Here is a 55,297-nt window from a genome sequence, read left to right on the forward strand (position 1 = left end):
CCGAAGGGCTTCATCGTTCGACTTGCATGTGTTAAGCACGCCGCCAGCGTTCGTCCTGAGCCAGGATCAAACTCTCCGTGAATGTTTACCCGACTGTGCTTAATTAAAAGCTGTCGGTGCACAGACATTGAGAGCGGAACCACGGGGAGGAATAATCCCCGGATTCACTGCGTCCTCGCTGTGTTTACTTCAAAGGAACCTCAACCCACCGGCCGAAGCCTGTAGGTCGGGGTATCAACATATCTGGCGTTGACTTTTGGCACGCTGTTGAGTTCTCAAGGAACGGACGCTTCCTTTGTACTCACCCTCTCGGGCTTTCCTCCGGGCGCTTCCCTTCGGTATTTCGTGTTTCCAGTCTAGCAGATCCGATTTCCCGTTTCCGCCACCCGCTGGAGCGGGGTTCACGCCTTCGGTCCGGGCTTTTGGGCCTTTCCCTTTCGGCGTGATCACTACGTTAACCGATTTCCCCGCAAGCTCATAATCGAGCTTTCGCGGATGTATTTCGACATGCCGGGGCACAGCGAAACAGAGACCCGCTCGGGTCTGAAGGGTGGTGTAGTGGTTGGCCACTCCCGGCTGCTGAGAGCAGTACCCGGTACAAGCGGCTCGGGCTACGTTAGGCGTTCGGCGACCCGGAGTCAAGAGCCACTGTTCGGGCGGGTCTACGGGGTGGTGGTCGGCTTCCTGCGGCGGCGCGGGCTGTGCGCGCGGTAGGGGCTCACCGTCGGGTCACCGTCGATCCAGAAGCGCCACGGATGCACCCCTCCCTCTCCGGCTACCCCGGTGCGCGGGCCGTTGCGAACCAGTCCGGCCCGTGTCGGCGTACCCGCCAGGATGTGCAGAGGGGCGTCCGCAGGACCGCACACATCGGTCCCGTCCAGGGCGCGGTCCACGTCCAGGGCGGTCGCGAGCCGGGCCGGGCCCTTCGCCAGCTCCCGTTCGGTACGCGCTGCCGGCCTGCGCGGCCAGGCCAGTTCCGCGCCCTCGACGATCTCCCCGGCCCGCAGCAGCACGCCCGAGGCGCGCCCCTCGGGTCCGCACACCACGTTCAGGCAGTGCCACATGCCGTAGGTGAAGTAGACGTACGCGTGACCGGGCGGGCCGAACATGACGCCGTTGCGCGCCGTGCGCCCCCGGAAGGCGTGCGAACCCGGGTCGAGCTCCCCGGCGTACGCCTCGACCTCCGTCAGTCGCAGGGCCCTGCGGCCCTCGGGGGTGTTGCGCACCAGGACACGGCCCAGCAGTTCCGGGGCGACGTCCAGCACGGGGCGGTCGAAGAAGGAGCGGGGCAGAGGCGTACGGTCATGGGCCGCGATCATGGCCTCCGAGGGTACACAGACCGGGCCGGAACCGGCCGGGCCCGCAGCCGGGTCACCCCTGCGGGCCCGGCCGGCGGTACGGGCGGGAACCGGGGATCCGCGGACCGCGTTCGTATCAAGCAGGTCGCTGGGGCAAGTCGCTCAGGCCCGGCACGATCATGGGGAAGGAACAGACATGGGGTTCAAGAAGCTGCTCGCGAGTCTCGGCTCGGGCGGTGCCTCGGTGGAGACGGTGCTCACGGAGGAGAACGTGGTGCCCGGCGGAGTCGTCCAGGGTGAGGTCCGCATCCAGGGCGGTTCGGTGGACCAGCGGATCGAGGGGCTGTCCGTCGGTCTCCAGGCGCGCGTCGAGGTCGAGAGCGGGGACCAGGAGTACAAGCAGGACATCGAGTTCGCCAAGGTGCGGCTCGGCGGCGCCTTCGACCTCCAGGAAGGGGCCGTGCACGCCGTGCCCTTCGGCCTGGAGATGCCCTGGGAGACGCCCGTCACCTCCTTCGCCGGGCGGCATCTCACGGGGATGCACATCGGGGTGACCACCGAACTGGCGATCGCGCGGGCCGTGGACTCCAGCGACCTCGACCCCGTCGTCGTCCACCCGCTCCCCGCCCAGCAGGCCATCCTCGACGCCTTCGGGCAGCTCGGCTTCCGCTTCAAGAGCGCCGACCTGGAGCGCGGTGCGATCCGCGGCACCCGGCAGCGGCTGCCCTTCTACCAGGAGATCGAGTTCTACCCGCCGGAGCAGTACCGGGGCCTCAACCAGGTCGAGCTGAGCTTCGTCGCGGACGACCGGGAGATGGACGTCGTCCTGGAGATGGACAAGAAGAGCGGTCTGTTCAGCGAGGGCAGCGACTCCTTCCGCGCCTTCCGGGTCGGACTGCACGACTACCAGGGCACCGACTGGGCGGCGTACCTCAACCAGTGGCTGTCGGAGGTCGGCAGCCGGCGCAGCTGGTTCTGAGCCGCACGGCGGAGGGCAGGGCCGGTTCGTGTGCTCCGGCGCGGGTACCGGCCCCTGGACGGGGGCGATCTACGCTGGTCGCCGTGGTCGGGCCGGCCCGCGCGTCCAGCGTGTCCGCCGTCCCGGCGAGTCAGCAGCACTGGAGGTTTGCCAAGTGAGTGAGAAGAGGCCGCCGCTCCCCTACGAGTTGCTGCCGCAGGTGCCGTCGTTCACGGTCGTGAGCGAGGACGTGGCACCCGGGGCGACGCTCGCCGAGGCTCAGGCGCAGAGCGGTGGGAACACCTCGCCGCAGCTGCGCTGGGAGGGCTTCCCGGAGCAGACGAAGAGCTTCGCGGTCACGTGCTACGACCCGGACGCGCCCACCGGCAGCGGCTTCTGGCACTGGGTGGTCCTCGACATCCCGGCGACGGTCACCGAGCTGCCCGCGGGCGCCGGTACGGAGCCCTTCGCCGGGCTCCCCGAGGGCGCCGTCCAGGTGCGCAACGACTACGGGACGCGGGACTTCGGCGGGGCCGCGCCGCCGCCGGGTGATCCCGCGCACCGTTACGTGTTCACCGTGCACGCCGTGGATCAGGAGAAGCTCGGTCCCGACGCGGACGCGACGCCCGCCGTCGTGGGCTTCAACCTGCACTTCCACACGCTGGGCCGGGCCCAGCTCGTCGGGGAGTACGCGATTCCGGCGCAGGACTGAGCGCCTCTCCCGCACCCGCCGGTGTGCGCGCGGGAGTTCACCGGGTGTTTGCCCGCCTCTGGTCATGGAATTGATCAGGGGCGGGCACTTTTTTATTGCGTTGTCCATCTCGGTGTGCCCGGCCAGAGTTGATCCCGACCGCGCTGAGCGGCCGGCGCATGGGAGGTGGGCGGGATGCGGGACACGCTGGTACTGAACGCGAGCTTCGAGCCGCTGTCGACGGTGACCCTGAACCGTGCGGTGGTGCTGGTGCTGACGGACAAGGCCGTCGTCGAGCGGGCCCATCCCGGCCTGCTGATGCGGGCGGCCACGATGGAGCTTCCGGTGCCGCAGGTGATCCGGCTGTGCCGGTACGTGCGGGTGCCCTTCCGAAGACAGGCGCCGTGGTCGCGGCGCGGGGTGCTGATCCGTGACCGGCACCGGTGCGCGTACTGCGGCCGGCGGGCCACGACGGTCGACCACGTCGTCCCGCGTTCCCGGGGCGGCTCCGACTCCTGGCTCAACACGGTCGCCTCGTGCGCCGAGGACAACCACCGCAAGGCGGACCGGACGCCGGAGCAGGCGGGTATGCCGCTGCTGCGGCAGCCCTTCGAGCCGACCCCGGCGGACGCGATGCTGCTGGCGCTCGGTCAGGACGATCTGCTGTCGCTTCCGGAGTGGCAGGGGCGGCGGCCCGCCGTCGCCTGAACGGTGGTGGGACTGCCGAGTCCTGGCACGTCACGTCACGGCGAAGGGCCCGTCCCGGTGGTGGGGCGGGCCCTTCGTCCGGCGTGTGCCGGGGCGCGGGTCAGTCGATGGGCGGGCGCTCGCGCGGGAAGCTCTTCTCGGAGCCGCCGCCGCGCGAACCGGAGGGGGCCGGGCCGGAGGAGTCGGAGCCGCCGCCCTGACCGCCGCCCATCATGCCGAAGTTGCCGACGGCGCCACTGAGGCCCTTGAGGGCGTCGCCGATCTCGCTGGGCACGATCCAGAGCTTGTTGGCATCGCCCTCGGCGATCTTCGGGAGCATCTGGAGGTACTGGTAGGACAGCAGCTTCTGGTCCGCGTCGCCCGCGTGGATCGACTCGAAGACGGTGCGGATGGCCTGGGCCTCGCCCTCCGCGCGCAGCGCCGCGGCCTTCGCCTCACCTTCGGCGCGCAGGATCGCGGACTGCTTCTCGCCCTCGGCGCGCAGGATCTCGGACTGGCGGACACCCTCGGCCTGGAGGATCGCGGCGCGCTTGTCGCGGTCGGCGCGCATCTGCTTCTCCATCGAGTCCTGGATGGAGGTGGGCGGTTCGATGGCCTTGAGCTCCACGCGGTTGACGCGGATGCCCCACTTGCCGGTGGCCTCGTCGAGGACTCCGCGCAGGGCGGCGTTGATCTCCTCACGGGAGGTCAGGGTCCGTTCCAGGTCCATGCCGCCGATGATGTTGCGCAGCGTGGTGACGGTGAGCTGCTCGATGGCCTGGATATAGCTGGCGACCTCGTAGGTCGCGGCCCGCGCGTCGGTCACCTGGTAGTAGATGACCGTGTCGATGTTGACCACCAGGTTGTCCTGGGTGATCACTGGTTGCGGGGGGAAGGGCACGACCTGTTCGCGCAGGTCGATGCGGTTGCGGATGGTGTCGATGAACGGGACGACGATGTTGAGTCCCGCGTTGAGGGTGCGCGTGTAGCGGCCGAAGCGTTCCACGATGGCCGCGCTCGCCTGGGGGATGACCTGGATCGTCTTGATCAGAGCGATGAAGACGAGCACCACCAGGATGATGAGGACGATGATGACCGGTTCCATCGCTGCTGCCCGTGCCCTTCGTGCCGAGGTCCTGCGGAAAGATCTTGAGCCGAGTGTGTCAGAACGAGCGGGCCGCTGGAGGGAATTCGTCCAGGACGGTGCGGAGCACGGCGCGATCCGGCCGTTTCGGGCGGTGCCGGTGCGGGTCCTGGCGTTCCGGGTGGGCCGGGGGTGGCACGGGCGTCATATGACCACCGCCGTGGCGCCGTCGATCTCGACGACGTCCACCTGTCGGCCGGCCTCGTAGCTCTGGTCGGGATCGAGGGGGCGTGCGGACCAAATCTCCCCGGCGAGCTTGACGCGGCCCGCTCCGGAGGAGTCCACCCGTTCCAGTACGACCGCCTGCTTGCCCTTCAAGGCGTCGATTCCGCTGGCGAGTTGGGGGCGCTGGCTGCGCTGGCGGGCCGCGTAGGGGCGGACCACGGCGAGCAGTGCGACGGAGACGACCACGAAGACGAGTACCTGGGCGACGACCCCGCCGCCCAGCGCCGCCGTGACGGCTCCTGCCGCCGCTCCGATCGCGAACATGCCGAACTCCGGCATCGCGGTCATCACGAGCGGTATTCCGAGCGCCACCGCGCCGACCAGCCACCAGACCCATGCGTCGATGTCCACACCGTCATGGTAGGTGTGCGGGCCGTCACGGGACAGGGGCCCGCACGAGGAGTAACGGAGCTGGGGGGCGGCGGCGGTTGGGCTCGGCAGGGGGGCGGCCGAGTGTCGGCCTCAGCTCAGCGGCAGCCCGTGGGCGGTCCAGCGGTCGCCGTGCTGTTCGACGACGAGCGGGAGGCCGAAGCAGAGGGAGAGGTTGCGGGAGGTGAGTTCGAGCTCCAGCGGGCCGGCGGCGAGCACCTTGCCCTGGCGGATCATCAGCACGTGCGTGAAGCCGGGGGCGATCTCCTCGACGTGGTGGGTCACCATGATCATGGAGGGTGCGATCGGGTCGCGGGCGAGCCGGCCGAGGCGCCGGACCAGGTCCTCGCGGCCGCCGAGGTCGAGTCCGGCCGCGGGCTCGTCGAGGAGCAGCAGTTCGGGGTCGGTCATGAGGGCGCGCGCGATGAGGGTGCGCTTGCGCTCGCCCTCGGAGAGGGTGCCGAAGCGGCGGTCGAGGAACTCGGTCATGCCGAGGCGGTCCAGGAAGGCGCGGGCCCGTCGTTCGTCGACCTCCTCGTAGTTCTCCTGCCAGGTGGCGGTCATGCCGTACGCGGCGGTGAGGACGGTCTCCAGCACGGTCTGCCGCTTGGGCAGCTTCTCGGCCATCGCGACTCCGGCGACGCCGATGCGGGGGCGCAGTTCGAAGACGTCGACCTTGCCCAGTTGCTCACCGAGGACGCGGGTGGTGCCCGTGGTGGGGAAGAGGTAGCTGGAGGCGACGTTCAGGAGGGTGGTCTTGCCGGCTCCGTTGGGGCCGAGGATGACCCAGCGTTCACCTTCCTTGACGGACCAGGAGACCTGCTCCACCAGAGCGCGGCCCTCGCGGACCACCGATACGTCCACCAGTTCCAGTACATCGCTCATGAGCGCCTTGTCTCCCATTGCAGTCTCGGCTTGTCGCTGGCGTCGCGTCGGACGCAGCCCCCAGGGAAAACCTACGCCACCGGCCGGAGGAAGCCTTCCTCAGTCCTGTCCTTAGGCTGGGGGCATGCTTTCGGAACCACGGTCCGGCCGTCTGGCCGCATGGGGAAATGCCCGTCTCGCCGGTCTTGTCTCTCCGGACGACGCCGCGCTCGCGATCGTCGGGGAGGACGCCGTGCACCGCGTCGCGGACCTGCCGGGCGAGTCCGCTCCGGTGGGGCTGACGCTGGCGCTGGGACGGCTGCGCACACTCGGTGTCACCGGGCTGCGGCTCGCGCTGCCCGCCCCGGGTCATCCGCTGGGCCTGTGCGGGCCCCCGGAGTTCAACGCGGCGGCCCTGGACGCGCGGGAGGCGGTGGTCGGCGTGGGGGCGGCGGTCGGCCTGATCCCCGAGGTGTACGAGGCCGGGCCGGAGGGCGACGTCCACGTCGAGGTGGTGTGGCGGTGCCGTCCGGTGCGCCAGGCTCCGCCGGCCGACGTGCCCTCACTCGGGGAGGCGGAGCGGGAGCTGGCCGAGGCGATGCGGGAGGCGACCGAGGTGTTGTCGCGGCTCGACGTCGCGGGGTCCGGGCCGGTCGCGGAGGCCACCGTGGCCGCCTACCGTGCGCGGGCCGAGCGGGGCCGTGAGGCGCTGGCTCCGGGGTACCCGCCGCGCGCGGTGCGGGTGCTTGAGCTGGCGCAGCGGGTGGCCCTGCTGATTTCCGTGGCGGAGGAGTCCGGGCACGGGGCGGCCGTGAGCGCCGGGGAGATGGCGGCGCGTACGGAGGCGCTGCGGCCGGTGGAGCGGATGGCCAGGCGGGCCGTCGTGGCCGCGTACAACGCGGCGGTGGAGGAGGGGCAGCGGCGCCGGGCGTAGGGCTCTTTTCCCGGGGGGAGGGGGTGGCTCTTCAGCGGGCCATTCCGTGGCGTACGGCCCACAGGGCGGCCTGGGTGCGGTCGGCGAGGTCGAGTTTCATCAGGATGTTGGAGACGTGCGTCTTCACCGTCTTCTCGGAGAGGACGAGGGCGCGGGCGATCTCCCGGTTGGAGCGGCCGTCCGCGATGTGGGCGAGCACCTCGCGCTCCCGGTCGGTGAGGGTGCCGCCCCGTCCCGGTCCCGGCCCGTGGTCCTCCTGCGCGAGGAGCATCCCGGCGACCTCGGGCTGGAGCAGGACGTGGCCGGCGTGCACGGAGCGGATGGCCCCGGCGAGCGCTTCGGGGTCGATGTCCTTGTAGACGTAGCCGGCCGCTCCGGCGCGCAGCGCGGGGACGACCGTGCGCTGCTCGGTGAAGCTCGTCACGACGAGCACCCGCACGGGGTTGTCGAGTCCGCGCAGGGTGCGCAGCGCCTCGATGCCGTCCATACCGGGCATTTTCACGTCCATGAGGATCACGTCGGGCCGCAGCTCCCCGGCGCGGGCGACTCCCTCCTCGCCGTCGGCGGCCTCTCCGACGACCTCGATGTCGTCCTGGATCTCCAGGAAGGTGCGCAGTCCCCGACGGACGACCTGGTGGTCGTCGACGAGCAGCACTCTGATGGCGCGCACCGCGCCGGGGGCCGCGGCCCTGTCCTCGTCAGCCACCGGGGACCTCCATCTCGATCGTGGTGCCCTTTCCGGGCGTGGATTCCACGGTGAGCCTGCCGCCCGCGGTGCCCGCCCGGTCCCGCATGGAGACGAGCCCGAGGTGGCGTCCGGCCGCGCGTACCGCGCCGGGGTCGAAGCCGGAGCCGTCGTCCATGACCCGCAGGACCGCCCCGTTCGTCCCGTCGCGGTACAGGGTGACGTCGACGTGGGCGGCGCCCGAGTGCCGCAAGGCGTTGTGCAGGGCTTCCTGGGCGACCCGCAGGAGGGCTTCCTCCTGGGCGGCGGGCAGGGCCCGGACGCCTCCGCTGCTGAAGCTGACGTGGGCGGTGTGGGCGCGGTCCAGTACGCGGATCTGGGTGCGCAGGGTCTGGACCAGGCCGTCCTCGTCGAGGGCGGCGGGGCGCAGTTCCACGACGGCGGCGCGCAGTTCGTCGGCGGCCTCGGCGGCGAGCTGGGCGACCTGGTGCAGCTCGTCCTTGGCGCGGACCGGGTCGCGGTCCACGAGGGCGGCGGCGGCCTGTGCGGTGAGGCGCAGCGAGAAGAGTTTCTGGCTGACCGCGTCGTGCAGTTCGTGGGCGAGGCGGGAGCGTTCCTCGGCGATGGTCAGCTCGCGGCTGCGCTCGTAGAGCCGGGCGTTGGTGAGGGCGATCGCGGCGTGCTGGCCGAGGATGCCGAGCAGGTCCTCGTCCTCCTCGGTGAATCCGCAGACGCCGTCGGGTTTGGGGTGCTTCTTGTTGGCGAGGAAGAGGGCGGCGATGGTCTCGCCTCCGTAGCGCACGGGCAGGCCGAGGAAGTCGGACATGTCGGGGTGGGCGGCCGGCCAGCGTTTGAAGCGGGGGTCCTCGCGTACGTCGGCGAGGCGTTCGGTGCGGCCCTCGTGGAGCATCGCGGCGAGGATGCCGTGCTGGCGGGGCAGCGGGCCGATGGCCTTCCACTGCTCCTCGCTGACGCCGTCCACCACGAACTGGGCGAAGCCCCCGTGGTCGTCGGGGACGCCGAGGGCGGCGTACTCGGCGTCGAGGAGTTCCCGGGCGGAGGCGACGATCGTCTTGAGGACGTCGTGGACCTCCAGCGGCCTGCTCATGGCCAGCAGCGCCGAGCTGACCGCGTACAGACCGGCGCGGGGACCTTGACTCATGGGCTTCACCGTACCGGCGGGTCACGGCGGGCGGATCAGTCCGGCGCGGGGGCAGGTACGGGACCTGGGACGTAGGTCCAGCGGCCCCTGCGGAGCGTGGTGCGGCCTCCCCTCGTACGTATAGGGGAGTGGCTCCTGCGCCGAACGGGGTAGGGGAAGCCCTCTGCCCCTGCCTCGGTGGGCCCGGGCAGCCGCGCCCGCGCTGCTCGCGGGCAGGCCGGTCACCTCCGGTGGTCCCGTATGTCCCGCCTCGCCGGGGTTCCTCACCCCGCGCATTGCTGACGCAACGTTCGGTGAGATCGCGAAGGGCCGCTTGTGAGGACAGGCATAGGGCCCAGATCACGTACGAAGTGGCGTAGTAAGCACCTGATGTCCGTGTCGACCTGCGGCTGAAGCAGCGCCATAGGCCCCAAAACGGACCCTTCGCAACTAACCGGGATCGTACGTCACATCTTTGCCACGCCATTTTGCGGCCGCTAACAATGGCTTCCGTCGCTCGGCGTCGGTTTCACCGGCGTTTGTGCCGGAGATCCGTTTCGTCCCCCACCGAGCCAGAGCGACCTTCCGCTTACACGAAGAGGTCACCATCTGCCATGTCTGACATCTCCACGTTCATCCGAAACGCCCAGAAGCGCATCAGCACCGCCCAGTCGCAGGTCGGCGAGCAGTTCAGCTCCGCCAAGGCCCGCGTCGCCGACAGCAAGGTGGGCGCCCAGCTCAGCTCGGCGCAGACCCGCGTCGCCGGTGCCGTTCCCGCTTCGCTGCGCGGCGGCCAGCTCAAGCGCACCCAGAAGATGCAGCTCGCCGGGATAGGCGTCTGCTCCGTCGCCGTCCTCACCTGCGGGATCGCGATACCCGCGACGAGTGGCGGTACGACGTCCTCGGACGAGCCCGTCGCCGCCGCCCAGTCCCTGACCGGCGACAAGCAGGTCAAGGAACTGCACACCAGCGTCACCAACCAGATGGCGCACGCCGACCAGCAGGCGAAGGCCGCCAAGGCGAAGCTGCAGGCCGCCCAGGAGGCCCAGGCCAAGGCCGAGGCGCAGAAGAACGCCGACGCCCGGTCGAAGGCCACCGCGACCAAGGACCGCGCCGGCCAGCAGGCCGCGAGCCGCAACGCCGCGCGCACGCCGGTCTACGCGAACAACCTGGACGGCTGGATCCGTCAGTCCCTGGACATCATGAAGGCCAAGGGCATCCCCGGTTCCTACGAGGGCCTGCACCGCAACATCATCCGCGAGTCCTCCGGCAACACCAAGGCGATCAACCTGTGGGACATCAACGCCCGCAACGGCGTTCCCTCCAAGGGGCTGCTGCAGATGATCCAGCCGACCTTCGACCGCTACCACGTCTCCGGCACGCCGGACGACATCTGGAACCCGGTCTCCAACATCACGGCCGCCGCCAACTACGCGGCCGACCGGTACGGCTCGATGGACAACGTCAACTCCGCCTACTGAGCACCTGACCGCGCGGGCCGAGCCCGGCGGAGCCCTGGCAGAGACTCCACCTCGCCCGAACGGCGTGCGTGGTGTGACGTAGACAGAAGTACGAGCCGGTGAGCCGGCGACGCCGGAGGGCGGCACCCACCCGAACCAAGGGGGGTGCCGCCCTCCGGCGTTTCCCGCGTCTCACGCGGTGCGACGCGCCCGTCCCGTAAGGGAGGCGGGGCGCACGGGGGTCACTTGCGCATGACCTCCGGTTCGTGGCGGCGCAGCAGCCGGGCCACGACGAAGAGCAGGACCACGCCGAGGCCGAGCAGCACTCCCATGTCGGTGAACCACTGGGCCGAGCTGTGCTCCCACAACGGGTCGAGATCGCCCGGCTTCTTGTCGTCCCAGGGCGGCATGAGGTGGCCCAGGTCGAGGGTGGCCCCCGAGGCGGCGACCGCCCAGCGCGAGGGCATCAGCCAGGCGAGCTGTTCGAGCCCGGGACGGCCGAAAATCTGGAAGAGCGTGCCGGTGAACACGAGCTGCACGATGGCGAACATGACCAGCAGCGGCATCGTCATCTCACTCGTGCGCACCAGCGAGGAGATCAGGAGCCCGACCACCATCGAGGTCAGCCCGATCGCGATGATGGCGACGCAGATCTCCGCAGCGGGCGGCAGCAGCAGGCCGTCCTCGGGCAGCGCGCGGGAGCTGGTGCCGATCGCCGTGATGATGACGCCCTGCAGAGCGGTGACGACGCCCAGGACGACGACCTTGGACATGAGGTACGCCGAGCGGGACAGGCCGGTGGCCCGTTCCCGTTCGTAGATCACGCGTTCCTTGATGAGTTCGCGTACCGAGTTGGCGGCGCCCGAGAGGCAGATGCCCACCACGAGGATCATGAGCACCATTCCGGCGGCGCTGTTGAAGCGCGCGGGCGGCTCGGGCGCGTCGAGGCCCCACTCGGCCGGGATGACCACGGAGACCACGCCGAGTACGACGGGCAGGGCCACGGTGAGGGCGAGGAAGCCCTTGTCGGAGACGATGACCGCCACGTATCTGCGCATGAGGGTCCACAGCTGGGCGAACCAGCCCTGCGGTTTGCGTGGCCGCGCACTCTGGGCGGCGGGCTGCACGGTGGGCACCGGCTGGGAGGCGGAGATGTCGGAGTCGGCGACGTACAGCTGGTAGTGCTGGGAGCCCTTCCAGCGGCCCGCCCAGTCGTAGTCGCGGTACTCCTCGAAGGCGGAGAAGACGTCGGCCCAGCTCTGGTAGCCGAAGAAGTTCAGGGCCTCCTCGGGCGGCCCGAAGTAGGCCACCGAGCCGCCCGGCGCCATGACCAGGAGCTTGTCGCACAGCGCCAGCTCGGCCACCGAGTGGGTGACGACGAGCACGGTGCGGCCGTCGTCGGCGAGGCCGCGCAGCAGCTGCATGACGTCGCGGTCCATGCCCGGGTCGAGTCCCGAGGTGGGTTCGTCGAGGAAGATCAGCGAGGGCTTGGTGAGCAGCTCCAGGGCGACCGAGACGCGTTTGCGCTGCCCGCCGGAGAGCGAGGTGACCTTCTTCTCCTTGTGCACGTCGAGCTTCAGCTCGCCCAGCACCTCGCTGATGCGTTCCTGCCGCTCCTGCTCGCTGGTGTCGGCGGGGAAGCGGAGCTTGGCCGCGTAGCGCAGGGCGCGCTTGACGGTCAGCTCCTTGTGCAGGATGTCGTCCTGCGGTACGAGACCGATGCGCTGCCGCAGCTCCGCGAACTGCTTGTACAGGTCCCGGTTGTCGTAGAGCACCTCGCCCTGGTCGGCGGGCCGGTATCCGGTGAGCGCCTTGAGCAGGGTGGACTTGCCGGAGCCCGAGGGGCCGATGACCGCGATGAGGGACTTCTCGGGCACCCCGAAGGACACGTCCTTGAGGATCTGCTTTCCGCCGTCCACGGTCACCGTGAGGCGGCGTGCGGAGAAGGAGATGTCACCGGAGTCGACGAACTCCTCCAGCCGTCCCTCGACGAGCCGGAAGGTCGAGTGGCCCACGCCGACGATGTCGTTCGGCCCGAGCAGCGCCGTACCGGACTTGGGCAGCGGCTGGCCGTTGACGTAGGTGCCGTTGTGCGAGCCGAGGTCGTGGATCTCGAACCGGCCCTCGGGCGTCGCGTGGAACTCGGCGTGGTGGCGGGAGACCTGGAGGTCGGAGACGACCAGTTCGTTCTCCAGTGCCCGGCCGATCCGCATGCGCCGGCCGAGCGCGACCTGGTGGAAGGTCGTCGGGTTGCGGTCTGCCTGACCGGCCCCGGGACCGGCGGTCCCGCGGTGCTGCGGCGGTACGGCGCCCCGCGCGGGCGGCTGCGCCCCGGCGGCGGCTCCCCCCGCGGGGGGCGCGGCCCGGAACGCGGCCCGGGGTCCACTCCCCGGTCCGGCCTGCGGTCCGCCGTGGACCGGTCCGGCCTGCGGTACGGGGCCACTGTGCGCCGCCGCTGCGGCGCCCGGCGGGGCCCCGGCGGGCCGGTGCCCCGTCGACTCCTCCGGTGGCGCCTGTGCCGGGAACGGACGGGCGGCGGGCGCGGACTGCTCCGGGGCGCCGCCCCGGAGGCCGAGCCGGGGCCCGTCGGCCGCGTTCCCGAGACGCACGGCCGCGCCGGGGCCGAGTTCCGTGCGCTGGACCCGTTGCCCCTGCACGAAGGTGCCGTTGGTGCTCCCGTGGTCCTCGATGACCCAGCCGCGTCCGTCCCAGCCGACCGTGGCGTGCCGCCACGACACTCTCGCGTCGTCGAGGGCGACGTCCGCCTGTGGGTCCCGGCCCACCGTGTACGACCTGGACGGATCGAGCGACCAGGTCCTTCCGTTGACTTCCAGTACGAGTTCCGGCACTCCAGGCCCCACTACTTCTGTCCCCCGATATAGCGCCCCGTGTTGGGGGTCTTTGGGATGTCGAACATCGGATGAACTATTTCAGGCTCCGCCCCCTGACCGAAAGCCGCCCACGATGACGAGTCCGTACCGTTCCCGCGCGCCGCCTTGCCATGACGTGGGCTGTCGCCCGCCGGGACGGGCCCCGGGGCCCGTCCCGGCGCGGTGCCCGGGCGTGTCCGTCCTGCGGGACACCCGTCCCGCACCCCACGGGCGCCGGATACGGTAGAGGCACCATGAGCGCATCGCAGCCAGCTGAGAACCCCGCCGCCCCGACGCTTCTCGTCAAGATCTTCGGGAAGGACCGGCCCGGGCTCACCGCCGGTCTCTTCGAGACCCTCGCCGCGTACGGCGTCGACGTGGTCGACATCGAGCAGGTCGTCACCCGGGGACGCATCGTGCTGTGCGCCCTGGTGACGGAGCCGTCCGGCGCGCACGAGGGCGGGCTGCGGGCGACGGTGCACGGCTGGGCGGAGTCCCTGGGGCTGCAGGCCGAGATCATCTCCGGTACGGGTGACAACCGGCCGCGCGGCACCGGCCGCTCCCATGTGACGGTGCTCGGCAATCCCCTGACCGCGCGGTCGACGGCCGCCATCGCGGCCCGGATCACCGGGACGGGCGGCAATATCGACCGGGTGTTCCGGCTCGCCAAGTACCCGGTGACCGCTGTCGAGTTCGCCGTGTCCGGGGCCCCCGCCGACTCGCTGCGCTCGCTGCTCGCACCCGAGGCCGCGGCGCTCGGGGTGGACATCGCGGTCGTGGCCTCGGGGCTCCAGCGGCGGGCGCAGCGGCTCGTCGTGATGGACGTGGACTCGACGCTCATCCAGGACGAGGTCATCGAGCTGTTCGCCGCGCACGCCGGCTGCGCCGAGGAGGTCGCCGAGGTGACGGCGGCCGCGATGCGCGGTGAGCTGGACTTCGCCCAGTCACTCCACGCGCGGGTCGCGCTGCTGGCCGGTCTCGACGCCTCGGTGATCGACAAGGTGCGTGCCGAGGTCCGGCTGACGCCCGGGGCCAGGACCCTGATCCGTACGCTCAAACGGCTCGGCTACCAGGTGGGTGTGGTCTCGGGCGGGTTCACGCAGGTCACGGACGATCTCAAGGAACGACTGGGGCTGGACTTCGCCCAGGCCAACACGCTGGAGATCGTCGACGGCCGCTTCACCGGGAAGGTCACGGGCGAGATCGTGGACCGGGCCGGGAAGGCGCGGCTGCTGCGCCGTTTCGCGGAGCAGGCCGGGGTGCCGCTCGCGCAGACGGTGGCGATCGGCGACGGAGCGAACGATCTGGACATGCTCAACACGGCCGGTCTCGGTGTCGCCTTCAACGCCAAGCCCGTCGTCCGGCAGGCCGCGCACACGGCGGTGAACGTGCCCTTCCTCGACACGGTGCTGTACCTCCTGGGCATCACCCGGGAAGAGGTCGAGGCGGCGGACGGCGTCGCGGAGGACTGAGACTCCCCGGGGGCGTCGGGACGCCGTCGCCCGGGCGACGAGCGGACGGGCCGGGCCCCGGCCGGACGGAACAGGCCCGCCGGCCCCGGCCCCTCACGTGTCCCCTGAGGGAGCGGAAGCGCCCAGTCAGTCCTCGTGCGGGGCCCAGTAGCCGGTGAGGGTGGCGCTCTGTGGTTCGAGGGACTTCCACGGCCCGGCGAAGGTGAGAACGGCGAAGGCTGCGGTCGAGAAGCCCCGGCGTGCGAGTGCGGCCGCGCTGTCGCCCTCGGCGCGCCCCGCGAGGATCTGGGCCAGGGCCTGCATCCCGGGGTTGTGACCGACGAGCAGGACCGTGCCGGCCTCTTCCTGCACCTCGTTGAGCAGGGCCACCAGCTCTCCTGGGGAGGCCTCGTAGATCCGCTCCTCGTACACGGTGCGCGGCCGGTGCGGCAGCTCCCCCACCGCGAGCTTCCAGGTCTCTCTGGTGCGCACGGCTGTGGAGCACAGGGCGAGGTCGAAGGTGATGCCGAGGTCGGCCAGCCGACGGCCGGCGGTGGGGGCGTCCATCCTGCCGCGCTCGGCCAGCGGACGCTCGTGGTCGGAGACCTCCGGCCAGTCCGCCTTGGCGTGGCGCAGAAGGACGAGCCGGTGGTTTTCTGCGGAACCGGGGGTCGACGTCCCCCCGGAGGACACTGCGGCGCTCATGTGCCCCAGCTTCGCACGAAACGGGTCGTCCGTCGCAGGGAGTTGAGGACCGCTCCCCGCAGGAGTGACGCCCCGCGGCGCCGCACCGGACGGCGCCGGGGCGTCAGCCGAACACCCGGACCAGGAGCCCGCCCACGCGGTCGAGCAGAGCGCCCAGCGCGGGCGCCTGCGCCGAGGCGGCCTGGGCGTGGGCGGGGTGCAGGATCAGCACGAGCAGGGTGAGGAAGGCGAGGGTGGGCAGCGCCAGAGCCCACCACGGCAGGCGGGTGCGCGCGTGTCCCGCAGCCACCGGGGCGGACCGGACGGGGGAACGGGTGACCATGACCGCCTCCGCGGATCGGGGTGCCGACGTACAGAAGTGCCGCGGGCTGCGGCACTCCTTGAATGTACGGCGGCACGGACCTGCGGCCCACCGGGTTTTCCACCCACTCGACCCTGAACCTCGCCCCCTAAGGGTTACGGGGGCCAGCCCTACCACTGAGGGAGAAACCGCAGCTCAGAAGGGCTGAACGAGAGGATCAGCGCTCTTCGCGCCGGCCGGGGAGAGGCGATGGTCCGCCCGACCCGAGGGGAGGCTATGGTCCCCCGACCCGGGGAGAGGCGGTGGCCCGCCGACCGGGAGGCGGTGGCCCGCCGGTCAGGGAGAGGCGATGGTCGCGATGATCCCGATCACGACGGTGATGGCCAGCATCGCGCCGAGCACGAGCAGCAGCTTCTTCTGGCCGTTCTGGGGGTTCGGGTCGAGCACAGGCATGGCGTCAGTCTCGCACCCTTTGCCCAAAGCGCCGCTCTTGGGGGTTGCCTGGCGCGGCTCCCCCCTCGGGCGGAACCTGGCGTGGCTCCCCTTCGGGCGCCCGAGGTGGGCGCCGGGTCAGGCCGCGCTCCTCGCGAGGTGTTCGTCCTCGATGGTGCGCTTGCGGCCGGCGAGGACGCCCACGACGATCTGCGGGATCATGAGGCAGATCATGAAGCCGATGGGCAGGTCCCAGCCGCCGCTGCGTTCGTTGAGCACGCCGACGAGCAGCGGTCCCGGAATCGAGATGAGGTAGCCGGTGCTCTGCGCGAAGGCGGAGAGCTTGACCACGCCGGGGCCGGACCTGGCGCGCAGCCCCACCATAGTGAGGGCGAGCGGGAAGGCGCAGTTGGAGATGCCGAGCAGCACCGCCCAGGCCCACGCGCCGCCGGCGGGGGCGGCCCACAGCCCGGCGTAGCCGAGGAGCCCGCAGACGCCGAGGACGACCACGACGGGCCCCTGCTGCGGCAGGCGCAGCGAGACGCGCGGGATCACGAAGGCGAGCGGAATGCCCAGCGCCATGGTGACGGCGAGCAGGAGGCCGGAGGTCCCCGCGGATACTCCCGCGTCGCGGAAGATCTGCGGCATCCAGCCCATCGTGATGTAGGCGGCGGTGGCCTGGAGCCCGAAGAAGACGGCGAGCGCCCAGGCGGTGCGGCTGCGGCTGACCCGGAGTCCGGCCAGGGGGTCGGGACCGGTGGGGCGGGTGGCGGCGAGCGCGGCCGCCGCCTGTTCCTGCCGCTTCTCGTGCTCGTTGCCGTGCCGGATGAGCAGGGCCCAGGGCACCAGGGCGAGCGCGCCGAGCACCGCCCACACCGCGAGGCCGTTCTGCCAGCCGCCGACCGCGTGGGTCACCGGCACGGTGACGGCGGCGGCCAGCGAGGTACCCGCGGCCAGGGCCATCGAGTAGAGCCCGGTCATGCTGCCGACCCGCTCGGGGAACCAGCGCTTGACGATGACGGGCATCAGGACGTTGCTGACGGCTATCCCGGCCAGGGTGAGCGCGGTGGCCACGAGGAACAGGGCCGTGTTGCCGACGTACGGGCGGATGATCAGCCCGGCGGTGATCGCGAGCATGCCGGCCAGCACGACGCTGCTCGCGCCGAAGCGCTTGGACAGCCGCGGGGCGAGGACGCCGAAGACGGCGAAGCAGAACGAGGGCACCGAGGTCAGCAGCCCGGCGAGGGCGCCGTTCATGCCGAGGCCGTCGCGCACGTCCTCCAGGAGCGGGCCGAGGCTGGTGACGGCGGGCCGGAGGTTGAGCGCCGCGAGGACGATGCCGGCCGACATGAGGACGACGACCCAGCGTGCGGCCGGGAGACCGGCGGAACCGGCCGGGGGCTCGGTGTGCCGCGCTACGCGCTCGCGCTCCTCGGTCCTGGGTGGCGGGGTGGTGGTGGTCGTCGGGGATTCCTCAGGTGGCATGTGCACCATCATAGAATCATGGGATGATTGGTTGTCCAGTCGATGACGGGGGCGCACCGGGCGATACTGGTCACCCCGCACCACCGCCCGCCGATCACCTCCCCCGCAGTCCGCACCTCCTCTCCCAAGGACGGTCATGCCCCTGACTTCCCCTCGCCGCTCCGCCCTGTCCGAGCAGGTCATCACGGCTCTGCGGTCCCAGATCTCCTCGGGCGAGTGGCCGGTCGGCTCGCGTATCCCGACGGAGCCCGAGCTGGTGGAGCAGCTGGGCGTGGCACGCAACACGGTGCGGGAGGCCGTGCGCGCCCTCGCGCACAACGGGCTCCTGGACATCCGGCAGGGCTCGGGCACCTATGTCGTGGCGACGAGTGAGCTGGCCGGGGTGATGCAGCGCCGTTTCTCCTCGGCCGACCCCCGGGACATCGCGGAGCTGCGCGCGGCGCTGGAGTCGACCGCGGCCCGGCTCGCGGCCGGCCGCCGTACCGAGAAGGACCTCAGGCTGTTCGAGACGACGTTGTCCCGGCGGGACGAGGCGTGGGCGGCGGGGGACGCGGAGGGTTTCGTCCTGGCGGACTCGACCTTCCACATGGCGGTCGTGGCGGCCTCCCACAACACGGTGATCACCGAGGTGTACGCGGACCTGAGCGAGGTGCTGCGGGACTGGCTGCGCGAGGACGTCCGCGAGATGGACCCGGCCGGCAACCTGGACCACCGGAGCCTGGCCCGGGCCATCGCGGACGGCGACGGGGAAGCCGCCGCGAACGAGGCCGGCGGCATCCCGTACATGTGCCGGCCCGGCCTCCTCGGCGAGGGCGACCGCTCCGTACGGGAGGCGGCGGCGAAGGACCGGGCGCGGGTGCGCTAGACACCTGAGGCTGGGCGTACGGCCCGCAGGCCGGCCGGGCCGAGTCGATGCGACCGGAGGGGCCCTCGCCGCCGTACCCGTACCCCGCACACGTAAGACGCCCCGCGCCCGCCGAAGCGGGGGCGGGGCGTCTCGCGTCGGATGCGGCAGGCACCGCGCGCCGGCGTGAGTGAGTGCTCAGGCGCCCATCATGTGCACGCCGCCGTCGACGTGGACGATCTCACCGGTGGTGCGCGGGAAGAAGTCGGACAGCAGGGCGACGACGCCGCGGCCGGCCGGCTCCGGGTCGGCCATGTCCCAGCCAATCGGGGCGCGGGTGTCCCACACGGTGGACAGTTCCTCGAAGCCCGGGATGGACCGCGCGGCCATCGACTTGATGGGCCCGGCGGAGATCAGGTTGCAGCGGATGTTCTTGCCGCCGAGGTCGCGCGCCAGGTAGCGGTTGGTCGATTCGAGCGCGGCCTTGGCGACGCCCATCCAGTCGTACTTGGGCCAGGCGACGGTCGCGTCGAAGGTCAGGCCGACGACCGATCCGCCGCGCTCCATGAGCGGCAGGCAGGCCATGGTGAGCGACTTGAGGGAGAACGCGGAGACGTGCACGGCGGTCGCGACGTCGTCCCAGCCCGCTTCCAGGAAGTTGAAGGCGGCCTGCGGGCCGAAGGCGATCGAGTGCACGATGCCGTCGAGGTGCCCGTCGTCCCCGAAGTGCTCCTGGATGCGGCCGGGGAGGGCCGCCAGGTGCTCGTCGTTGGTCACGTCCAGTTCGATGACCGGGGCGGGCTTGGGCAGCCGCTTGGAGATGCGCTCGACGAGGGTGAGCCGGCCGAAACCGGTGAGGACGACCTCCGCGCCCTCCTCCTGCGCGACCTTGGCCGCGTGGAAGGCGATCGAGCCCTCGGTGAGGACGCCTGTGACGAGAATGCGCTTGCCGGCGAGGATTCCGCTCATGTGATCAGTGACCCATGCCCAATCCGCCGTCAACCGGGATGACGGCTCCAGTGATGTACGAGGCGTCGTCGGAGGCGAGGAACCGCACCGTCGCGGCGATCTCCTCCGGCTGCGCGTAACGGCCCAGCGGCACCTGCGTCACGATGGAGGCGCGCTGCTCCTCGCTGAGCACCTTCGTCATGTCGGTGTCGACGAAGCCGGGCGCGACGACGTTGAACGTGAGGTTGCGCGAGCCCAGTTCACGGGCGAGGGAACGCGCGAAGCCGACCAGGCCGGCCTTGGAGGCGGCGTAGTTGGCCTGTCCGGCGGAACCGAGCAGCCCGACGACCGAGGAGATGAGGACGACCCGGCCCTTGCGGGCGCGCAGCATGGCGCGGTTGGCGCGCTTGACCATGCGGAAGGTCCCGGTGAGGTTGGTGTCGAGGACGGAGGTGAAGTCCTCCTCGGTCATCCGCATCAGCAACTGGTCCTTGGTGACGCCGGCGTTGCACACCAGCACCTCCACGGGGCCGTGCTTCTCCTCGATCTCCTTGTACGCCTGCTCCACCTGCTCGGCGTCGGTGATGTCGCACTTCACCGGGAGGACGCCCTGTTCGGTGAGGCTCGCAGGGGGTTCGCCCGAGCGGTAGGTGATCGCGACCTTGTCGCCCGCGTCCGCGAACGTCCGGGCGATGGCGAGGCCGATCCCCCGGTTTCCTCCAGTGACGAGAACCGAGCGGCTCACGGGTCACCCCTTCGATAGCGCTTGTTGCAGCGGTCCGCACAGTGCCAGTGGCTGCGCGACGGCCGGGTACTGCGGATACTTCCGGTCAGAAACTATCGGTAGCGGGCGTCCCGCACCGAATCGGCCCCCCACAGGGCCTCGGGCGCCGGACTGTCGGGTTCCCACAGTCGGCGCCGCCCGGGAGGGTGCGGGCGCTGCGGCTGCCCGGCCCCGCGGGGGCGGTTCGCCGCCTGGCCCGGTGCCGGACGTGGTTCACTGCGGGCACCGGGATTCCGGCCTGCGGGACGGTCCGGCGGTGGTGGCACATACCGAGGTTCCTGGACGGGGAGGGGCGCCGTGGCCCACGAGGTCGACCCATCGTTTCTGGCTCTGCCGCTGCGGCCGCTGGCCGACGCGGCGCTCGCCCGGGCGCGGGCGCTCGGGGCGGAGCACGCCGATTTCCGGCTGGAGCGGGTGCGCGACGCGGTCCTGCGGCTGCGGGACGCGCGGCCGTCCACGTCCCTCGACACGACGGACCTGGGGTACGCGGTGCGGGTCGTGCACGGCGGGGCCTGGGGTTTCGCCTCGGGCGTGGACCTGAGCATGGACGCGGCGGCGCGGGTCGCCTCGCGGGCCGTGGAGATGGCGAAACTCTCGGCGCGGGTCGCCGCGGCCTCGGGGCCGGCGGGCGGGCGGGAGCGGGTCGAACTGGCGCCGGAGCCGGTGCACGAGGGCGTGTGGGTGTCCTCGTACGAGACCGATCCCTTCGAGGTGCCGGACGAGGAGCGGACGGCGCTGCTCGCCGAGTGGAGCGCGGGACTCCTCGCGGCCGACGGGGTCGCGCACGTGGACGCCGAGCTGACGTGTGTACGGGAGAACAAGTTCTACGCGGACACGGCGGGCACCGTCACGACGCAGCAGCGGGTGCGGCTGCATCCGCAGCTCACGGCGGTCGCGGTGGACCGTACGACGGGCGAGTTCGACTCGATGCGCACGCTCGCGCCGCCGGCCGGACGGGGCTTCGAGTACCTGCGGGGAGCGGGCTGGGACTGGGCCGGGGAGCTGGAGCGCATCCCTTCGCTGCTGGCCGAGAAGATGCGCGCGCCCAGCGTGCGGGCCGGGCAGTACGACCTGGTGGTCGATCCCTCGAACCTGTGGCTGACGATCCACGAGTCGGTCGGGCACGCGACCGAACTGGACCGGGCGCTGGGCTACGAGGCGGCGTACGCGGGCACCTCCTTCGCGACCTTCGACCGGCTCGGGACGCTCAGGTACGGCTCGGACCTCATGCACGTGACGGGGGACCGCACGGCACAGCACGGTCTGGCCACGGTGGGCTGGGACGACGAGGGGGTGGCCGCGCAGTCCTGGGACCTGGTGCGCGAGGGCACCCTTGTCGGGTATCAACTGGATCGCGGGACAGCACGGTTGAGCGGTTTCGAGCGCTCCAACGGCTGCGCGTACGCGGACTCCCCCGCGCATGTCCCGGTGCAGCGCATGGCGAACGTGTCCCTGCGCCCGGACCCGGGCGGGCTGTCCACCGAGGACCTGATCGGCGGGGTGGACCGCGGCGTCTACGTGGTCGGGGACCGCTCGTGGTCGATCGACCAGCAGCGCTACAACTTCCAGTTCACCGGTCAGCGTTTCTACCGCATCGAGAAGGGCCGCCTGGCCGGCCAGTTGCGCGACGTCGCCTACCAGGGCACCACTCCGTCCTTCTGGCGCTCCCTGGAGAAGGTCGGCGGCCCCCAGACCTACGTCCTCGGCGGCGCCTTCAACTGCGGCAAGGGCCAGCCGGGCCAGGTGGCGTCCGTCTCCCACGGGTGCCCGACCGCGCTGTTCCGGGGGGTCAACATTCTGCACACCGGCCGGGAGGCGTGAGCGGCGACGGGCCGGAGTTCACCGGGGCGCCGGGGTCAGAGGCTGGGGCCGTGCTGCGGACGGGCGGGCGGCCACCACTCGGTCAGGCCCCACAGACCGAGCCCGAAGGCGCTCACGGCGACGAGCACCGCGAGCCAGGGGTTCCGGGTGAGCCGCAGGACCAGGGCCCAGGCGAGGAGCGGGACCAGGGCGCCGCCGAGGGTCACGAGGGGCAGGTCGACGAAGAGGACGCCGAGATCGCGGCCTTGGCCCTCGAATCCGCCACGGACCCGGGAGGCGGCGCGCGGCGCCCAGACGATCGCGGCGGTCGGTGCACCGAGGCCCGCGAGCAGGCACCCGGCGGCTCCCTCGGCCATGCTTCCTTCGCTCATGCGGAGAAGGGACGAGAAGAGGGTGCTCCCGGTTCCCGCGTGCGGGCCGACGCGCGGCCACACGCCGCTGGGAGCGCGGACGTTCTGTCCGTCCTCTCCGTTCTCCTCTACCGTCACCCCAGGCGCGCCACCGGTATGACCAGGAATCGAGGCTGGACGATGGAACACGGCTTGAGCCGGGACGCTGCGCCGGTGGGGGGTTCCTCTCCCGGCGCGCGCAGGAACGGGAGCGGGAGCGGCGGGGCCGTCGCCGGGGCCCGGGGGGGTCCGCCGGTGAGCCCGCGCGGTGGCCGGCCCTCGCGGCTCGTCGAACGGGCGCTGGAGCTGTCCCGGGCGGACGGGTGTGTCGTGATCGCCGAGGAGCGGTCCTCGGCGAACCTGCGGTGGGCCCGCAACGCGCTCACCACGAACGGGGTGACCCGGGGCCGTACCGTCACCGTCGTCGCCACCGTCGACGGTGGCGAGGGGGTCGCCTCCGGGGTCGTCAGCCGTTCCGGGGCCGCCGAGGCGGATCTGGAGTCGCTGGTGCGTGCGGCGGAGGCCGCGGCGCGGTCGGCGGGGCCGGCTCAGGACGCCCGGCCCCTGCTGACCCCGGCGCAGGCCGCGAAGGGGCAGGACGGCGCCGGCTTCGAGGAGGTGCCCGCCGAGACCTCCGCGAAGGTGTTCGAACACTTCGCTCCTGCGCTCGGCGAGGCCTTCGGGCGGGCCGCGGCCGGGGGCCGGGAGCTGTACGGGTACGCGTACCACGGGCTGACCTCCACCTACCTGGGGACCTCGACGGGGGTGCGGCTGCGGCACGACCAGCCCTCGGGGACGCTGGAGCTGAACGCGAAGTCGCCGGACGGGGTGCGCTCGGCCTGGGCGGGCCGCTCCACGCGGGACTTCGGGGACGTCGATCCGCGCGAGCTGGACGCGGAACTCGCGCCGCGGCTGGAGTGGGCGCGGCGCAAGGTGGAGCTGCCCGCGGGCCGCTACGAGACGCTGCTGCCGCCGACAGCCGTCGCGGACCTGCTGATCTACCTGCTGTGGTCCTCCACGGGACGGGACGCGGTCGAGGGCCGCACCGTGTACAGCAGGCCGGGCGGCGGTACGCGGCTGGGCGAGCGGCTGGCGGCGCTGCCGCTGACCCTGCGCTCCGACCCCGGGGAGCCCGGTCTTCAGGCACCGCCCTTCCTGGTGGCGCATGCCTCCGGGGACGACGCCTCGGTGTTCGACAACGGTCTGCCGCTCGGTCCGACGGACTGGATCAGGGACGGGGTGCTGCACCGGCTCTCGACGACCCGGCACAGCGCGGAGCTGACCGGGCTGCCGGTCACCCCGGCGATCTCCAACCTGGTGCTGGAGGGTGGTGGTGACCGCTCGCTCGCCGAGATGGCCGCGGCCACCGGTCGTGGGCTGCTGCTGACCTCGCTGTGGTACATCCGCGAGGTGGACCCGGCCACGCTGCTGCTGACGGGGCTCACCCGGGACGGCGTGTACCTGGTCGAGGGCGGCGAGGTGGTCGGTGAGGTCAACAACTTCCGGTTCAACGAGTCCCCGGTGGACCTGCTCGCCCGCGCCGTGGAGGCGGGACGTACCGAGCGGACCCTGCCGCGCGAGTGGAGCGACTGGTTCACGCGGGCCGCGATGCCGCCGCTGCGGGTGCCGGACTTCCACATGAGTTCGGTGAGCCAGGGAGTGTAGGCCCCGCCCCGCGCGCCCGGGCCCGCGCATAACCGTTCGGAGCGGGCCCCCGGGCGGCCATACACTGGCCGGAGCATTCGCAGCACTTCGTACGAGGAGACATAAGACCGTGACGGACATCGTCGACGACCTGAAGTGGCGCGGGCTCTTCGCCCAGTCCACCGACGAGGACGCCTTGCGCAAGGCTCTGGCGAACGGTCCGGTCACGTTCTATTGCGGCTTCGACCCGACCGCCGCCTCCCTGCACGTCGGCCACCTCGTCCAGGTGCTCACCGTGCGCCGCCTCCAGCAGGCCGGCCACCGGCCGCTCGCGCTGGTCGGCGGGGCCACCGGGCAGATCGGTGACCCGCGGCCCACCGCCGAGCGCACGCTGAACGACCCGGCGACGATCGCGGAGTGGGTGACCCGGCTGCGTGGGCAGATCGAGCCCTTCCTCGACTTCGAGGGCCCGAACGCGGCGACCATGGTCAACAACCTGGACTGGACGGCCGGGCTCTCGGCGATCGAGTTCCTGCGCGACATCGGCAAGCACTTCCGGGTCAACAAGATGCTGACCAAGGAGTCGGTGGCCCGGCGCCTGGAGTCGGAGCAGGGCATCTCCTACACCGAGTTCAGCTACCAGCTGCTGCAGGGCATGGACTTCCTGGAGCTGTACCGCCGCCACGGTTGCGTGCTCCAGCAGGGCGGCAGCGACCAGTGGGGCAACCTGACGGCCGGGATCGACCTGATCCACCGCCTGGAGCCGGAGGCGACGGTGCACGCGCTCGCCACGCCGCTCATGACGAAGGCCGACGGCACCAAGTTCGGCAAGAGCGAGTCCGGCGCGGTGTGGCTGGACGCGTCGATGACCACGCCGTACGCGTTCTACCAGTTCTGGCTGAACGTCGACGACCGGGACATCTCGCGCTACCTGCGCATCCTGAGCTTCCGCTCGCGGGCCGAGCTGGAGGAGCTGGAGGCGGTGACCGCCGAGCGTCCGCAGGCGAGGACCGCGCAGCGGGCCCTGGCCGAGGAGCTGACGACGCTCGTGCACGGCGCCGGGCAGTGCGCCGCCGTGATCGCCGCGTCGAAGGCGCTGTTCGGTCAGGGCGAGCTGGCGGAGCTGGACGGGGCGACGCTGTCGGCGGCGCTGTCGGAGCTGCCGCGCGCCACGGTCACCGAGCTGCCCTCCGTGGTGGACCTGCTGGCGCAGACGGGCCTCGTGGCGAGCAAGTCGGCCGCGCGGCGCACGGTCAAGGAGGGCGGGGCCTACGTCAACAACGTGAAGGTCGCCTCCGAGGACGCCGTGCCCGAACCGGGGCAGCTGCTGCACGGGCGGTGGCTGGTGCTGCGGCGCGGCAAGAAGAACCTCGCGGCCGTCGAGGTCGCGGCGGGCTGAGCCCGCGTACCGATAGGGCCGGTACGGGATTCCGTACCGGCCCTTTCGCATCGCGCTCCGCGCCACCGGGCCGACCGGGCCCGGGGCGCCGCCGCGCTCAGCGTTCCACGCGCCTGCCCTTGGCCGCCGTGTACACGGACTCGCCGACCGCGACGAGCACGACGGCGGCGACGACCTGGAAGATGTGCCGGCTCCAGTCGATGCCGTTGGTGTAGCGCACGCCGAACGCGGAGGCGATGGCGTTGCCGACCAGCCCGCCGATGGTGCCCAGGAGGACGACCAGCCAGAGCGGACTGTGCTGTTTGCCGGGGATGAGGGCCTTCGCGATGAATCCGAGCACGAAGCCGACGATGATCGCCCACAACCAGCCCATGGTCACTCTCCTTCGTCCGCCGCGTCCCGCGACAGCGGGCACCGTTCCCGCCCCACTCTGCGCCCGCCCGGCGTACGGCGCTCGCGGGAGTACTCCGTACGACGGACGGCGCACGCGGGCCGGTCCTGCCGCACGGCGCCCCGGTCTCCTGCGGGAGAGCCTCGCGGCGTACCGTGAGAGCGGTTCGTCGAGGGATGGTGGAACGGGATGCGGAAGCACAGTGAGGACGAGGTCTTCCGGATCACGGGGGCGCGCGCCGGGCTCCAGGAGGACGTGCGGGGCAGGCAGCGCCGGTACGTGATCTCGATGCTCGTGCGTACCGCTTCGGTGATCGCGGCCATGACCTTGTGGAACGTCGAGCGTTATGTGGCGATCGTGGCGCTCGTGGTGGGTACCTTCCTCCCCTACGTCGCGGTCGTCATCGCCAACGCCGGGCGCGAGAACGCGCCTTCGCTGCCGCGCACCCACGTGCCCGCCCCGGTGCGTCCGGCGCTGGAGGGCACCGTGACCACGGGCGCGGCGGAACCCGCCGCAAAGGCCGCGGGTGCCGAGCGGACCGAGCACAGCGGCTGAGCTTTCCGGAGGGTTCCGGCGGGGTGTACCGACCGGTATACCGACCGCACATCGTCAGCCAATCATGTTGTTCGGGTGCACCGGGAGCGTTGCCCCATGACATACTTTTCGCACGCTCCGCATCCCCCGTCGGAGCGAAAAGACCGACGCCGGGCAGCTCCCCCCGTGGCTGCTCGGCGTCGTTTTTTTGGCCCCCTCCGCCCCTTGTCCCACCCTCCCCCTCCCCTGGAAGCCGTGCGCATCCCCATGAGCAGCGAAGACCGCAGCAGCGAAGACAGCAGTCACGAGAAGGGCGAGGCCCAGGCCCCGTTGACCTGTTCCGCCAAGGGCTGCCGGGAACCCGCGGGCTGGGTGCTGGCCTGGAACAACCCGAAGCTGCACACGCCGGAGCGGCGCAAGACGTGGCTGGCCTGCGGGGCGCACCGGGAGTCGCTCGGGCAGTTCCTGAGCGTGCGCGGCTTCCTCAAGGACGTCGTCCCGCTCGCCCGGTGGCAGGCGGAACACGAGTAGGGCGGTTTTCGGCCCCGTTGTGCGGCGGGCGGGTTCAGCCGCCGATCGCGGACATCGGCCGGGCGGGCTGGAGGAAGGCCGGGTCGTCGAGGCCCGAGCCCGCCTTCTTGCCCCACATCGCGAGTTTCCAGCGGCGGGCGATCTCCTCGTCGTCGGCCCCCGAGCGCAGCGCGGAGCGCAGGTCGCTCTCCTCGGTGGCGAACAGGCAGGTGCGCACCTGTCCGTCGGCGGTGAGCCGGGTGCGGTCGCACGCGGCGCAGAAGGGGCGGGTGACGGAGCCGATCACGCCGACCCGGCCGGGTCCCCCGTCCACGAGCCAGCGCTCGGCGGGCGCGGAGCCGCGCTCCTGGTCGCCCTCGGGGTCGAGCCGGAAGCGGGTGCGCAGGGAGGCGAGGACGTCCCCGGCGGTGATCATGCCCTCGCGGGTCCAGCCGTGCTGGGCGTCGAGCGGCATCTGCTCGATGAAGCGCAGTTCGTAGCCCTCGGCGAGGGCCCAGGCGAGCAGTTCGGGGGCCTCGTCCTCGTTGAGCCCGGGCATGAGGACGGTGTTGACCTTGACGGGGGTGAGTCCGGCCGCGTGGGCGGCGGCGAGTCCGTCGAGGACGTCGCGGTGCCGGTCGCGGCGGGTGAGGGTCTTGAAGACCTCGGGGCGCAGGGTGTCGAGCGAGACGTTGACCCGGTCGAGCCCCGCTTCGGCCAGCGCCCCGGCGGTGCGGGCGAGGCCGATGCCGTTGGTGGTGACGGACAGCCGGGGGCGCGGTGCGAGTGCGGCACACCGCCGTACGAGGTCGACGAGGCCGCGGCGCAGCAGCGGCTCCCCTCCGGTGAAGCGGACTTCGGTGACGCCCAGGCGGGTCACGGCGATCCCGACGAGCCGGACGATCTCCTCGTCGGTGAGCAACTCGGGTTTGCCGAGCCACTGGAGCCCTTCCTCGGGCATGCAGTAGGTGCAGCGGAGATTGCAGCGGTCGGTCAGTGAGACGCGCAGGTCGGTGGCCACCCGGCCATAGGTGTCGACGAGCATGTGGCCTCCTCTCCCGTGGGGGCGGCGGGGACTGCCGCGGCCTTTGAGCGTACGTGAGGTGCCCGGCCGGGGGGTTCGGCCGGTACCGCCCGGGCAGCGGGACGGCCGTGTCGCGGACGCTTCCGGGGAGGTCCGCGACACGGCCGTCGAGGGGGACGGGGGGCGTCGGGTCAGTGCGCGCCGGTACCGGTGAGGGAGCGGACCTCCAGCTCCGCGTACTTGCGGACGTCCGGCTCCTCCTTGGAGAACAGGGTGCCCAGCCAGCCCAGCAGGAAGCCGAGCGGGATCGAGATGAGTCCCGGGTTCTCCAGCGGGAACCACGCGAAGTCGACGCCCGGGAACATCGAGGACGGCTTGGAGGAGACCACCGGGGAGAACAGCACGAGCAGGACCGAGGAGGCGAGCCCGCCGTAGATCGACCACAGGGCGCCCTGGGTGGTGAAGCGCTTCCAGAACAGGCTGTAGAGGATCGTGGGGAGGTTCGCGGAGGCGGCGACCGCGAAGGCGAGGGCGACGAGGCCGGCCACGTTGAGGTCACGGGCGAGGGCGCCGAGGCCGATGGAGACGATGCCGATGGCGACGGTCGCCCAGCGGGCGGCGCGCACCTCCTCCTTGTCGGTGGCCTTGCCCTTGCGGATGACGTTGGCGTAGATGTCGTGCGCGAACGACGAGGAGGAGGCGAGGGTCAGGCCCGCGACCACGGCGAGGATGGTCGCGAAGGCCACCGCCGAGATCACCGCGAGCAGGACCGCGCCGCCGGTGGAACCGGAGCCGCCGCCGATCTCCAGGGCGGCGAGCGGGGCCGCCGTGTTGCCCGCCGGGTTGGAGTCGGTGATCTCCTTGGGCTTGAGCAGGGCGGCGGCGCCGAAGCCGAGCACGATGGTCATGAGGTAGAAGGCGCCGATGATGCCGATGGCCCAGTTGACGGACTTCCGGGCGGCCTTGGCCGTGGGCACGGTGTAGAAGCGGATCAGGATGTGCGGCAGCCCGGCGGTGCCCAGGACGAGGGCGATGCCGAGCGAGAGGAAGTCCAGCTTCGAGGTCGAGGTGGCCCCGTACTTGAGTCCCGGCTCCAGGAAGGCCGAGCCCTTCCCGCTGTTCTGTGCGGCCTTGCCGAGGAGTTCGGAGACGTTGAAGTGGAACTTCCACAGGATCAGTACGGTGATCAGCAGGGTGCCGATGATGAGCAGGACGGCCTTGACCATCTGGACCCAGGTGGTGCCCTTCATCCCGCCGATGGTGACGTACACGATCATCAGCAGGCCCACGAGTGCGACGATCGCGATCTTCCCGCCGTCGCTCGTGATGCCGAGCAGCAGCGACACGAGGACACCGGCCCCGGCCATCTGGGCGAGCAGGTAGAAGATCGACACGACGATCGTGGAGGCGCCGGCCGCCGTGCGCACCGGGCGCTGGCGCATGCGGTAGGCGAGGACGTCACCCATCGTGTAGCGGCCCGAGTTGCGCAGGGGTTCGGCGACCAGGAGCAGGGCGACGAGCCAGGCCACGAGGAAGCCGATGGAGTACAGGAAGCCGTCGTAGCCGAACAGGGCGATGGCGCCCGCGATACCGAGGAAGGACGCGGCCGACATGTAGTCGCCCGAGACGGCGAGGCCGTTCTGGAAACCGGTGAACTGCCGTCCGCCGGCGTAGAAGTCGGCCGCGTCGCGGGTCTGGCGGCCGGCCCACACGGTGATGACCAGGGTCGCGGCGACGAAGACCGAGAACAGCGTGATGATGAGGCCGCGGTGGTCGCTGGCGCCCTCGGCGGCCAGCGGCAGACCGGCGGCCAGGGTGATCGGGGAGCTCATGCCTGGTCCTCCAAGCGGGACTTGATCGCCTGCGCCTTGGGGTCGAGCTGGGTCGCGGCGTGGCGGGAGTACCACCAGGCGATGAGGAAGGTGGTGAGGAACTGGCCGAGGCCGAGGACGAGCGCGACGTTGATGTTGCCGACGACCTTGGTCCCCATGAACCCGCCGGCGTAGTTCGACAGCAGGACGTACAGCAGGTACCAGAGGACGAAGGCCACGGTCAGCGGGAAGGCGAAGGAGCGGTGGGAGCGGCGCAACGCCCCGAACTCCTCGCTCTGTTGCGTCTGGAGGAACTGGTCGGACGTCGGTGTGCCGGCCTTGGTCTGCGGGCCGGTGGACGCCGGCTCCGGTGCTTCGGTGGCCACGGAGTCTCCTCGCGGTGCGGGAACGGGTGGTTCTGACAAGGGAGGCGTGTGCGACATGGTGCTTTCTCTTCGGCCTTCTGTGCGTACGGGGCGCCGGGCCCGGCCCGCCGCGTGGGACGCACGGACGGGGGCGCGGGCACGCGCACCGCGGGGGCTGGTTCTGCTGGCCCCCTGCACAACGGCACGGCGGCGCGCGCGACCCGGTTCAACGCGGCGGATTTTTCGCGGCCCCGGATTTTGGGAAATCGTTGCTGGCCACGGACGAGCGGGATAGCTTCACTTTGCCGAGCGTCATGTACCTGTCCGAATTTCCGTCCCGGACCGGTGGGTTGACGCTGTTCCCGGTGCGCAGCCGCCTTCCGTGTGGAGGCATCCCGACACCCGCACAGCACTCCGTGTAGACGCCTGTACCCGAACTGGAGACCCCATGACGGTGCCTTTCGTCCGCTCCCGGCGCACGCTCGCGATCCCCGTGGGACTCGCTGTCGCCGCCGCTCTCGCCGTGGTGCCCGCCACAGCGGCCTCGGCCGCGCCGGCCGGCTCCGCGGCGACGACCTCCGCCTCCTCGGCCGCGGACGGCACACCGATGAGCTACGTCGTCAACGTGCTGCCGGGCCTCGCCGACAGCACGTACCTCAAGCAGGCCGTGACCCGCGCGGGCGGCTCGGTCGTGGCCGCGTACGACAAGATAGGCGTGGTCGTCGCGCACTCCTCGAAGGCGGACTTCGCGCCCCGCATCCGCAAGGTGGCCGGGGTGCAGAGCGCGGGCGCGACCCGTACCGCCCCGCTGTCCGCCCAGTCCACCACCGACATGGGCGCCCCCGTGAAGCTCGGCGGGGCTCAGGCCGAGGCCGCCGCGCAGACGGCGCAGGGCGCTCAGGACCCGCTGGAGCCGCTCCAGTGGGACCTGCCCGCGATCAAGGCGGACAAGGCGCACGAGAAGTACCTGGGCAGCAGCGCGGTCACGGTCGGCGTGATCGACACCGGGGTGGACGACACGCACCCCGACATCGCGCCCAACTTCGACCGCGCGGCCTCCGTCAACTGCGTGGGCGGCAAGGCCGACACCTCCGAGGGCGCGTGGCGGCCGAGCGCGTCGGAGAGCCCGCACGGCACGCACGTCGCCGGGGAGATAGCCGCCGCGAAGAACGGCATCGGCATGACGGGGGTCGCCCCGGGCGTCAGGGTCTCCGGCATCAAGGTGTCGACGCCGGACGGCTTCTTCTACACCGAGGCCGTGGTCTGCGGGTTCGTGTGGGCCGCCGAGCACGGGGTCGACGTGACCAACAACAGCTATTACACCGACCCGTGGTACTTCAACTGCAAGAACGACCCGGACCAGAAGGCGCTGGTCGAGGCGATCACGCGGGCCACGCGGTACGCGGAGCTGAAGGGCGCGGTCAACGTCGCGGCGGCGGGCAACGAGAACTACGACCTGGCCTCCGACAGCATCGCCGACCCGTCGAGCCCGAACGACTCGTCGCCCGGCGACCGGGTTGTGGACCCGTCGAAGTGCTTCGACATCCCGACCCAGCTGCCGGGTGTGGTGACGGTCGCGTCGACCGGCGCCAAGGGCGTCAAGTCCTCGTTCTCCAACCACGGTGACGGCGTCATCGACATCGCGGCCCCCGGCGGAGACTCGACCGTCTACCAGACGCCCGCCCCGCCCGCCACGAGCGGACTGATCCTGGGCACGCTGCCCGGCGGCGGCTACGGCTACATGGCCGGTACGTCGATGGCCTCCCCGCACGTCGCGGGCGTCGCGGCGCTCATCAAGTCCCGCCATCCGCACGCCCCGGCCGCTGTGGTCAAGGCGCTGCTGTACGCGGGCGCCGACGACAAGGCGTGCACCGACCCGTACGACATCGACGGGGACGGCGAGGTCGACGCGGTGTGCGAGGGCGGCAAGAAGAAGAACGGCTTCTACGGCGAGGGCATCGCCGACGCGCTGGACGCTGTGACGAAGTGACGGCGCGCCCGGCCGGCCGGTGTGCCTCCCCTGGGCGGGACGGCGCGTCCGGCCGGACGGTGAGCCGCTGAGCGCGTCCTCGGGCGCGGGGCCGTACGGGGATCTTCGGGTCCGCGTACGGCCCTTCTTCGTGTTCCCCTCTTCCCCACACCTGGCACTGAGTGCCATAGTGCGTGCATGGAACTGGAGGAAACACCCGCTCCGGCGGCGGCCTGGGCGGCCTTGGGCGGCGATCCCGCCCTGCTGGACCACGTGATCCGGGAGCCCGACAACGCCGTACTCACGGCCCGTCTTCCCGTGCGGGAACTGGCCTCGGCCACGGTGACCGTGTGCGGCCTCGCGGCGGCGGAACTGACCGCGGTCCGTACCGGGCACGCGGTGCCACAGGTGCGGGTGTCCGACCGGGCGGTGGCCGCCGCCTTCGCGAGTGAACGGCTCGTACGCGTCGCAGGGCGGGCCCCGGAGTCCTTCGCCCCGCTCTCGCGGCTGTGGCGCACCGCCGACGGCTGGGTGCGCACGCACGCCAACTACCCGCACCACCGTGAGCGGTTGCGGGCCGCCCTCGGGCTCGCCGCCGGGGCGGGGCCGGAGGAGGTGGCCGCCGTACTGCGGCGGCGCGCGGCCCTGGAGGTCGAGGAGGCGGTGTTCGCGGCGGGCGGCCTGGCCGTGGCGCTGCGCGGGCCCGGCCAGTGGGCGAGGAGCCCGCAGGGACTCGCCCTCGCGGACCACCGACTGGTGACCACCCAGCGGATCGACCGGGGCCCGGCACGGGGGTTCGCGCCGCTCGACCCGGACGCGCCGGCGCTGCTGCCGCTCGCGGGGGTGCGGGTCCTGGACCTGACCAGGGTGCTCGCCGGGCCGGTCGCGACCCGCACGCTCGCGCTGCTGGGCGCCGACGTCCTGCGCCTCGACGCGCCGTGGCTGCCCGAACTGCCGGACCAGCAGGCGGACACCGGCCTGGGCAAGCGCACCGCCCTGCTCGACCTGAAGGACGGCGAGGGGCGCCGCCGCTTCGAGGACCTGCTCGCGGACGCGGACGTCGTGGTGACCGGCTACCGGCCGGGCGCCCTGGAGCGCTTCGGGCTGACCCCGGACGCGCTCGCCGGCCGCCGCCCGGGCCTCGTGGTGGCCCAGATCTGCGCGTGGGGGCGGTACGGGCCCTGGGGCCACCGGCGGGGTTTCGACAGTCTCGTGCAGGTGGCGACCGGGATCGCCGCGGTCGAGGCGGACCGGGACGGCCGGCCGGGGGCGCTGCCCGCGCAGGCCCTGGACCACGGCAGCGGCTACCTGCTGGCCGCCGCCGTGCTGCGGGCGCTCACGGAGCAGACCCGCTCGGGCGGGGCGCGGCTGGTGCGGGTGACGCTCGCCAGGACCGCGGCGTGGCTGCTGGCCGGCGGCCGGGCCCGCGCCGGGGAGGACTCCCCCGCCGTGGACCCGGGCGGGCACGTGACCGAACGGGACAGCGCCTGGGGACCTCTGGCGTACGCCCGTCCCGCCGTGGAGTTCGCGGGCGGTCCCGCCGACTGGGCGCGGCCCTCGGCGCCCACCGGGGCGGACGAGGCGGTCTGGCTGCGCTGACCGCCCGGCCGCCGGTCAGGCGGTGCGCGCGCTCACGGGGTGACGAGGACCTTGAGGGCGGTGCGCTCGTCCATGGCGCGGTAGCCCTCGGGGACCTCGTCGAGGGTGACGGTGCGGTCGAAGACGGGCGAGGGGTCGATCCGTCCGTCGAGGATGTCGGCGAGCAGTTCGGGGATGTAGGTGCGTACGGGGGCGACGCCGCCGCGCAGCGCGATGTTGCGGTTGAACATGGTGCTCAGGTCGAGGCCGGAGCCGGAACCGTGCGGGACGCCGACGTAGCCGATGGAGCCGCCGTCGCGGGTGATGTCGACGGCGGTGCGCATGGACTGCTCGGTGCCGACGGCCTCGATGACGCCGTGCGCGCCCTGGCCCTTGGTGAGTTCGCGGACGGCGGCGACCGCGGCCTCCCCGCGTTCGGCGACCACGTCGGTCGCGCCGAAGCGCCGGGCGATGTCGGTGCGGTCCGTGTGCCGGCCGAGCGCGATGATGCGTTCGGCGCCCAGCCGCTTCGCGGTGAGCACTCCGCACAGGCCGACCGCTCCGTCCCCGACGACGGCGACGGTCGCGCCGGGGCGGGCGCCCGCGCCGAGGGCCGCGTGGTGGCCGGTGCCGAGGACGTCGGAGAGGGTCAGCAGCGCGGACAGGAGCGCGGGGTCACCGGCCGCCTCGCGGGGCAGCGCGACGAGGGTCGCGTCGGCGAAGGGCACCCGGACGGCCTCGCCCTGACCGCCGTCGTGGCCGGCCTGTCCCCAGATCCCGCCGTGCTCGCAGGAGGTGGTGAGCCCCTCGCGGCAGTAGTCGCACACGCCGTCCGACCACACGAAGGGGGCGACGACGAGGTCGCCGCGCCGGAAGCGGCTGGTCCCGGCGCCGGTCTCCTCGACCACGCCGAGGAACTCGTGACCGATCCGCTGGCCGGGGCGGCGCGCCGACTCGCCCCGGTACGCCCACAGGTCGCTGCCGCACACGCACGCGCGCAGCACCCGCACCACGGCGTCGGTCGGCGACTGGACCAGCGGCTCGGGCACGTCCTCGACGCGCAGGTCGTAGGGGGCGTGGATGGTGGTGGCGCGCATGGGGCGGTTCCTCGGCGGTGCGTACCGCCTACGGGGGCGGTGAATCAGACGTTCGTACGTTTTTCACGGTACGCGAGATCCGGCCGGGACCGCGCCCGAGCCCCCTGGAGCACGCCGCTGACCAGCGGGTACTGGGCGGCGATGCAGGTGAGCACGGTCCAGGGCGCGGAGGGCGGGGGCTGCGGCGGCCCGGCGAACGCCGAGGAAGTCCGAGCCGAGGAACAGCGCCCCGCCGGCCGCGGCGCGCGCCCCGAGCCGGTGCGCGGCGGGCCTCCGCTACACCCCCGCCGCCCCGAGCAGCGCCCCCGTCGCGTACGTCACCGCCATCGCGAGCGCCCCGCCGGCGACGTTGCGCAGGACCGCGGGGCGGGCGGGGGCCGCTCCCAGGCGGGCGCTGCTCCAGCCGGTGAACACGAGGGCGGCGAGCACGGAGCCGACCGTGAGCGGGAGCCGCACCCCGGCGGGCGGGAGCACGATCGCGAGCAGCGGGAGCAGCGCGCCCACCGTGAAGGACAGGAAGCTCGCCCACGCGGCGTGCCAGGGGTTGGTCAGTTCGTCCGGGTTGATCCCGAGTTCGACATCGGCGTGGGCGCGCAGCGCGTCGCGTTCGGTGAGCTGCCGCGCGGCGTCCCGCGCGACCTCGGGGCTGAGCCCCCGGCCCTCCAGCAGGCGGGCCAGCTCGGCGAGTTCCTCCTCGGGCCGCTCCCGCAGCTCGCGGCTCTCGGTGGCCAGCGCGGCCTTCTCGGCGTCCCGCTGGGTGCTGACGGACACGTACTCCCCCGCCGCCATCGACATCGATCCGGCGAGCAGTCCGGCGAGTCCCGCGGTGAGCAGGGTGCCGCGCCCGGCGCTGGCCCCGGCCACCCCGACGACGAGTCCGGCGGTGGAGACCACGCCGTCGTTGGCGCCGAGCACGGCGGCCCGCAGCCAGTTGAGCCGTCCGGCGAGGGCGCCGCCGTGATGTTCCTCGTGCACCGGGGCCTGATCACTCATCGGGCGACTGTCTCACCCGGCGAGGTCCGGCACCCTGATTTCCGCCGGGCACCGCCGACGTGCCGGATCGCCGCCCGCCGCCGAGCGCCCGTCACCTCCGGGGACGGGACCCCGGGGGGCACCGGCTGTCGGTGAGGGCCCGTATCCTCATGGACCATGCTCGAAGACCGTACGACCCGTGGCCCCTGGCCGACCGCGTATCCCCCGGGGTACGCGGTCGTCGACGTGGAGACCACCGGTCTGGCCCGTGACGACCGCATCGTCTCCGCCGCCGTCTACCAGCTCGACGCGCGCGGCGAGGTGGAGGACCACTGGTACACGCTGGTCAACCCGGAGCGCGATCCGGGCCCGGTGTGGATACACGGGCTCACGAGTGACGTCCTTGAGGGCGCCCCGCTGTTCGCGGAGATCGCCGCCGAGCTGTCGGCGCGGCTGGAGGGCCGGGTCCTGGTCGCGCACAACGCGGTCTTCGACTGGTCGATGCTGGCCCGGGAGTACGCGCGGGCCGAGCGGCAGGCGCCGGTGCGCCAGCGGCTGTGCACCATCGCGCTGTCCAAGGAGCTGGCGCTGCCGCTGCCCAACCACAAGCTGGAGTCGCTGGCCGCGCACTTCGGGGTCGTGCAGCGTCAGGCGCACCACGCCCTGGACGACGCCCGGGTGCTCGCTGAGGCGTTCCGGCCGAGCCTGCGCGCGGCGGCGCGCGACGGTGTGCGGCTGCCGCTGCTGGAGTGCCGGCCGCTGACCGAGTGGTCCGACGCGCCGGTGCGCCCGGCGATCGGTCGTCAGTCCTCCTACGGGCAGGGCAGTTGGCGCCCCTCGCGCAAGCGCCCGCCGTGCCCGTACCCGAACCCGGGCCGGTACGAGGTGGACAAACCGCTCAGACAGGGCATGCGGGTCGCGTTCTCCGGGGACACCTCGGTCGAGCGGGAGCTGCTGGAGGACCGGGCCACGGAGGCCGGGCTGCACGTCGCGAGCAGTGTGTCGCGGCTCACGAGCCTGCTGGTGACCAACGACCCGGACTCGGGCACCTCGAAGACGGCGAAGGCCCGGCAGTTCGGGACGCCGGTGATCGACGAGGCGGCCTTCGGGCAGCTCCTGCGGGACGTGGCCCCGGCCGATCCGGCCTGACGCGGCGGACGAGGGGGCCGGCCGGCCGGTGCGGCGGGCCCCCTCCCGTATCCCCCGAAGGGGCGAGTTGTACCTTCATGGGGTGTACCGCTTCCTGTTGTCCTGGCAGTGGCTGATCATCACCTTGGTCGCCGTCGTACTGATCCCTGTGATGATCGAGCTGGGGTTCTGGCAGCTGCATCGCCACGAGCACAAGGTGGCGCAGAACCAGCGGATCTCCCGCGCGGTGCAGGCGGAGCCGGTCCCCGTGGAGCGGCTGACCTCCCCGGGCCACGACATCCCGAAGGGCGACGTGTGGCACCGGGTCTCGGCGAAGGGCGTCTTCGACACCGCCCACGAGGTGGTCGTGCGGCGCCGGACCAACGAGGCCGAGCAGATCGGCTTCCACGTGCTGACCCCGCTGGTGCTGGACGACGGCCAAGTGCTGCTGGTGAACCGGGGCTGGATTCCGGCGAACGGCACGCAGACCGCGTTCCCGAAGATCCCCGCCCCGCCCCGCGGCGAGGTCACCGTCACCGGCCGGCTCATGGCCGACGAGACGACGGCGGCCAGCGGCATCAAGGACATCAGCGACCTGCCCGAGCGGCAGGTCATGCTGATCAACAGCCGCCAGGAGGCGGGCCGCCTCGGCAAGGAGGTGCTCGGCGGCTACGTCGAGCAGATCGCCCCGAAGCCGGCGCGGAACAGCCCCGAACTGATCCCCGAGCCCGATCACAGCGACATCGGCCCGCACATGGCGTACGCCGTGCAGTGGTGGCTCTTCTCGGCGGCCGTCCCGGTCGGCTGGTGCGTCCTGGCCCGCCGTGAGCGCAGGGACCGCGAGGAGGCCCTCGCCGAGGGCGCCACCGAGGAGGAGGCCGGGGCGGAGCAACCCGTCACCGTCTGACCGGCCCCGCGCCGCGTGGAACGGGTGTGACGTGCGGCCTTTTGGCCGCCCGCGCCGATTGACGGGGCCGATCGGCGGGAACCCGCTTCCCGTGGCTCAACGCATCGAGGACTACGCGATCATCGGGGACCATCAGACCGCAGCGCTCGTGGGGCGCAACGGATCGATGGACTGGCTCTGTCTGCCCCGCTTCGACTCGGCGGCCTGCTTCTCCGCACTGGTCGGCGACCACGAGAACGGGCACTGGACCCTGGCGCCCAAGGACGGAGGGGACTGCACGCACCGCGCGTACCGCAGCGACTCGCTCGTCCTGGACTCCGTGTGGGAGGGCGAACACGGCACGGTGCGCGTCACCGACTTCATGCCGCAGCGCGACAAGGCGCCGGACGTGGTCCGCATCGTCGAGTGCCTGTCCGGGGAGGCGACGATCCACAGCACGCTGCGACTGCGCTTCGACTACGGCGCCGTCGTCCCGTGGATGCGCAAGGTCGACGGGCACCGGGTGGCCGTCGCCGGGCCGGACGCCGTGTGGCTGCGCAGCGAGCCCGAGGTGAAGAGCTGGGGCGAGAAGTTCAGCACCCACTCCGAGTTCGGTCTGAAGGCAGGCGAGAAGGTCGCCTTCGTCCTCACCTGGTACCCCTCGCACAAGAAGCACCCCCGCCTCGTCGACCCGTACCGGGCGCTGGAGGACAGCGTCGCGGACTGGCGGGCCTGGGCCGCGCAGTGCCGCTACGAGGGCCCCTACCGCGAGCAGGTGGTCCGCTCCCTGATCACCCTCAAGGCGCTCACCTACGCGCCGACCGGCGGGATCGTCGCGGCGGCCACCACCTCCCTGCCCGAGTCCCTGGGCGGGGTGCGCAACTGGGACTACCGCTACTGCTGGCTGCGGGACTCCACGCTCGCCCTCGGCGCGATGATCTCGGCCGGTTTCCTCGGGGAGGCGCGGGCCTGGCGCGACTGGCTGCTGCGCGCGGTGGCCGGGGACCCCTCGACGCTGCAGATCATGTACGGCCTCGGCGGGGAGCGGCGCATCCCGGAGTACGAGCTGCCCTGGCTGAGCGGCTACGAGAACTCCGCCCCGGTCCGGATCGGCAACGACGCCGCGCACCAGCTCCAGCTCGACGTGTACGGCGAGGTCATCGACTCCCTGCACCTGGCCGAACGCGCCGGTCTGCACGCGAAGAAGCACGCCTGGCAGCTCCAGCTCGCCCTGATGGAGTTCCTGGAGGGCGCGTGGCGCGAGCCCGACGAGGGGCTGTGGGAAGTACGCGGTCCGCGCCGCCAGTTCGTCCACTCCAAGGTCATGGCCTGGGTGGCCGCCGACCGCACGGTGCGCTCCCTGGAGGCCAATCCCAAGCTCAAGGGCGACGTGGAGCGCTGGCGGCGGATGCGGGAGGAGATCCACCGGGAGGTGTGCGAGCGCGGGTACGACGCCGAGCGCAACACCTTCACCCAGTCCTACGGCTCCCAGGAGCTGGACGCCGCGCTGCTGCTCATCCCCCGCTCGGGTTTCCTGCCGCCCGACGACCCCCGGGTGAGCGGCACGATCGACGCGGTGCGGCGCGAACTGGGCTCCGGGGCGAGCGGGCTGCTGCTGCGCTACAGCCCGGGCGAGGGCGAGGTCGACGGACTGCCCGGCGCGGAGGGCGCCTTCCTGGTGTGCTCGTTCTGGCTGGCCGACGCGCTGCACATGGTGGGCCGCACCGAGGAGGCCACCGAGTTGTTCGAGCGGCTGCTGTCGTACACCAACGACGTCGGGCTGCTCGCCGAGGAGTACGACACGCAGGCCGGCCGCCAACTGGGCAACTTCCCGCAGGCGTTCAGCCACATCGGCCTGGTCGGCACGGCGCTCGCCCTGGCGAGCCCGGGCCACCGCGCTCAGGCGCTGCCCGACGTCGAGCCTGCCACGGCCGGGGAGGACACCCCCTACGAGGCGGACACCACCACGCGGACGGCAGGATAGTGGCATGGATCTTGGACTGAGGGACCGCGTCTTCGTCGTGACCGGGGCGACCCGGGGCCTGGGCAACGCCACCGCCCGCGCACTGCTCGCGGAGGGCGCGAAGGTCGTCGTCAGCGGCCGGGAGCGGGCGGCGGCCGAGGCCGCCGCCGAGGCGCTCGGCGAGGGAGCCCACGGCGTGGGGGCCGACAACGCCGACCCGGCGGCGGCCGGTCTGCTGATCGCCGCGGCACGCGAGCGCTTCGGCCGCTTCGACGGTGTCCTGATCAGCGTCGGCGGCCCCGCCCCCGGCTTCTTCGCCGACATCGGGGACGAGCAGTGGCGCTCCGCCTTCGACGCGGTGTTCCTGGGCGCGATGCGGCTGGCCCGCCGCTCCGCCGAGGTGCTGGAGGAGGGCGGGGTGATCGGCTTCGTGCTGTCCGGTTCGGTGTACGAGCCGATCGCCGGGCTCACCGTGTCCAACGGGCTGCGCCCGGCGCTGGCCGGGGTCGCGAAGTCGCTGTCGCAGGAAGTGGGGCCGCGCGGCATCCGGGTCCTCGGCCTGCTGCCCGGGAAGATCGACACCGACCGGATCAAGGAGCTGGACGGCCGCAGCGCCGACCCCGAGGCGACCCGCCAGGCCTCGGCCGCGAGCATTCCGCTGCGGCGCTACGGCACCCCCGAGGAGTTCGGCCGCACCGCCGCGTTCCTGCTGTCACCGGCCGCCTCGTACGTCACGGGCGTCATGGTCCCGGTCGACGGCGGCGCCCGCCACGGGTTCTGAACCGGCGCCGGACCGGACGCGGAAGGGCCGTGCGGGTGCGCCGGTCACGGCACACCCGCACAGCCCTTCCGGCCGCGGCTCTCCCCGCTACTGGACGCGGTCCGCGCCGTGCCCGGCGCCGAACATGCGCACTTCGGCGGGCAGCGAGTCCAGTCCCGCCGACTCCTGAGCGGTGCGCAGGGCCCCGGTGACGGTGCGGTGCTGGACCAGGACGGGGTTGGCCTGCGGGTCGAGGTCCAGGCGCAGTCGTGCCCGGGGCGAGGTGCGGCGGCCGGTGAGCCGGACCCGGGCCCGGTCGACCCCGTCGATCCGCTCCGCCCCGGCGGCCAGCGCGTCCTGCAACGCCCGGCCGCGCAGCGTCGCGCCGTCCCCGTCCCCCGTGTCGAGGGCGAGCCCGGCGAGCCTGCGGCGGCGCAGCCCGGCGGCGAGCCACCACAGGGCCAGCAGCAGGAGCACGGCGAGCGCCGCGATGACGACCGGCCACCACCAGTCCTCGCCGCGCCACTTGGTGCGCTCGGCCCGGCTGAGCAGGACGTCGTGCTTGCCGTCGTGGATCCACCACGAGGGCGGTTTCACGCCGAGCCCGATCGCGAGGACCGGTCCGCCCAGGGCGATCAGGACGAGCCCGCACAGCGCGAGCAGGACGCGGTTGACAGTGCGCAGCATGGCCTCAGTCCTTCCCCGGCCTGCGGACCCTGACCACCGGGCGGGGCGTGCGCGCGAGCCCCAGTTCGGTGGTGGCGGAGCCCAGGGCCTGGGTGAGTTCGGTGCGGACCTCGTCGGTGTCGCGGAAGTGCGCGACGGCTCTCACCTTGGCCTTGCGGCGCCGCGCCTTGACCTTGACCGACTGCACTCCGGCCACCTGCATGGCCCGGTCGCGCAGGATCGACCCGGCGGCGTCCCGGTGCAACGCGCCGCGTACGCCGGGGTAGGGGCGGCGCATCGCCAGCAGCCTCCGGCAGCCCGGGGTCAGCGCGAGCACGAGCAGCCACAGCCCGAGGGCGGCGGCCACACCCGCGCCGACCAGCACCCAGTTGTCCTTCAGCGGACGGGTCGCCAGCTCCTCGGAGAGGGTGCGGCGCCACTGCATCGCCGGGTGGCCGGTGCGGACCGCGACGACGTCGTACAGGAAGAGCGCGGCGGCGGCGAGGATCAGCAGCGACACGATCCCCGCGGGGACGCGACGGGCGGACCAGAAGCGCCCGGCCCGCGCCGTCGGCGGCGCGTCCGGGTCGGGCAGCGGGGCGGGTCTTCCGGAGCCCGGTGGCGGCGGGGGCTCTTCGCGTTCCGCCTCCCGCTTCTCCAGGACGGACGGGACGCGGGTGGCGCCCTCCGGTTCGCTCACGAGGTCCTCCCCACGCTGACGTTCTCGGCCGGGTGCAGGCGTTCGACCTGGACGGTCACCTCGGGCACCTTCATCCCGGCCAGCTTCCCGACCCGTTCGGTCACCCGGTGACGGACGGCGCCGCAGCGCCGTCCGATGTCGCACGGGTACTCCAGCTCCAGGGTGATGCTCACCCGGGCGGTCTCCCGGTGCACGGCCACGGAGGCGCGCGGTGCCTTGCCCCCGGGCGGCACCCGGTCCACCGCCTCGCGGGCCGCCTGGGCGGCGATCTTGGCGACGACACGGTCGGCGATCCGGGTGGCTCCCCGGTCGGCGGCTTCGACGGTCTGTCCGGCCACTGCGTGTCACCGCCGGTCGCCGCGCTCGCGCGGCCTGAAGAAGTCACCGGGTTCGAGGTCCCCGTCGAGGAACCGCCCCACGATGAAACCGACGGCGCCGAGCGCCGCCACCAGCAGAAAGGCGCCGAAGCCCCCGAAGTATCCGGCGAAGGCCAGGGCCATCCCGACGATCAGACCGAGCACGGCCATGCTCATGGTGAGTTCCTCCTACGACGCCGCTGTTCACAGTTTCGGCCCGGGCCCCGGGCACCCCCGCCGGGTCCCGGGGCCCCGCAGGCGGTGGTCACTGAACCCGCGAACCGGATTCGTCCTCGTCGTCGTCCGGTTCGTCGGGGAGCTTGACGTCGCTCACCGAGATGTTGACCTCGACCACCTCCAGGCTCGTCATCCGCTCCACGGCGTTGATGACGTTCTTGCGCACGGCGCGCGTGACCTCGGTGATCGACTCTCCGTACTCGACGACGATCTCCAGGTCGATGGCCGCCTGGACCTCGCCGACCTCCGCCTTCACTCCGCGCGTCACGGACTTCGAGCTGCCGCCGCCCGGCACCCGGTCCCGCATCGCGCCGAAGGTACGGGCCGCGCCGCTGCCCATCGCGTGCACGCCCACGACGTCGCGGGCGGCGAGCCCGGCGATCTTCTCGACGACGCCGTCGGCGATGCTGGTCTTGCCGCGGTCGGCGGGGTCGCCGCCACCGCGCCGGTTCTGCTCGCCCGAACCACTGCCCTCGGGCCTGCGCTGCTGCTGGGGGGTCTCACTCATGGGGGGTCATCCCTTTCGGGGAGGTTGCACTCCTTTTGCCCACACTAAGCGGGGTTGCGCGGATGTGCGCCGTGAATGCGGCAGGGTGAGCACATGACGGCTCAACGGTGGACGCAGGCGGTGCGGGATCAGGTGGCGTTCGGCGGGTTGCTGCCCCTGGGTGACGGCACGGCAGGGGCCTGGCTGGCGGAGTCCGCCGCCGTGGCGGCGCTGCGCCACGCCGGGGACCTGGCCCCCGGGGTGCGGCTGGAAAGAATCACGTTGATCCCCACCCGAACGGATGACTCCGCGACGCCGCAGACGACGTTCCCGGCCCCGCCCACGGCCCTGCCACCGGGCCCCCTGCGGCTGTCGGCCTCCTTCGCCGCCTGCGTCACCCACCCGCTGCCGGAGACGGCGGCGACCCTGCGCGTGGTGCTCCTGTCGACGGCGCGGGACCGGCTCGGCCTCGCCGTGGCCCGGGCCGATCTGCGCGTCACCGACCTGCTCGACGAGGATCCGCGGGCCGGGCAGGTGTCCACCGGGCAGGGCCGGCCCCTCGACGCCGACGAGAGCCGCGTTCCCGAGGGGATCGCCCGGCACGCGGCGACGGCGGCCCGCTCCGTGGACGGGATCGCCGGGCTGAGCGGGGCCTTCGGCGGCCACGGCCGGCCGGTGCGGCTGGACGAGGCCCGCGCGGACGGCTCCCCCGCGCACGTGCGCGTCGAGGTGGTCGCCACCGATCTGCGCCCGCTGCCCGACACGGTCCGCGCGGTGCGCTCGGCGGTCACCTCCGTACTGGAGCCGGGTACGACGGTGACGGTGCTGGTCACCGGATGGCTCCCGGAAACCGGGGCCGGGAACGACGGGGCCCCCGCCTAGAGGGCGTGGATGACGTCTCCGGGCGGGGGCGGGCGCGGCCTCGGCCGCCGCCCTGTGCTACTCGCCGGAGCCCATGAGGTCGCGCAGGCGGCGGGCCTGGGCGGCGCGTTCGGCCGCGCGCTGTTCCTCGTAGTCGCGGTCGGCCGCGCCCTGCAGGAGCGCCTTCGTCTCGATGACGGCGCCGCGCGGCGCAGCGAGCAGCGCGGCGCACAGGTCCGAGACGGCCCCGTCCAGTTCGGCGGCGGGCACCACGAGGTTGGCCAGCCCGGTCCGGGCCGCCTCCTCGGCGTGCACGTAACGGCCGGTGAGGCAGATCTCCAGGGCCCGGGCCTGGCCGACGAGAGAGACCAGCGGGCTGGTGCCGGTCAGGTCCGGCACCAGCCCGAGACTGGTCTCCCGCATCGCGAACTGCACGTCCTCGGTCACGACCCGCAGATCGCAGGCGAGAGCGAGCTGGAAGCCGGCCCCGATGGCATGCCCCTGGACGGCGGCGATCGACACGAGGTCGGGCCGCCGCCACCAGGTGAACGCCTCCTGGTACCCGGCGATGGCCGCGTCCAGTTCCTCGTCCGTGCCCTGGGCCAGCGTGAAGAAGGACGTCTCCCCCTCGAAGCCCTCGGGGGTGAACGCCTTCCGGTCCAGGCCGGCGGAGAAGGACTTGCCCTCCGCGCGCAGCACGACGATCCGGACGTCGCCCGGCAGTTCCCTTCCGGCCTGCGCCAACGCCCGCCACAGCGCGGGGTTCTGGACGTTCCGCTTGGCCGGATTGGTCAGCGTGACGGTCGCCACCGCGTCGTCCACGGTGAGCCGTACGCCGTCGGTGTCGAGCAGGACGGTGGTCTTGCCGTCGCTGCCGTCGCCGGTACCGGTTGAAGCCATGAAGAGCCTCCGAGGTGCTGTGCCGTCGTAAGTGACTGCACAGTAACCACCCGGCCGACTGCGAGGACAGCCGGGTGGTCACCACGGAGTACTGGGGTTGCTGCTGTGCTGCTGGGTTCCTGCCGCACCGCTGGTGCCGGACCGGGTGGGCGGGGTGCCGGCGCCGGCGCCCCGAGGGGTCGCAGGCCGCCACGGCGGGTCCCGCGCCGCCCGGTCAGTTGGCGGCGGTCTTCTTTCCCCGGGTCGCTCCGCCGCGTCCTCGCAGCGTCACGCCCGATTCGCTGAGCATGCGGTGCACGAATCCGTACGACCGGCCCGTCTCCTCGGCCAGCGCCCGGATGCTCGCACCACCGTCGTACTTCTTCTTCAGGTCTGCCGCGAGCTTGTCGCGCGCGGCGCCGGTCACCCGGCTGCCCTTCTTCAGAGTCTCGGCCACCCGTGCCTCCTCGTGGGAAGTGCGCTCTGGACTCTCATGATCACCCCTCCCGGCAATCCTGGCCACCCATTCAGCAAGGTCCACAGGACCGGCTTGCGGTCTCAGCAGGCGGAGATCACGAACGGAACAACCCGTTCCGGTGATCTTCTCGGCGAGCGCCGCACCGATTCCTCGCAGAAGGGGCAGGTCAGCGCGGTGGACGCTGTAAAGGAGGAGGTACCCGCAGAAGAGGCCCCGAATCCTTTCGGGACACACGACGGTACGAGGGCTTCTCACCCAGATGAAGGATCACCGATGAGCCGAATGATCTACTCGCGGGTGATCACCGCGGCTGGCCGGCACGGTGACCGGCGCCCTCGGTGACCGGCCGCCGGGACCCGCCGGGACCCGCCGGGCCTCCGGCGGACGCGGGCGGCGGTCAGGCGAGCGAGACCAGGTCGCGGTAGTCCGCGCCCCACAGGTCCTCGACACCGTCGGGCAGCATGATGATGCGCTCCGGCTGGAGGGCCTCGACGGCGCCCTCGTCGTGGGTGACCAGGACGACGGCGCCCTTGTAGGTGTGCAGCGCGCCGAGGATCTCCTCGCGGCTGGCCGGGTCGAGGTTGTTGGTCGGTTCGTCCAGGAGGAGGACGTTGGCCGAGGACACGACGAGGGTGGCGAGCGCCAGCCGGGTCTTCTCGCCGCCGGAGAGCACTCCGGCGGGCTTGTCGACGTCGTCGCCGGAGAACAGGAAGGAGCCGAGCGTCTTGCGGACCTCGACGAGGTCGAGGTCGGGGGCGGCCGAGCGCATGTTCTCCAGGACGGTGCGCTCCGGGTCGAGGGTCTCGTGCTCCTGCGCGTAGTAGCCGAGCTTGAGCCCGTGGCCCTCGACGACCTCGCCGGTGTCCGGCGTCTCGACGCCCGCGAGCAGGCGCAGCAGGGTCGTCTTCCCGGCGCCGTTGAGGCCGAGGATGACGACGCGGGAGCCCTTGTCGATCGCGAGGTCGACGTCGGTGAAGATCTCCAGCGAGCCGTAGGACTTGGACAGCCCCTCGGCGGTGAGCGGGGTCTTCCCGCACGGCGAGGGCTCGGGGAAGCGCAGCTTGGCGACCTTGTCGGACTGGCGCACCTCCTCCAGGCCGGACAGCAGCCGCTCGGCGCGGCGGGCCATGTTCTGCGCAGCGACCGTCTTGGTGGCCTTGGCGCGCATCTTGTCGGCCTGCGCGTTCAGGGCGGACGCCTTCTTCTCGGCGTTCTGCCGCTCGCGCTTGCGGCGCTTCTCGTCGGCCTCGCGCTGCTGCTGGTACAGCTTCCAGCCCATGTTGTAGGCGTCGATGCGGGAGCGGTTGGCGTCCAGGTAGAAGACCTTGTTGACGACCGTCTCGACCAGCTCCACGTCGTGGGAGATGACGATGAACCCGCCCCGGTAGGACTTCAGGTAGTCGCGCAGCCAGACGATCGAGTCCGCGTCGAGGTGGTTGGTGGGCTCGTCGAGCAGCAGGGTGTCCGCGTCGGAGAAGAGGATGCGGGCCAGCTCGATACGGCGGCGCTGACCGCCCGAGAGGGTGTGCAGCGGCTGGCCGAGCACCCGGTCGGGGAGGTTGAGTGCGGCGGCGATGGTCGCGGCCTCGGCCTCGGCGGCGTATCCGCCCTTGGTGAGGAACTCCGTCTCCAGGCGCTCGTACTTGCGCATGGCCTTGTCGCGGGTGGCGCCCTTGCCGTTGGCCATGCGCTCCTCGTTCTCCCGCATCTTCTGCAGCAGGACGTCGAGGCCGCGCGCGGACAGGACCCGGTCGCGGGCGAGCACGTCGAGGTCGCCGGTGCGCGGGTCCTGCGGGAGGTAGCCCACCTCGCCGGAGCGGGTGATGGTGCCGGCCGCGGGGATGCCCTCGCCGGCCAGGCACTTGGTGAGCGTGGTCTTCCCCGCGCCGTTGCGGCCGACGAGGCCGATCCGGTCGCCCTTGGCGACGCGGAAGCTGGCGTTCTCGATGAGGATGCGGGCGCCGGCGCGCAGCTCGATGCCGGTGGCGGTGATCACGGACGGTCTCCAGGGCGGTTGGGACGGAAGGGCGGGCTCGGGTGCGGCGCACGGCGCGCGGTCCCGGCGTGGGGCGGCCGGACGGACAGCGCGCCGGCGTCGGGTCGACGCCGGCTAGTGCACAAGGAGAAAGGCCATGACGTCAGTCTAACGGGGGAGGGCAAGCGGTCTGCCCGGCCCGCCCCCCGGGGAGCACGACCCGGCTCCCCGGGGCCCGGGTGGCGCGGGCCGTGCGGCTCAGGCGCCCCCGGTGTGCACCTGGAAGGCGGCCCGGCGCACCGCCTTCGCGAGCGCGGGGTCGGGGTGCGCGGAGGCCAGCGCGAGCAGGACCTGCACGGTGCGCGGGTGCTCGACGGAGCGGACCTCGTCCAGCAGCACGGGCACGGTGGGCTGGACGGCGGCGTCGAGGTGGCGCACCAGGAGGTCGGTGTCGCCGTGGTCGCTGACGGCCGCGGCGGTGTCGATCCACAGCCAGGTGGACTCCTCGCGGGTGAGGACGGCGTGCGCGTCCTCGGCGTCGGTGCCCTCCTGTTCGGCCAGCCACAGCAGCGCGTAGGGCCGCAGCGGCAGTTCGCCGGCGACGGCGCGCACGCCGGGCTCCGCGGGGGCGCCGACCACGCGCAGCGCCTCGAAGGCGAGTCCGCGCAGCAGGGCGTCGTCCCCGCGTGCGGCGTCGAGGAGTTCCTGGACGGCGCTGCCGACGGTGCGGGCGGCGAGCCAGGCGCGGTACTCGGCGCGGGCGTCCCCGGGCCGCAGCCGGGCGCAGCCGCGCAGCATGTCCTGCGCGGACTGCTCGATGTTGCCGGCCGGGGACTGCGCGGCCACGCAGATCTGCTCCAGCTTGACCCACACCGCCCAGCTGCCGAGCGAGGTGAGGGTGATCTCGTCCTCGGAGACGGTGAGCGCGCCGACCGCGGCGAGGCGGATCAGGGCCCAGTCGAGCAGGACGGACAGGGGCGGTTCCTCGGCCGGTTCGGACGCGGGGGCGCCCGCGGCCGGGATCTCGCAGCGTTCGGAGCGCAGTTCCTCGACGCGCTGCTCCAGGAGGTCCAGGAGCTGTTCGCGCGGCACGGTGCCCGCCGAGAGCTGGAGCACGGAGAGGAGCTGCGGCATGGCCTCGACGACCTCGGCGACGGCGGCCGGGTCGGCGGGCCGCTCCCCCGCCTCGGCGCCCTCGGGGTGCACGAGGGACCACGCGTCGAACAGGGCGACCCAGCCGCGCAGGACGGCGGTGTCGTCGTGTTCCCAGGCGCGCAGCCGCCAGCCGGGCCGGGCGATGCCGCCGTGCACCTCGACGAGTCCGGCGAGCCGGGCGGCGTCCCAGTCGACGCGTACCTGGGCCGGGGCGAGGCCGAGCGCGGCCGCCGCCTCCTCGACCGCGGCCTCGGGCAGGGTGTGCTCGCCGCCGCGCGGGCGGGCGGGCGCGTCGGGGGCGGGCTGCCGGGCGGCGCGCAACCTGCCGGGCGCGGGGCGCCGTTCGCGGTCGGCCCAGCGGGCGACGGTCGCGGCCCCCGCGAGCACGGCACGCGCGGTGCGGGCCAGCTCGGAGGGCGGCGGGGTGCCCTCGGGTGGCCGGGGAGCGGGACGGCGCGGGCGCCGTTCCGCGACCGTGCGGGCGGGGGCCGCGAGGGGGCGGCCTACGAGTCGGAGCCTGGAGTCGCGCGGGATACGGGACGTCACGGAGGGCAGTCTCCCCGCTGACGGCCCGAAAGCCCAAACGGAACCTCACTCACCGGTGGGAACGGGCCCCGTCACGGGGCCCCGGCGGCCTGCCGGAGGACCGGTCGCCGCCCCTTCGTTCCGGGGCGGGCGACGGCCTCCGTGGGGTTCGGGAGCGGACCGCCCGCTCACATCAGGGGGGTGAGGAAGCGGCGCAGTTTCTCCTCGTACCGGACCGGGTCGCGGTTCCACATCGCGCCGTGCGGGGCCTGGTCGACGGTGTGCAGGGTGACGAGGTCGGGGCGGGCCTCGGCGAAGGCGCGGGTGAGCCGGTAGGGGGCGATCGCGTCGTCGGGGCCGTGCACGGCGAGCACCGGGACCCGCAGGGCGCGCGGGTCGGCGGCCCGGTCCACGGTCTCGGGCGGCAGTCCGGTGCGGCCCTCGGCGGCGCGGACCGCGAGCGGCAGCAGGGCGCCGGGGGTGTGCCGGGCGCGGGCGAGGGAGCCGAGCGCGGACTGCCAGCTCAGGACCGGCGAGTCGAGGACGAGACCGGCGATCCGGTCGCGCAGCCCGGAACGCGCGGCGGCCCGCAGGGCCATGGCGGCGCCGGTGGACCAGCCGATCAGGACGACGTGCTGGGCGCCGTTGCGCACGGCGAAGCGGATCGCGGCGTCCAGGTCGCGCCATTCGCTCTCGCCGAAGTGCCCGAGGCCGTCGGGGGCCGGGGGCGCGCCGAGGTCGCCGCGGTAGGCGAGGTCGAGCACGGGGAGTTTCTGCCGGTGCAGGAAGTCCATGAGGACCATGGGGTGCTCGCGCGTCGTGCCGAGGCCGTGCACGGTGATGACCCAGGTGCGGCGCCCGCCGGGCAGGTACCAGGCGGGCAGGGCGCCGAGTTCGCCGGGGATCTCGATGTCCTGGTGGTCGAGTCCGAGGGCGCTGTGCGGGTCCCCGATGTGCACCTGAGGGGTCAGCCACACGCGGTCCCCGGGGCTGAAGGTGCCGTGGGTGACGCGGCGCAGTTCGCGTACGACGGTGTCGGCCTGGTGCGGCTCCCCGTCGACGACGGGGCCGAGGATCGCGTGCGAGCCGTCCCCGCCGAGTCCGTAGACGCCGGGGCGCCGGGAGGCGAGGGCCCGGGTCAGGGTGATGCGGTCGGCGGCCGCGGAGTGGACGGTGAGCCGGGGTTCGGTGGGCAGCGGCCGGCCGGGGGGCGCCTTGAGGGCCGCGTCGCCGGCCAGCCGCCCGGCGGCCACGGCCGCCGCGCCGGCTCCGAGCAGGGCGGTCAGAGCCGCCGCGGTTGCTTTTGCGGTGCGCACCGCTCCAGTGTCCGGCCCCCGGCCCGGGGCGGCCAGCGGACGCTTCTGCGCGGGTGACAGCCGGTGGGCCTCCCGGATCAGGGCGCTCAGCCGCCGTCGCGTCGTCCGGGTCGTGGCGCGGCGGGGCGTGCGCTGCCTGAAGGGTGTGGCTGTCATCGCGGGCGTTCCTCTCGGGGCGGGGCGGCGCGGGCACGGGGAGGGGTGTCCCCTCCCGGTACGCCTTCCCCGCGCGGGAGCCGCGTACCGCCCCGGCCGCGCTCAGCGCGCGTCCGGCTGCCCGTATCCCGCGAACTTGGCGGCGGCCTCGGCGAGCCGCGCCGCGTCGAGCAGGTGCGGGGTGTGGCCGGGGACGGCCGCCGCCGTGAGCCAGACGCGGCACATCCACTCCAGTTGCGCGGTGCGCTCGTACGCCTGGTCGAGGGTGTCGCCGTACGCGGCGGTGCCGTGGTTGCCCAGCAGGCAGGCGGTGCGCCCGCGCAGGGCGTGCAGCAGGTGGCCGGCGAGTTCCTCGCTGCCGTACAGGGCGTACGGGGCGACGCGCACCGGACCGCCGAGGGCGGCGGTCATGTAGTGGACGGCGGGCAGTTCGGTGACGAGCGTGGACACCGCCGTGGCGTGCACGGCGTGGGTGTGCACGAGGGCGCGGGCCGGGGTGTGGCGGTACACGGCGAGGTGCATCGGCAGCTCGCTCGTGGGCCGCAGGGTGCCCAGCCGCTGCCGTCCCGCCAGGTCGACGCCGACCGCGTCCTCCGGGCGCAGCCGGTCGTAGGGGACGCCGGTCGGGGTGATCAGCACGAGGTCGCCCAGCTCGGGGTCGTCGACGCGGACCGAGACGTTGCCCGAGGTGCCGACGACGAGTCCGTCGGCGACGGTCCTGCGGGCGGTGTCCACCAGCGCGGACCAGGCCGCCTCCCGCACCTCCGGTCCGGCCGGGTGCCCGTCCCGCCGGCCGCCTTCCCCGGGTGGCCGCCCGCCGCCCTCGTGCGGCCGTCGGTCCTGCTCCTGTCGTCGCGTCATGCGCGCATCCTGCCAGCGGACGCCCGAGCGGCCGATGCCGCCCCGGCTCCCGCACCAGAGGCCCGTTTCGTCCGTTCTCCCCACGATCGACTCACCGATCGGCACACCGCCGGCCCGCTCCCGGCGGCGCGACAAAGGTCACTCGCCGGGGCCGTCCGCCCGGACGAACGGAAGCGCCGGAACCCGGCATTCCGGGGCCGGGCGGCCCGGAAATCCATCCCCCGGCGGCCACACCGCACTTCGGGTCACCACAGCGCCCGCCCCAGTTCATCTTCCGTTCACTCGGACTGCTTACGTTCAACGTGACATTGACGTCCAGCAGAAGCCCGGGTAAATGGAACACATCACGCTTCTCCTCGGGATCGTGATCGTCACCGCTCTCGTGTTCGACTTCACGAACGGTTTCCACGACACCGCCAACGCGATGGCCACCACCATCTCGACCGGCGCCCTCAAACCCAAGACGGCCGTGGGCATGTCCGCGGCCCTCAATCTCGTCGGCGCCTTCCTCTCCGTGGAGGTGGCCAGAACGATCTCCGGCGGGATCGTCAATGAGCAGGGACTCAAGACAGAAGTGATCTTCGCGGCGCTGGTGGGCGCCATCCTGTGGAACCTCGTGACCTGGCTGCTGGGGCTTCCCTCCAGTTCCTCGCACGCGCTGTTCGGCGGGCTCATCGGGGCCGCTGTCGCCTCGGCCGGGTTCTCCACCGTCAACGGCGGCACCGTCGTCACCAAGATCATCATTCCGGCGCTGGCCGCCCCGCTGGTCGCCGGTCTCGCCTCGTTCCTCGCGACCCGGCTCACGTACCGGATCACGCGCGGCGTGGACGAGGAGACCGGCCGCAAGGGCTACCGGGCCGGGCAGATCGCCTCGGCCGGACTGGTCTCGCTCGCGCACGGCACCAACGACGCGCAGAAGACCATGGGCATCATCACGCTGGCCCTCGTGACCGGTGACGTCCTCAAGCCCGGGTCGAACCCGCCGCTGTGGGTCATCCTCTCCGCGGGCTGCGCCATCGCGCTCGGTACGTACCTGGGCGGCTGGCGCATCATCCGCACCATGGGCACCGGGCTCACCGACCTGGCCCCGCCCCAGGGCTTCGCCTCGCAGACCGGCGCGGCGACCGTCATCCTCGCCTCCTCGCACCTCGGCTTCTCCCTCTCGACGACGCAGGCGTGCTCGGGCTCCGTGATGGGCGCGGGCCTCGGCCGCAAGGGCGGCGTGGTCCGCTGGTCGACCGCGAGCCGGATGGCCGTCGCCTGGGTGCTGACCCTGCCGGCCGCCGCCGTCGTCGGCGCGGGCGCGGAGTTCCTGACCCGCCAGGGCGCCTGGGGGGTCGCGCTGACCGCGGCCCTGCTGATCGCGGCCGGCGGCTACATCTGGATGCTGTCGCGCCGCAAGCCGGTCAGCCACCACGACGTGGGCGCGGGAACCCCCGCTGCCGCCGCCGGGACCTCCGGGGTGGTCACCCAGGCCGTGGCCGCCGTGACCCCGCCGCCGGCCGGCGCCCTGAGCGTCCCGGTGCAGCCGACGGCGGCCGGGGCCCCCGACACCCTGACCGCGACCATCGACGCCCCCGTCCCGCTCGCCGACCGCCCCACCGAGCGCGCCGGATCGGGCGCGGCCTGAGCCCGCTTCGGCGGACCGGCCAGAAAGGACCTCGCACATGAACATCGACTGGGCCGCGCTCGGTTCCGTCTTCGGCGTGAGCCTCGGGATCACCGTGGCGCTGGTGGGCGCGTTCGCGCTCGGCATCGCGGGCCTCTCGCGCGCCTCGCAGACCAGGCGCGCGACGGCCACCGGCACGGCTCCCGCCGCGGCGGCGCCCGCGGGCGGGACGGGCGGTGGCGCGCCGGCTCTCCTGCGCACCGGTGCCTTCGCGTGCTTCGCGCTGTGCCTGGCGGCCGTCGCGTACGGGATCTACGTCATCGTCGCCTGAGCCAGGCACGAGCCCTCGGCGCGGAGGGCGAGGGAGGGGCGGGCGGCCGTGCGGGCCGTCCGCCCCTCCGGCGTCCGCGGTCCCGGCGCCGCACCCCGTCGCCGCACCCCGGCGCCGTTTCGCTGCGGCGCAGGTCGGAGGCGGTGTGGGTCTCGGCACATGTCCGATTTTGACGTCAAGTGACAGTTGACGGGTGTTCTCCGGGCGTGGTGGACTGCCGGGGCCCCTTCGGCAGCAGCAGAGGAAGCCCGGTGCGAATCCGGCGCGGTCCCGCCACTGTGAGCGCAGAGCACGTCTCTTCGTGAGTCAGGAACTCTCGCTGCCGGACTCCTTCGAACCAGGGCGCGGACCCTGAGTGAGGACACCCGCATGTTCGGCAGCCGCCGTCCCGCTCCGCCCGGAGCCTTCCGTCTCCCGTCCACCGCACGAGGTGTGACGGCGGACTGACGCCATGCGTGCCGAACGTGTTCTCACGGCCGGCGCCACCGCCGGTCTGCTCGGCGACCTGCTCCTCGGTGATCCCCGGCGCGGCCATCCGGTCGCGCTGTTCGGGCGTGCGGCCTCGGCCGCGGAGCGGGTCCTGTGGCGCGACCACCGGGGCGCCGGAGCCGTCCACACCGCGCTGTGCGCCGGAGGTGCGACCGCCCTCGGGGCGCTCGCCGCGCGCTCCGTACGCCACTGTCCCGCCGTCTCCTTCGCCCTGACCGCCGCCGCGACCTGGGCCGTCGTGGGCGGCACCTCGCTGGGCCGGGAGGCCCGCGCGATCGGTGCCGCTCTCGCGGCCGGCGAGGTGGAGAGGGCGCGGGCGCGCCTGCCGCACCTGTGCGGACGCGATCCGCGGTCCCTCGACGCGGACGGGATCGCGCGCGCCGTCGTGGAGTCCGTCGCCGAGAACACCTCCGACGCCGTGGTCGGCGCCCTGGTGTGGGGCGCGGCGGCCGGGGTGCCGGGGCTGCTGGGTTTCCGCGCGGTCAACACGCTGGACGCGATGGTGGGTCACCGCTCCCCGCGCCACCGCCGTTTCGGCTGGTCGGCGGCGCGTCTTGACGATGTCGTCGGCTGGCCGGGGGCGCGGCTGACGGCGGGCCTCGCGGCCTTGTCGGGCGGCCGGCCGCGCGCCGCGCTCACCGCCGTACGCGAGGACGCGCACCGCCACCCGAGCCCCAACGCGGGCCCGGTGGAGGCCGCGTTCGCGGGGGCGCTCGGCGTGCGGCTGGGCGGGACCCTCGCGTACGGCGGGCGGGTCGAGCACCGGCCGGTGCTGAACGGGAGGGGGCGGCCGGTCGCGGTCGCCGACATCGAGCGCGCCGTACGGCTGTCGCGGCGGGTCACCTGGCTGTCCCTGGCGGCCTGCGCCGCGGCGCGTACCGGCTGGGCGGCGCTGCGGCGCGGGAGGTCACTGTGAGGGGCGGCGGGCTGCTGGTCGCGGGGACCACCTCGGACGCGGGCAAGAGCGTCGTGACCGCCGGGATCTGCCGGTGGCTGGTACGTCAGGGCGTGCGGGTCGCGCCGTTCAAGGGGCAGAACATGTCCCTCAACTCGTACGTGACTCGGGAGGGCGCGGAGATCGGCCGGGCGCAGGCCATGCAGGCGCAGGCCGCCCGCGTCGAGCCGAGCGCGCTCATGAACCCGGTGCTGCTCAAGCCGGGCGGCGACCGCACCAGCCAGGTCGTGCTGCTGGGCCGCCCGGTCGGCGAGCTGAGCGCGCGGGACTACCACGGGGGCCGCCAGGAGACGCTGCTCGGCACGGTCGTGGACTGTCTGGAGCAGTTGCGCGCGCGGTACGACGCGGTGATCTGCGAGGGCGCGGGCAGTCCGGCCGAGATCAACCTGCGCCGCACCGATCTCGTCAACATGGGGGTCGCGCGCGCCGCGCGGCTGCCGGTCCTGGTCGTGGGCGACATCGACCGGGGCGGGGTGTTCGCCTCGTTCTTCGGGACGACGGCGCTGCTGAGCCCCGAGGACCAGGAGCTGATCGCGGGCTACCTCGTCAACAAGTTCCGGGGCGACGTCTCGCTCCTGGAGCCGGGCCTCGTGATGCTGGAGCAGCTGACGGGGCGCCGTACCTACGGGGTGCTGCCGTTCCGGCACGGACTGGGCATCGACGAGGAGGACGGGCTCGCGGTGTCGCTGCGCGGGGCGGTGCGCGAGTCGGCGGTGAGCGAGCCGTACGGGCAGGACGTGCTGC

54 protein-coding genes, 1 rRNA gene and 1 riboswitch (1 of these 56 cut by a window edge) are annotated in these 55,297 nt (G+C 72.8%); of the genes, 23 read left to right on the forward strand and 32 right to left on the reverse strand.

Features of this window, described 5'->3' with window-relative positions:
• Window positions 1-82: ribosomal RNA gene (locus AB0J21_RS11970) — 16S ribosomal RNA — on the reverse strand; the annotation flags it as partial.
• A 580-nt stretch (window positions 83-662) separates the two neighbouring features.
• Complete coding sequence (locus AB0J21_RS11975; RefSeq protein ID WP_363145761.1) at window positions 663-1,319, reverse strand: DNA-3-methyladenine glycosylase; 657 nt, start codon at window positions 1,317-1,319, stop codon at window positions 663-665.
• Window positions 1,320-1,494: 175 nt separating this feature from the next.
• Here AB0J21_RS11975 and AB0J21_RS11980 point away from each other — a divergent pair, with 175 nt between their 5' ends.
• The 3 genes from AB0J21_RS11980 to AB0J21_RS11990 all read left to right on the forward strand — a co-directional run bounded on the left by AB0J21_RS11980 (window position 1,495) and on the right by AB0J21_RS11990 (window position 3,655).
• A complete protein-coding gene (locus AB0J21_RS11980) occupies window positions 1,495-2,277 on the forward strand; it encodes a sporulation protein (protein ID WP_363145762.1) in 783 nt (260 codons plus the stop codon).
• A 154-nt stretch (window positions 2,278-2,431) separates the two neighbouring features.
• Window positions 2,432-2,968, forward strand: a complete 537-nt coding sequence (locus tag AB0J21_RS11985; protein ID WP_363145763.1) for a YbhB/YbcL family Raf kinase inhibitor-like protein — start codon at window positions 2,432-2,434, stop codon at window positions 2,966-2,968.
• Window positions 2,969-3,142: 174 nt separating this feature from the next.
• Window positions 3,143-3,655, forward strand: a complete 513-nt coding sequence (locus AB0J21_RS11990; protein WP_363145764.1) for an HNH endonuclease — start codon at window positions 3,143-3,145, stop codon at window positions 3,653-3,655.
• Window positions 3,656-3,755: 100 nt separating this feature from the next.
• On the opposite strand, the gene AB0J21_RS11995 is transcribed toward AB0J21_RS11990, so the two are convergent.
• From AB0J21_RS11995 to AB0J21_RS12005, 3 genes are all read right to left on the reverse strand, one after another.
• On the reverse strand, window positions 3,756-4,739 hold the full coding sequence (locus tag AB0J21_RS11995; RefSeq protein ID WP_363145765.1) for an SPFH domain-containing protein: 984 nt from the start codon (window positions 4,737-4,739) through the stop codon (window positions 3,756-3,758).
• Between the two features lie 183 nt (window positions 4,740-4,922).
• Window positions 4,923-5,354, reverse strand: coding sequence for an NfeD family protein (locus AB0J21_RS12000; RefSeq protein WP_363145766.1), 432 nt, complete (start codon window positions 5,352-5,354; stop codon window positions 4,923-4,925).
• Between the two features lie 111 nt (window positions 5,355-5,465).
• Window positions 5,466-6,257 (reverse strand): ABC transporter ATP-binding protein, encoded by a 792-nt coding sequence (locus AB0J21_RS12005; RefSeq protein ID WP_363145767.1) that lies wholly within the window; start codon window positions 6,255-6,257, stop codon window positions 5,466-5,468.
• A gap of 124 nt (window positions 6,258-6,381) precedes the next feature.
• Here AB0J21_RS12005 and AB0J21_RS12010 point away from each other — a divergent pair, with 124 nt between their 5' ends.
• On the forward strand, window positions 6,382-7,170 hold the full coding sequence (locus tag AB0J21_RS12010; protein WP_363145768.1) for a hypothetical protein: 789 nt from the start codon (window positions 6,382-6,384) through the stop codon (window positions 7,168-7,170).
• Window positions 7,171-7,201: 31 nt separating this feature from the next.
• Here AB0J21_RS12010 and AB0J21_RS12015 read toward each other — a convergent pair whose 3' ends face one another.
• Both AB0J21_RS12015 and AB0J21_RS12020 read right to left on the reverse strand, forming a co-directional pair.
• The gene (locus AB0J21_RS12015; RefSeq protein WP_363145769.1) at window positions 7,202-7,876 is read right to left on the reverse strand and encodes a response regulator transcription factor; all 675 of its coding nucleotides are present in this window, start codon (window positions 7,874-7,876) and stop codon (window positions 7,202-7,204) included.
• Complete coding sequence (locus AB0J21_RS12020) at window positions 7,869-9,017, reverse strand: GAF domain-containing sensor histidine kinase (protein WP_363145770.1); 1,149 nt, start codon at window positions 9,015-9,017, stop codon at window positions 7,869-7,871. The genes AB0J21_RS12015 and AB0J21_RS12020 overlap by 8 nt, the downstream gene beginning before the upstream one ends.
• A 593-nt stretch (window positions 9,018-9,610) precedes the next feature.
• Between AB0J21_RS12020 and AB0J21_RS12025 the strand changes: the two genes are divergently transcribed.
• The gene (locus AB0J21_RS12025; protein ID WP_363145771.1) at window positions 9,611-10,477 is read left to right on the forward strand and encodes a transglycosylase SLT domain-containing protein; all 867 of its coding nucleotides are present in this window, start codon (window positions 9,611-9,613) and stop codon (window positions 10,475-10,477) included.
• Between the two features lie 221 nt (window positions 10,478-10,698).
• Here the strand turns inward: AB0J21_RS12025 and AB0J21_RS12030 are convergent, their stop codons facing one another.
• On the reverse strand, window positions 10,699-13,317 hold the full coding sequence (locus AB0J21_RS12030; RefSeq protein ID WP_363145772.1) for an FHA domain-containing protein: 2,619 nt from the start codon (window positions 13,315-13,317) through the stop codon (window positions 10,699-10,701).
• A gap of 263 nt (window positions 13,318-13,580) precedes the next feature.
• On the opposite strand from AB0J21_RS12030, the gene serB reads away from it, so the two are divergent.
• Entirely contained in the window at window positions 13,581-14,798 is a 1,218-nt protein-coding gene (gene serB / locus AB0J21_RS12035) for a phosphoserine phosphatase SerB (RefSeq protein ID WP_363145773.1), read from the forward strand.
• Window positions 14,799-14,924: 126 nt separating this feature from the next.
• On the opposite strand, the gene AB0J21_RS12040 is transcribed toward serB, so the two are convergent.
• From AB0J21_RS12040 to AB0J21_RS12055, 4 genes are all read right to left on the reverse strand, one after another.
• Window positions 14,925-15,482 carry a histidine phosphatase family protein gene (locus AB0J21_RS12040; protein ID WP_363145774.1) on the reverse strand — a complete coding sequence of 186 codons (558 nt, stop codon included), beginning with the start codon at window positions 15,480-15,482 and terminating at the stop codon, window positions 14,925-14,927.
• A gap of 103 nt (window positions 15,483-15,585) precedes the next feature.
• Window positions 15,586-15,804: a hypothetical protein gene (locus AB0J21_RS12045; protein WP_363145775.1), complete on the reverse strand. Its 219-nt coding sequence runs from the start codon at window positions 15,802-15,804 to the stop codon at window positions 15,586-15,588.
• Between the two features lie 315 nt (window positions 15,805-16,119).
• On the reverse strand, window positions 16,120-16,236 hold the full coding sequence (locus tag AB0J21_RS12050) for an SGM_5486 family transporter-associated protein (RefSeq protein ID WP_363145776.1): 117 nt from the start codon (window positions 16,234-16,236) through the stop codon (window positions 16,120-16,122).
• Window positions 16,237-16,353: 117 nt separating this feature from the next.
• A complete protein-coding gene (locus AB0J21_RS12055) occupies window positions 16,354-17,700 on the reverse strand; it encodes an MFS transporter (protein WP_363145777.1) in 1,347 nt (448 codons plus the stop codon).
• A gap of 136 nt (window positions 17,701-17,836) precedes the next feature.
• Here AB0J21_RS12055 and AB0J21_RS12060 point away from each other — a divergent pair, with 136 nt between their 5' ends.
• Window positions 17,837-18,565: a FadR/GntR family transcriptional regulator gene (locus AB0J21_RS12060; protein WP_363145778.1), complete on the forward strand. Its 729-nt coding sequence runs from the start codon at window positions 17,837-17,839 to the stop codon at window positions 18,563-18,565.
• Window positions 18,566-18,742: 177 nt separating this feature from the next.
• On the opposite strand, the gene fabI is transcribed toward AB0J21_RS12060, so the two are convergent.
• Window positions 18,743-19,513 (reverse strand): enoyl-ACP reductase FabI, encoded by a 771-nt coding sequence (gene fabI / locus AB0J21_RS12065; RefSeq protein WP_363145779.1) that lies wholly within the window; start codon window positions 19,511-19,513, stop codon window positions 18,743-18,745.
• 4 nt (window positions 19,514-19,517) lie between these two features.
• On the reverse strand, window positions 19,518-20,237 hold the full coding sequence (gene fabG / locus AB0J21_RS12070) for a 3-oxoacyl-[acyl-carrier-protein] reductase (protein WP_363145780.1): 720 nt from the start codon (window positions 20,235-20,237) through the stop codon (window positions 19,518-19,520).
• Between the two features lie 336 nt (window positions 20,238-20,573).
• Here fabG and AB0J21_RS12075 point away from each other — a divergent pair, with 336 nt between their 5' ends.
• Window positions 20,574-22,097, forward strand: coding sequence for a TldD/PmbA family protein (locus AB0J21_RS12075; RefSeq protein ID WP_363145781.1), 1,524 nt, complete (start codon window positions 20,574-20,576; stop codon window positions 22,095-22,097).
• A 35-nt stretch (window positions 22,098-22,132) separates the two neighbouring features.
• Here the strand turns inward: AB0J21_RS12075 and AB0J21_RS12080 are convergent, their stop codons facing one another.
• A complete protein-coding gene (locus AB0J21_RS12080) occupies window positions 22,133-22,468 on the reverse strand; it encodes a hypothetical protein (RefSeq protein ID WP_363145782.1) in 336 nt (111 codons plus the stop codon).
• A 273-nt stretch (window positions 22,469-22,741) separates the two neighbouring features.
• Here AB0J21_RS12080 and AB0J21_RS12085 point away from each other — a divergent pair, with 273 nt between their 5' ends.
• Both AB0J21_RS12085 and tyrS read left to right on the forward strand, forming a co-directional pair.
• Complete coding sequence (locus AB0J21_RS12085) at window positions 22,742-24,151, forward strand: metallopeptidase TldD-related protein (protein WP_363145783.1); 1,410 nt, start codon at window positions 22,742-22,744, stop codon at window positions 24,149-24,151.
• 109 nt (window positions 24,152-24,260) lie between these two features.
• Window positions 24,261-25,529, forward strand: a complete 1,269-nt coding sequence (gene tyrS, locus AB0J21_RS12090) for a tyrosine--tRNA ligase (RefSeq protein WP_363145784.1) — start codon at window positions 24,261-24,263, stop codon at window positions 25,527-25,529.
• A gap of 97 nt (window positions 25,530-25,626) precedes the next feature.
• Here the strand turns inward: tyrS and AB0J21_RS12095 are convergent, their stop codons facing one another.
• Window positions 25,627-25,902 carry a GlsB/YeaQ/YmgE family stress response membrane protein gene (locus AB0J21_RS12095; RefSeq protein ID WP_363145785.1) on the reverse strand — a complete coding sequence of 92 codons (276 nt, stop codon included), beginning with the start codon at window positions 25,900-25,902 and terminating at the stop codon, window positions 25,627-25,629.
• A 207-nt stretch (window positions 25,903-26,109) separates the two neighbouring features.
• Here AB0J21_RS12095 and AB0J21_RS12100 point away from each other — a divergent pair, with 207 nt between their 5' ends.
• Window positions 26,110-26,475, forward strand: a complete 366-nt coding sequence (locus AB0J21_RS12100) for a DUF3099 domain-containing protein (protein ID WP_363145786.1) — start codon at window positions 26,110-26,112, stop codon at window positions 26,473-26,475.
• Between the two features lie 246 nt (window positions 26,476-26,721).
• Window positions 26,722-26,985, forward strand: a complete 264-nt coding sequence (locus AB0J21_RS12105) for a hypothetical protein (RefSeq protein ID WP_363145787.1) — start codon at window positions 26,722-26,724, stop codon at window positions 26,983-26,985.
• Window positions 26,986-27,019: 34 nt separating this feature from the next.
• Here the strand turns inward: AB0J21_RS12105 and moaA are convergent, their stop codons facing one another.
• The 3 genes from moaA to AB0J21_RS12120 all read right to left on the reverse strand — a co-directional run bounded on the left by moaA (window position 27,020) and on the right by AB0J21_RS12120 (window position 30,185).
• The gene (moaA, locus tag AB0J21_RS12110) at window positions 27,020-28,009 is read right to left on the reverse strand and encodes a GTP 3',8-cyclase MoaA (RefSeq protein WP_363145788.1); all 990 of its coding nucleotides are present in this window, start codon (window positions 28,007-28,009) and stop codon (window positions 27,020-27,022) included.
• A 170-nt stretch (window positions 28,010-28,179) separates the two neighbouring features.
• The gene (locus AB0J21_RS12115; RefSeq protein ID WP_363145789.1) at window positions 28,180-29,820 is read right to left on the reverse strand and encodes a cation acetate symporter; all 1,641 of its coding nucleotides are present in this window, start codon (window positions 29,818-29,820) and stop codon (window positions 28,180-28,182) included.
• A complete protein-coding gene (locus AB0J21_RS12120; RefSeq protein WP_363145790.1) occupies window positions 29,817-30,185 on the reverse strand; it encodes a DUF485 domain-containing protein in 369 nt (122 codons plus the stop codon). Before AB0J21_RS12120 ends, AB0J21_RS12115 begins: the two co-directional genes overlap by 4 nt.
• A gap of 427 nt (window positions 30,186-30,612) precedes the next feature.
• On the opposite strand from AB0J21_RS12120, the gene AB0J21_RS12125 reads away from it, so the two are divergent.
• Window positions 30,613-32,154 carry a S8 family serine peptidase gene (locus AB0J21_RS12125; protein ID WP_363145791.1) on the forward strand — a complete coding sequence of 514 codons (1,542 nt, stop codon included), beginning with the start codon at window positions 30,613-30,615 and terminating at the stop codon, window positions 32,152-32,154.
• Between the two features lie 177 nt (window positions 32,155-32,331).
• On the forward strand, window positions 32,332-33,732 hold the full coding sequence (locus AB0J21_RS12130) for a CoA transferase (protein WP_363145792.1): 1,401 nt from the start codon (window positions 32,332-32,334) through the stop codon (window positions 33,730-33,732).
• A gap of 32 nt (window positions 33,733-33,764) precedes the next feature.
• Here the strand turns inward: AB0J21_RS12130 and AB0J21_RS12135 are convergent, their stop codons facing one another.
• Window positions 33,765-34,808 (reverse strand): zinc-dependent alcohol dehydrogenase family protein, encoded by a 1,044-nt coding sequence (locus tag AB0J21_RS12135; protein WP_363145793.1) that lies wholly within the window; start codon window positions 34,806-34,808, stop codon window positions 33,765-33,767.
• Window positions 34,809-35,084: 276 nt separating this feature from the next.
• The gene (locus AB0J21_RS12140; protein WP_363145794.1) at window positions 35,085-35,801 is read right to left on the reverse strand and encodes a VIT family protein; all 717 of its coding nucleotides are present in this window, start codon (window positions 35,799-35,801) and stop codon (window positions 35,085-35,087) included.
• Between the two features lie 156 nt (window positions 35,802-35,957).
• Between AB0J21_RS12140 and AB0J21_RS12145 the strand changes: the two genes are divergently transcribed.
• The 4 genes from AB0J21_RS12145 (at window position 35,958) to AB0J21_RS12160 (ending at window position 40,538) form a co-directional block, all read left to right on the forward strand.
• On the forward strand, window positions 35,958-36,929 hold the full coding sequence (locus AB0J21_RS12145) for a DEDDh family exonuclease (protein ID WP_363145795.1): 972 nt from the start codon (window positions 35,958-35,960) through the stop codon (window positions 36,927-36,929).
• Window positions 36,930-37,011: 82 nt separating this feature from the next.
• Window positions 37,012-37,815, forward strand: a complete 804-nt coding sequence (locus AB0J21_RS12150) for an SURF1 family protein (RefSeq protein WP_363145796.1) — start codon at window positions 37,012-37,014, stop codon at window positions 37,813-37,815.
• Window positions 37,816-37,906: 91 nt separating this feature from the next.
• Window positions 37,907-39,778, forward strand: coding sequence for a glycoside hydrolase family 15 protein (locus AB0J21_RS12155; protein WP_363145797.1), 1,872 nt, complete (start codon window positions 37,907-37,909; stop codon window positions 39,776-39,778).
• 4 nt (window positions 39,779-39,782) lie between these two features.
• Window positions 39,783-40,538 carry an SDR family oxidoreductase gene (locus tag AB0J21_RS12160; RefSeq protein ID WP_363145798.1) on the forward strand — a complete coding sequence of 252 codons (756 nt, stop codon included), beginning with the start codon at window positions 39,783-39,785 and terminating at the stop codon, window positions 40,536-40,538.
• Window positions 40,539-40,625: 87 nt separating this feature from the next.
• Here AB0J21_RS12160 and amaP read toward each other — a convergent pair whose 3' ends face one another.
• The 5 genes from amaP to AB0J21_RS12185 form a co-directional block, all read right to left on the reverse strand.
• Window positions 40,626-41,204 carry an alkaline shock response membrane anchor protein AmaP gene (gene amaP, locus AB0J21_RS12165; protein WP_363145799.1) on the reverse strand — a complete coding sequence of 193 codons (579 nt, stop codon included), beginning with the start codon at window positions 41,202-41,204 and terminating at the stop codon, window positions 40,626-40,628.
• Between the two features lie 4 nt (window positions 41,205-41,208).
• The gene (locus AB0J21_RS12170; protein ID WP_363145800.1) at window positions 41,209-41,883 is read right to left on the reverse strand and encodes a DUF6286 domain-containing protein; all 675 of its coding nucleotides are present in this window, start codon (window positions 41,881-41,883) and stop codon (window positions 41,209-41,211) included.
• On the reverse strand, window positions 41,880-42,221 hold the full coding sequence (locus AB0J21_RS12175; RefSeq protein WP_363145801.1) for a hypothetical protein: 342 nt from the start codon (window positions 42,219-42,221) through the stop codon (window positions 41,880-41,882). The genes AB0J21_RS12170 and AB0J21_RS12175 overlap by 4 nt, the downstream gene beginning before the upstream one ends.
• 6 nt (window positions 42,222-42,227) lie before the next feature.
• Window positions 42,228-42,416, reverse strand: a complete 189-nt coding sequence (locus tag AB0J21_RS12180; protein ID WP_363145802.1) for a hypothetical protein — start codon at window positions 42,414-42,416, stop codon at window positions 42,228-42,230.
• A gap of 88 nt (window positions 42,417-42,504) precedes the next feature.
• On the reverse strand, window positions 42,505-42,984 hold the full coding sequence (locus AB0J21_RS12185; RefSeq protein ID WP_363145803.1) for an Asp23/Gls24 family envelope stress response protein: 480 nt from the start codon (window positions 42,982-42,984) through the stop codon (window positions 42,505-42,507).
• A 93-nt stretch (window positions 42,985-43,077) separates the two neighbouring features.
• On the opposite strand from AB0J21_RS12185, the gene AB0J21_RS12190 reads away from it, so the two are divergent.
• A complete protein-coding gene (locus AB0J21_RS12190; RefSeq protein WP_363145804.1) occupies window positions 43,078-43,845 on the forward strand; it encodes a hypothetical protein in 768 nt (255 codons plus the stop codon).
• A 57-nt stretch (window positions 43,846-43,902) separates the two neighbouring features.
• Here AB0J21_RS12190 and AB0J21_RS12195 read toward each other — a convergent pair whose 3' ends face one another.
• The 6 genes from AB0J21_RS12195 to AB0J21_RS12220 form a co-directional block, all read right to left on the reverse strand.
• Window positions 43,903-44,724: an enoyl-CoA hydratase/isomerase family protein gene (locus tag AB0J21_RS12195; RefSeq protein WP_363145805.1), complete on the reverse strand. Its 822-nt coding sequence runs from the start codon at window positions 44,722-44,724 to the stop codon at window positions 43,903-43,905.
• Between the two features lie 214 nt (window positions 44,725-44,938).
• A complete protein-coding gene (locus AB0J21_RS12200; protein ID WP_363145806.1) occupies window positions 44,939-45,160 on the reverse strand; it encodes a helix-turn-helix domain-containing protein in 222 nt (73 codons plus the stop codon).
• Between the two features lie 418 nt (window positions 45,161-45,578).
• Entirely contained in the window at window positions 45,579-47,177 is a 1,599-nt protein-coding gene (gene abc-f / locus AB0J21_RS12205) for a ribosomal protection-like ABC-F family protein (RefSeq protein ID WP_363145808.1), read from the reverse strand.
• 237 nt (window positions 47,178-47,414) lie between these two features.
• Complete coding sequence (locus AB0J21_RS12210) at window positions 47,415-48,857, reverse strand: hypothetical protein (protein WP_363145809.1); 1,443 nt, start codon at window positions 48,855-48,857, stop codon at window positions 47,415-47,417.
• Between the two features lie 167 nt (window positions 48,858-49,024).
• Window positions 49,025-50,152: an alpha/beta hydrolase gene (locus AB0J21_RS12215; RefSeq protein WP_363146226.1), complete on the reverse strand. Its 1,128-nt coding sequence runs from the start codon at window positions 50,150-50,152 to the stop codon at window positions 49,025-49,027.
• A gap of 258 nt (window positions 50,153-50,410) precedes the next feature.
• Window positions 50,411-51,169, reverse strand: a complete 759-nt coding sequence (locus tag AB0J21_RS12220; protein WP_363145810.1) for a class II aldolase/adducin family protein — start codon at window positions 51,167-51,169, stop codon at window positions 50,411-50,413.
• A gap of 334 nt (window positions 51,170-51,503) precedes the next feature.
• Between AB0J21_RS12220 and AB0J21_RS12225 the strand changes: the two genes are divergently transcribed.
• From AB0J21_RS12225 to AB0J21_RS12240, 4 genes are all read left to right on the forward strand, one after another.
• Window positions 51,504-52,799, forward strand: a complete 1,296-nt coding sequence (locus tag AB0J21_RS12225) for an inorganic phosphate transporter (protein ID WP_363145811.1) — start codon at window positions 51,504-51,506, stop codon at window positions 52,797-52,799.
• A 37-nt stretch (window positions 52,800-52,836) separates the two neighbouring features.
• Complete coding sequence (locus AB0J21_RS12230) at window positions 52,837-53,109, forward strand: hypothetical protein (protein WP_363145812.1); 273 nt, start codon at window positions 52,837-52,839, stop codon at window positions 53,107-53,109.
• Window positions 53,110-53,301: 192 nt separating this feature from the next.
• Window positions 53,302-53,446: riboswitch (cobalamin riboswitch) on the forward strand.
• Between the two features lie 114 nt (window positions 53,447-53,560).
• The gene (locus AB0J21_RS12235; protein WP_363145813.1) at window positions 53,561-54,514 is read left to right on the forward strand and encodes a cobalamin biosynthesis protein; all 954 of its coding nucleotides are present in this window, start codon (window positions 53,561-53,563) and stop codon (window positions 54,512-54,514) included.
• Window positions 54,511-55,297, forward strand: the 5' portion of a protein-coding gene (locus AB0J21_RS12240; protein WP_363145814.1) for a cobyric acid synthase. 755 nt of this gene lie beyond the right edge of the window; the window shows 787 of its 1,542 coding nt (coding positions 1-787); it begins with the start codon at window positions 54,511-54,513; its stop codon lies beyond the right edge, outside the window. The genes AB0J21_RS12235 and AB0J21_RS12240 overlap by 4 nt, the downstream gene beginning before the upstream one ends.

The sequence above is a fragment of the Streptomyces sp. NPDC049954 genome, assembly GCF_040656295.1.
Taxonomy (GTDB): Bacteria; Actinomycetota; Actinomycetes; order Streptomycetales; family Streptomycetaceae; genus Streptomyces.

Excerpts from the sequence above, each read along its gene's own strand:
- AB0J21_RS11975 (WP_363145761.1), bottom strand. The coding sequence starts at position 1,319 with ATGATCGCGGCCCATGACCGTACGCCTCTGCCCCGCTCCTTCTTCGAC.
- AB0J21_RS11980 (WP_363145762.1), top strand. The coding sequence starts at position 1,495 with ATGGGGTTCAAGAAGCTGCTCGCGAGTCTCGGCTCGGGCGGTGCCTCG.
- AB0J21_RS11990 (WP_363145764.1), top strand. The coding sequence starts at position 3,143 with ATGCGGGACACGCTGGTACTGAACGCGAGCTTCGAGCCGCTGTCGACG.
- AB0J21_RS11995 (WP_363145765.1), bottom strand. The coding sequence starts at position 4,739 with ATGGAACCGGTCATCATCGTCCTCATCATCCTGGTGGTGCTCGTCTTC.
- AB0J21_RS12005 (WP_363145767.1), bottom strand. The coding sequence starts at position 6,257 with ATGAGCGATGTACTGGAACTGGTGGACGTATCGGTGGTCCGCGAGGGC.
- AB0J21_RS12010 (WP_363145768.1), top strand. The coding sequence starts at position 6,382 with ATGCTTTCGGAACCACGGTCCGGCCGTCTGGCCGCATGGGGAAATGCC.
- AB0J21_RS12020 (WP_363145770.1), bottom strand. The coding sequence starts at position 9,017 with ATGAGTCAAGGTCCCCGCGCCGGTCTGTACGCGGTCAGCTCGGCGCTG.
- AB0J21_RS12025 (WP_363145771.1), top strand. The coding sequence starts at position 9,611 with ATGTCTGACATCTCCACGTTCATCCGAAACGCCCAGAAGCGCATCAGC.
- serB (WP_363145773.1), top strand. The coding sequence starts at position 13,581 with ATGAGCGCATCGCAGCCAGCTGAGAACCCCGCCGCCCCGACGCTTCTC.
- AB0J21_RS12040 (WP_363145774.1), bottom strand. The coding sequence starts at position 15,482 with ATGAGCGCCGCAGTGTCCTCCGGGGGGACGTCGACCCCCGGTTCCGCA.
- AB0J21_RS12045 (WP_363145775.1), bottom strand. The coding sequence starts at position 15,804 with ATGGTCACCCGTTCCCCCGTCCGGTCCGCCCCGGTGGCTGCGGGACAC.
- AB0J21_RS12050 (WP_363145776.1), bottom strand. The coding sequence starts at position 16,236 with ATGCCTGTGCTCGACCCGAACCCCCAGAACGGCCAGAAGAAGCTGCTG.
- AB0J21_RS12055 (WP_363145777.1), bottom strand. The coding sequence starts at position 17,700 with ATGCCACCTGAGGAATCCCCGACGACCACCACCACCCCGCCACCCAGG.
- AB0J21_RS12060 (WP_363145778.1), top strand. The coding sequence starts at position 17,837 with ATGCCCCTGACTTCCCCTCGCCGCTCCGCCCTGTCCGAGCAGGTCATC.
- fabI (WP_363145779.1), bottom strand. The coding sequence starts at position 19,513 with ATGAGCGGAATCCTCGCCGGCAAGCGCATTCTCGTCACAGGCGTCCTC.
- AB0J21_RS12080 (WP_363145782.1), bottom strand. The coding sequence starts at position 22,468 with ATGAGCGAAGGAAGCATGGCCGAGGGAGCCGCCGGGTGCCTGCTCGCG.
- AB0J21_RS12095 (WP_363145785.1), bottom strand. The coding sequence starts at position 25,902 with ATGGGCTGGTTGTGGGCGATCATCGTCGGCTTCGTGCTCGGATTCATC.
- AB0J21_RS12100 (WP_363145786.1), top strand. The coding sequence starts at position 26,110 with ATGCGGAAGCACAGTGAGGACGAGGTCTTCCGGATCACGGGGGCGCGC.
- AB0J21_RS12105 (WP_363145787.1), top strand. The coding sequence starts at position 26,722 with ATGAGCAGCGAAGACCGCAGCAGCGAAGACAGCAGTCACGAGAAGGGC.
- moaA (WP_363145788.1), bottom strand. The coding sequence starts at position 28,009 with ATGCTCGTCGACACCTATGGCCGGGTGGCCACCGACCTGCGCGTCTCA.
- AB0J21_RS12115 (WP_363145789.1), bottom strand. The coding sequence starts at position 29,820 with ATGAGCTCCCCGATCACCCTGGCCGCCGGTCTGCCGCTGGCCGCCGAG.
- AB0J21_RS12125 (WP_363145791.1), top strand. The coding sequence starts at position 30,613 with ATGACGGTGCCTTTCGTCCGCTCCCGGCGCACGCTCGCGATCCCCGTG.
- AB0J21_RS12130 (WP_363145792.1), top strand. The coding sequence starts at position 32,332 with ATGGAACTGGAGGAAACACCCGCTCCGGCGGCGGCCTGGGCGGCCTTG.
- AB0J21_RS12135 (WP_363145793.1), bottom strand. The coding sequence starts at position 34,808 with ATGCGCGCCACCACCATCCACGCCCCCTACGACCTGCGCGTCGAGGAC.
- AB0J21_RS12140 (WP_363145794.1), bottom strand. The coding sequence starts at position 35,801 with ATGAGTGATCAGGCCCCGGTGCACGAGGAACATCACGGCGGCGCCCTC.
- AB0J21_RS12145 (WP_363145795.1), top strand. The coding sequence starts at position 35,958 with ATGCTCGAAGACCGTACGACCCGTGGCCCCTGGCCGACCGCGTATCCC.
- AB0J21_RS12160 (WP_363145798.1), top strand. The coding sequence starts at position 39,783 with ATGGATCTTGGACTGAGGGACCGCGTCTTCGTCGTGACCGGGGCGACC.
- amaP (WP_363145799.1), bottom strand. The coding sequence starts at position 41,204 with ATGCTGCGCACTGTCAACCGCGTCCTGCTCGCGCTGTGCGGGCTCGTC.
- AB0J21_RS12180 (WP_363145802.1), bottom strand. The coding sequence starts at position 42,416 with ATGAGCATGGCCGTGCTCGGTCTGATCGTCGGGATGGCCCTGGCCTTC.
- AB0J21_RS12185 (WP_363145803.1), bottom strand. The coding sequence starts at position 42,984 with ATGAGTGAGACCCCCCAGCAGCAGCGCAGGCCCGAGGGCAGTGGTTCG.
- AB0J21_RS12190 (WP_363145804.1), top strand. The coding sequence starts at position 43,078 with ATGACGGCTCAACGGTGGACGCAGGCGGTGCGGGATCAGGTGGCGTTC.
- AB0J21_RS12195 (WP_363145805.1), bottom strand. The coding sequence starts at position 44,724 with ATGGCTTCAACCGGTACCGGCGACGGCAGCGACGGCAAGACCACCGTC.
- AB0J21_RS12220 (WP_363145810.1), bottom strand. The coding sequence starts at position 51,169 with ATGACGCGACGACAGGAGCAGGACCGACGGCCGCACGAGGGCGGCGGG.
- AB0J21_RS12225 (WP_363145811.1), top strand. The coding sequence starts at position 51,504 with ATGGAACACATCACGCTTCTCCTCGGGATCGTGATCGTCACCGCTCTC.
- AB0J21_RS12230 (WP_363145812.1), top strand. The coding sequence starts at position 52,837 with ATGAACATCGACTGGGCCGCGCTCGGTTCCGTCTTCGGCGTGAGCCTC.
- AB0J21_RS12235 (WP_363145813.1), top strand. The coding sequence starts at position 53,561 with ATGCGTGCCGAACGTGTTCTCACGGCCGGCGCCACCGCCGGTCTGCTC.